The sequence below is a fragment of the Acutalibacter sp. JLR.KK004 genome, from assembly GCF_036941085.1.
In the GTDB taxonomy this organism is placed as follows: domain Bacteria; phylum Bacillota; class Clostridia; order Oscillospirales; family Acutalibacteraceae; genus Acutalibacter.
The window spans coordinates 224061-279545 of sequence record NZ_JAYMNQ010000001.1 but is presented as its reverse complement, the minus strand read 5'-3'; the positions used below and the strand labels follow the sequence as shown (position 1 = coordinate 279545).

Annotated in this window: 61 protein-coding genes, 2 tRNA genes and 8 pseudogenes (2 of these 71 running past the window's edge); 41 read left to right on the top strand and 30 right to left on the bottom strand. The window is 49.6% G+C overall.

All coding sequences use genetic code 11. The features are described from left to right. The 5 genes and pseudogenes from VSQ30_RS01680 to VSQ30_RS01655 form a co-directional block, all read left to right on the top strand. On the top strand, positions 1–468 hold the 3' portion of the coding sequence (locus tag VSQ30_RS01680) for an HAD-IC family P-type ATPase (protein WP_502876164.1). 324 nt of this gene lie to the left of the window's left edge; 468 of the gene's 792 nt are visible here — the last part of the coding sequence; its start codon lies beyond the left edge, outside the window; it ends in the stop codon at positions 466–468. A gap of 939 nt (positions 469–1407) precedes the next feature. Continuing rightward, a complete protein-coding gene (locus tag VSQ30_RS01670; protein ID WP_016220868.1) occupies positions 1408–1611 on the top strand; it encodes an excisionase in 204 nt (67 codons plus the stop codon). Positions 1612–1700: 89 nt separating this feature from the next. Then, positions 1701–1808 (top strand): annotated as a pseudogene (locus tag VSQ30_RS01665) (integrase DNA-binding domain-containing protein); the annotation flags it as partial. Positions 1809–2237: 429 nt separating this feature from the next. After that, positions 2238–3626, top strand: a complete 1389-nt coding sequence (locus VSQ30_RS01660; protein WP_334461544.1) for an MATE family efflux transporter — start codon at positions 2238–2240, stop codon at positions 3624–3626. 148 nt (positions 3627–3774) lie between these two features. Then, positions 3775–4647, top strand: a complete 873-nt coding sequence (locus VSQ30_RS01655; protein ID WP_160642441.1) for a glycoside hydrolase family 25 protein — start codon at positions 3775–3777, stop codon at positions 4645–4647. 59 nt (positions 4648–4706) lie between these two features. Here VSQ30_RS01655 and VSQ30_RS01650 read toward each other — a convergent pair whose 3' ends face one another. Both VSQ30_RS01650 and VSQ30_RS01645 read right to left on the bottom strand, forming a co-directional pair. Beyond that, positions 4707–5828 (bottom strand): aldo/keto reductase, encoded by a 1122-nt coding sequence (locus VSQ30_RS01650; protein ID WP_334461542.1) that lies wholly within the window; start codon positions 5826–5828, stop codon positions 4707–4709. Between the two features lie 324 nt (positions 5829–6152). Beyond that, positions 6153–6305, bottom strand: a pseudogene (locus tag VSQ30_RS01645) (tyrosine-type recombinase/integrase); the annotation flags it as partial. A gap of 432 nt (positions 6306–6737) precedes the next feature. Here VSQ30_RS01645 and VSQ30_RS01640 point away from each other — a divergent pair. The 13 genes from VSQ30_RS01640 to VSQ30_RS01585 all read left to right on the top strand — a co-directional run bounded on the left by VSQ30_RS01640 (position 6738) and on the right by VSQ30_RS01585 (position 15247). Next, positions 6738–7112, top strand: a complete 375-nt coding sequence (locus VSQ30_RS01640; protein WP_161475216.1) for a TnpV protein — start codon at positions 6738–6740, stop codon at positions 7110–7112. Positions 7113–7263: 151 nt separating this feature from the next. Beyond that, complete coding sequence (locus tag VSQ30_RS01635; protein WP_202612523.1) at positions 7264–7959, top strand: lantibiotic protection ABC transporter ATP-binding protein; 696 nt, start codon at positions 7264–7266, stop codon at positions 7957–7959. 4 nt (positions 7960–7963) lie between these two features. Beyond that, positions 7964–8713, top strand: a complete 750-nt coding sequence (locus VSQ30_RS01630; RefSeq protein ID WP_161475176.1) for a lantibiotic immunity ABC transporter MutE/EpiE family permease subunit — start codon at positions 7964–7966, stop codon at positions 8711–8713. Next, complete coding sequence (locus VSQ30_RS01625) at positions 8713–9456, top strand: lantibiotic immunity ABC transporter MutG family permease subunit (protein WP_161475177.1); 744 nt, start codon at positions 8713–8715, stop codon at positions 9454–9456. Before VSQ30_RS01630 ends, VSQ30_RS01625 begins: the two co-directional genes overlap by 1 nt. Then, the gene (locus VSQ30_RS01620; RefSeq protein WP_160255004.1) at positions 9449–9817 is read left to right on the top strand and encodes a NisI/SpaI family lantibiotic immunity lipoprotein; all 369 of its coding nucleotides are present in this window, start codon (positions 9449–9451) and stop codon (positions 9815–9817) included. The genes VSQ30_RS01625 and VSQ30_RS01620 overlap by 8 nt, the downstream gene beginning before the upstream one ends. Positions 9818–9830: 13 nt before the next feature. Continuing rightward, positions 9831–10502: a response regulator transcription factor gene (locus VSQ30_RS01615; protein ID WP_161475178.1), complete on the top strand. Its 672-nt coding sequence runs from the start codon at positions 9831–9833 to the stop codon at positions 10500–10502. Further along, the gene (locus VSQ30_RS01610; protein WP_161475179.1) at positions 10484–11851 is read left to right on the top strand and encodes a sensor histidine kinase; all 1368 of its coding nucleotides are present in this window, start codon (positions 10484–10486) and stop codon (positions 11849–11851) included. Before VSQ30_RS01615 ends, VSQ30_RS01610 begins: the two co-directional genes overlap by 19 nt. Positions 11852–12374: 523 nt before the next feature. Beyond that, positions 12375–12890, top strand: a complete 516-nt coding sequence (locus VSQ30_RS01605) for a sigma-70 family RNA polymerase sigma factor (RefSeq protein ID WP_334461537.1) — start codon at positions 12375–12377, stop codon at positions 12888–12890. Positions 12891–12977: 87 nt separating this feature from the next. Further along, positions 12978–13403, top strand: a complete 426-nt coding sequence (locus VSQ30_RS01600) for an RNA polymerase sigma factor (RefSeq protein WP_334461535.1) — start codon at positions 12978–12980, stop codon at positions 13401–13403. Positions 13404–13485: 82 nt separating this feature from the next. After that, positions 13486–13665, top strand: a complete 180-nt coding sequence (locus VSQ30_RS20725; protein WP_502876162.1) for a hypothetical protein — start codon at positions 13486–13488, stop codon at positions 13663–13665. Positions 13666–13746: 81 nt separating this feature from the next. After that, complete coding sequence (locus VSQ30_RS20720) at positions 13747–13959, top strand: RNA polymerase sigma factor (RefSeq protein WP_502876161.1); 213 nt, start codon at positions 13747–13749, stop codon at positions 13957–13959. A gap of 150 nt (positions 13960–14109) precedes the next feature. Next, complete coding sequence (locus tag VSQ30_RS01590; protein WP_334461533.1) at positions 14110–15084, top strand: AAA family ATPase; 975 nt, start codon at positions 14110–14112, stop codon at positions 15082–15084. A 28-nt stretch (positions 15085–15112) separates the two neighbouring features. Next, entirely contained in the window at positions 15113–15247 is a 135-nt protein-coding gene (locus VSQ30_RS01585; protein ID WP_334461531.1) for a hypothetical protein, read from the top strand. 203 nt (positions 15248–15450) lie between these two features. Here the strand turns inward: VSQ30_RS01585 and VSQ30_RS01580 are convergent, their stop codons facing one another. From VSQ30_RS01580 to VSQ30_RS01565, 4 genes and pseudogenes are all read right to left on the bottom strand, one after another. Continuing rightward, positions 15451–16644 carry a hypothetical protein gene (locus VSQ30_RS01580; RefSeq protein WP_334461528.1) on the bottom strand — a complete coding sequence of 398 codons (1194 nt, stop codon included), beginning with the start codon at positions 16642–16644 and terminating at the stop codon, positions 15451–15453. A 144-nt stretch (positions 16645–16788) separates the two neighbouring features. Further along, entirely contained in the window at positions 16789–17178 is a 390-nt protein-coding gene (locus VSQ30_RS01575; protein ID WP_334461526.1) for a sensor histidine kinase, read from the bottom strand. 145 nt (positions 17179–17323) lie between these two features. Continuing rightward, entirely contained in the window at positions 17324–17596 is a 273-nt protein-coding gene (locus VSQ30_RS01570) for a PcfB family protein (protein WP_502876263.1), read from the bottom strand. An 11-nt stretch (positions 17597–17607) separates the two neighbouring features. Beyond that, a pseudogene (locus VSQ30_RS01565) lies at positions 17608–17688 on the bottom strand (helix-turn-helix domain-containing protein); the annotation flags it as partial. Positions 17689–18003: 315 nt separating this feature from the next. Between VSQ30_RS01565 and VSQ30_RS01560 the strand changes: the two are divergent. Next, entirely contained in the window at positions 18004–19353 is a 1350-nt protein-coding gene (locus VSQ30_RS01560; protein ID WP_334461524.1) for a recombinase family protein, read from the top strand. Here VSQ30_RS01560 and VSQ30_RS01555 read toward each other — a convergent pair. The 5 genes and pseudogenes from VSQ30_RS01555 to VSQ30_RS01535 form a co-directional block, all read right to left on the bottom strand. Then, positions 19246–20469, bottom strand: coding sequence for a site-specific integrase (locus tag VSQ30_RS01555; RefSeq protein ID WP_334461523.1), 1224 nt, complete (start codon positions 20467–20469; stop codon positions 19246–19248). The two genes, VSQ30_RS01560 and VSQ30_RS01555, sit on opposite strands and share 108 nt — an antisense overlap. Positions 20470–20549: 80 nt before the next feature. Then, positions 20550–20753 (bottom strand): excisionase, encoded by a 204-nt coding sequence (locus VSQ30_RS01550; RefSeq protein ID WP_334461521.1) that lies wholly within the window; start codon positions 20751–20753, stop codon positions 20550–20552. Between the two features lie 398 nt (positions 20754–21151). After that, positions 21152–21788: pseudogene (locus VSQ30_RS01545) on the bottom strand (transposase); the annotation flags it as partial. Between the two features lie 23 nt (positions 21789–21811). Then, a pseudogene (locus VSQ30_RS01540) lies at positions 21812–22300 on the bottom strand (AAA family ATPase); the annotation flags it as partial. Between the two features lie 45 nt (positions 22301–22345). Further along, complete coding sequence (locus tag VSQ30_RS01535) at positions 22346–22579, bottom strand: hypothetical protein (RefSeq protein WP_334461519.1); 234 nt, start codon at positions 22577–22579, stop codon at positions 22346–22348. Between the two features lie 121 nt (positions 22580–22700). Here VSQ30_RS01535 and VSQ30_RS01530 point away from each other — a divergent pair, with 121 nt between their 5' ends. Next, positions 22701–23093: a helix-turn-helix domain-containing protein gene (locus VSQ30_RS01530; RefSeq protein ID WP_334461518.1), complete on the top strand. Its 393-nt coding sequence runs from the start codon at positions 22701–22703 to the stop codon at positions 23091–23093. A 1-nt stretch (position 23094) separates the two neighbouring features. Further along, positions 23095–23628, top strand: a complete 534-nt coding sequence (locus VSQ30_RS01525) for an IS630 family transposase (RefSeq protein ID WP_334461516.1) — start codon at positions 23095–23097, stop codon at positions 23626–23628. Between the two features lie 263 nt (positions 23629–23891). Here VSQ30_RS01525 and ligA read toward each other — a convergent pair whose 3' ends face one another. Beyond that, positions 23892–25877 carry an NAD-dependent DNA ligase LigA gene (ligA, locus tag VSQ30_RS01520; protein WP_334461515.1) on the bottom strand — a complete coding sequence of 662 codons (1986 nt, stop codon included), beginning with the start codon at positions 25875–25877 and terminating at the stop codon, positions 23892–23894. Between the two features lie 361 nt (positions 25878–26238). On the opposite strand from ligA, the gene VSQ30_RS01515 reads away from it, so the two are divergent. After that, a complete protein-coding gene (locus VSQ30_RS01515) occupies positions 26239–26877 on the top strand; it encodes a sporulation protein YunB (protein ID WP_334461513.1) in 639 nt (212 codons plus the stop codon). 12 nt (positions 26878–26889) lie between these two features. On the opposite strand, the gene VSQ30_RS01510 is transcribed toward VSQ30_RS01515, so the two are convergent. The 3 genes from VSQ30_RS01510 to VSQ30_RS01500 form a co-directional block, all read right to left on the bottom strand. Beyond that, positions 26890–27675: a hypothetical protein gene (locus tag VSQ30_RS01510; RefSeq protein WP_160642903.1), complete on the bottom strand. Its 786-nt coding sequence runs from the start codon at positions 27673–27675 to the stop codon at positions 26890–26892. A gap of 192 nt (positions 27676–27867) precedes the next feature. After that, positions 27868–29151: an O-acetylhomoserine aminocarboxypropyltransferase/cysteine synthase family protein gene (locus VSQ30_RS01505; RefSeq protein WP_334461510.1), complete on the bottom strand. Its 1284-nt coding sequence runs from the start codon at positions 29149–29151 to the stop codon at positions 27868–27870. A 71-nt stretch (positions 29152–29222) separates the two neighbouring features. Then, positions 29223–29696, bottom strand: coding sequence for a hypothetical protein (locus VSQ30_RS01500; RefSeq protein ID WP_334461508.1), 474 nt, complete (start codon positions 29694–29696; stop codon positions 29223–29225). Positions 29697–29894: 198 nt separating this feature from the next. On the opposite strand from VSQ30_RS01500, the gene VSQ30_RS01495 reads away from it, so the two are divergent. Together VSQ30_RS01495 and VSQ30_RS01490 are read left to right on the top strand one after the other, a co-directional pair. Then, positions 29895–30866 carry an RluA family pseudouridine synthase gene (locus VSQ30_RS01495; RefSeq protein WP_334461506.1) on the top strand — a complete coding sequence of 324 codons (972 nt, stop codon included), beginning with the start codon at positions 29895–29897 and terminating at the stop codon, positions 30864–30866. Between the two features lie 206 nt (positions 30867–31072). Further along, positions 31073–31723 (top strand): helix-turn-helix domain-containing protein, encoded by a 651-nt coding sequence (locus tag VSQ30_RS01490; protein ID WP_334461504.1) that lies wholly within the window; start codon positions 31073–31075, stop codon positions 31721–31723. Positions 31724–32169: 446 nt separating this feature from the next. Here the strand turns inward: VSQ30_RS01490 and VSQ30_RS01485 are convergent, their stop codons facing one another. Both VSQ30_RS01485 and VSQ30_RS01480 read right to left on the bottom strand, forming a co-directional pair. After that, positions 32170–32760, bottom strand: a complete 591-nt coding sequence (locus VSQ30_RS01485) for a uridine kinase family protein (protein ID WP_334461503.1) — start codon at positions 32758–32760, stop codon at positions 32170–32172. Beyond that, complete coding sequence (locus tag VSQ30_RS01480; RefSeq protein WP_334461502.1) at positions 32741–33310, bottom strand: ECF transporter S component; 570 nt, start codon at positions 33308–33310, stop codon at positions 32741–32743. The genes VSQ30_RS01485 and VSQ30_RS01480 overlap by 20 nt, the downstream gene beginning before the upstream one ends. 334 nt (positions 33311–33644) lie before the next feature. Between VSQ30_RS01480 and VSQ30_RS01475 the strand changes: the two genes are divergently transcribed. Beyond that, positions 33645–33884 carry a hypothetical protein gene (locus VSQ30_RS01475; RefSeq protein ID WP_334461501.1) on the top strand — a complete coding sequence of 80 codons (240 nt, stop codon included), beginning with the start codon at positions 33645–33647 and terminating at the stop codon, positions 33882–33884. On the opposite strand, the gene VSQ30_RS01470 is transcribed toward VSQ30_RS01475, so the two are convergent. Together VSQ30_RS01470 and VSQ30_RS01465 are read right to left on the bottom strand one after the other, a co-directional pair. Beyond that, positions 33851–35620, bottom strand: coding sequence for an ABC transporter ATP-binding protein (locus tag VSQ30_RS01470; protein WP_334461498.1), 1770 nt, complete (start codon positions 35618–35620; stop codon positions 33851–33853). The two genes, VSQ30_RS01475 and VSQ30_RS01470, sit on opposite strands and share 34 nt — an antisense overlap. A gap of 1 nt (position 35621) precedes the next feature. Next, positions 35622–37385 (bottom strand): ABC transporter ATP-binding protein, encoded by a 1764-nt coding sequence (locus VSQ30_RS01465; protein WP_334461496.1) that lies wholly within the window; start codon positions 37383–37385, stop codon positions 35622–35624. 451 nt (positions 37386–37836) lie between these two features. Here VSQ30_RS01465 and VSQ30_RS01460 point away from each other — a divergent pair. Then, positions 37837–37923 (top strand) — tRNA-Leu (locus tag VSQ30_RS01460). Positions 37924–38429: 506 nt separating this feature from the next. Next, a complete protein-coding gene (locus VSQ30_RS01455; protein WP_334461495.1) occupies positions 38430–39731 on the top strand; it encodes a glycoside hydrolase family 27 protein in 1302 nt (433 codons plus the stop codon). 63 nt (positions 39732–39794) lie between these two features. Here VSQ30_RS01455 and VSQ30_RS01450 read toward each other — a convergent pair whose 3' ends face one another. The 5 genes from VSQ30_RS01450 to VSQ30_RS20585 all read right to left on the bottom strand — a co-directional run bounded on the left by VSQ30_RS01450 (position 39795) and on the right by VSQ30_RS20585 (position 43686). After that, positions 39795–40934: a M20/M25/M40 family metallo-hydrolase gene (locus tag VSQ30_RS01450; protein ID WP_334461494.1), complete on the bottom strand. Its 1140-nt coding sequence runs from the start codon at positions 40932–40934 to the stop codon at positions 39795–39797. A gap of 477 nt (positions 40935–41411) precedes the next feature. Continuing rightward, positions 41412–42713: an IS110 family RNA-guided transposase gene (locus VSQ30_RS01445; RefSeq protein WP_334461493.1), complete on the bottom strand. Its 1302-nt coding sequence runs from the start codon at positions 42711–42713 to the stop codon at positions 41412–41414. A gap of 10 nt (positions 42714–42723) precedes the next feature. After that, a complete protein-coding gene (locus VSQ30_RS01440; protein ID WP_334461491.1) occupies positions 42724–43083 on the bottom strand; it encodes a BlaI/MecI/CopY family transcriptional regulator in 360 nt (119 codons plus the stop codon). A gap of 224 nt (positions 43084–43307) precedes the next feature. Beyond that, positions 43308–43490 (bottom strand): hypothetical protein, encoded by a 183-nt coding sequence (locus VSQ30_RS01435; RefSeq protein WP_334461490.1) that lies wholly within the window; start codon positions 43488–43490, stop codon positions 43308–43310. Next, entirely contained in the window at positions 43459–43686 is a 228-nt protein-coding gene (locus VSQ30_RS20585) for a phenylalanine--tRNA ligase beta subunit-related protein (protein ID WP_350339940.1), read from the bottom strand. Before VSQ30_RS20585 ends, VSQ30_RS01435 begins: the two co-directional genes overlap by 32 nt. Between VSQ30_RS20585 and VSQ30_RS01430 the strand changes: the two genes are divergently transcribed. The 5 genes from VSQ30_RS01430 to VSQ30_RS20580 all read left to right on the top strand — a co-directional run bounded on the left by VSQ30_RS01430 (position 43672) and on the right by VSQ30_RS20580 (position 47130). Then, complete coding sequence (locus VSQ30_RS01430; RefSeq protein WP_334461489.1) at positions 43672–44148, top strand: hypothetical protein; 477 nt, start codon at positions 43672–43674, stop codon at positions 44146–44148. The two genes, VSQ30_RS20585 and VSQ30_RS01430, sit on opposite strands and share 15 nt — an antisense overlap. A gap of 435 nt (positions 44149–44583) precedes the next feature. Next, on the top strand, positions 44584–45801 hold the full coding sequence (locus tag VSQ30_RS01425) for a peptide ABC transporter permease (protein WP_334461487.1): 1218 nt from the start codon (positions 44584–44586) through the stop codon (positions 45799–45801). Next, positions 45798–46469, top strand: a complete 672-nt coding sequence (locus tag VSQ30_RS01420) for an ABC transporter ATP-binding protein (RefSeq protein WP_334461486.1) — start codon at positions 45798–45800, stop codon at positions 46467–46469. Before VSQ30_RS01425 ends, VSQ30_RS01420 begins: the two co-directional genes overlap by 4 nt. A gap of 1 nt (position 46470) precedes the next feature. Next, positions 46471–46626, top strand: a complete 156-nt coding sequence (locus VSQ30_RS01415) for a hypothetical protein (protein WP_334461484.1) — start codon at positions 46471–46473, stop codon at positions 46624–46626. A gap of 372 nt (positions 46627–46998) precedes the next feature. Continuing rightward, a complete protein-coding gene (locus VSQ30_RS20580; protein ID WP_350339951.1) occupies positions 46999–47130 on the top strand; it encodes a helix-turn-helix domain-containing protein in 132 nt (43 codons plus the stop codon). A gap of 296 nt (positions 47131–47426) precedes the next feature. Here the strand turns inward: VSQ30_RS20580 and VSQ30_RS01405 are convergent, their stop codons facing one another. After that, positions 47427–47567, bottom strand: coding sequence for a hypothetical protein (locus VSQ30_RS01405; protein ID WP_334461480.1), 141 nt, complete (start codon positions 47565–47567; stop codon positions 47427–47429). Then, positions 47536–47724, bottom strand: coding sequence for an Arc family DNA-binding protein (locus VSQ30_RS01400; RefSeq protein ID WP_334461479.1), 189 nt, complete (start codon positions 47722–47724; stop codon positions 47536–47538). Before VSQ30_RS01400 ends, VSQ30_RS01405 begins: the two co-directional genes overlap by 32 nt. A 319-nt stretch (positions 47725–48043) precedes the next feature. Here VSQ30_RS01400 and VSQ30_RS01395 point away from each other — a divergent pair, with 319 nt between their 5' ends. From VSQ30_RS01395 to VSQ30_RS01365, 7 genes are all read left to right on the top strand, one after another. Then, complete coding sequence (locus tag VSQ30_RS01395) at positions 48044–48304, top strand: hypothetical protein (protein ID WP_334461478.1); 261 nt, start codon at positions 48044–48046, stop codon at positions 48302–48304. Between the two features lie 121 nt (positions 48305–48425). Continuing rightward, on the top strand, positions 48426–48656 hold the full coding sequence (locus VSQ30_RS01390) for a hypothetical protein (RefSeq protein ID WP_334461477.1): 231 nt from the start codon (positions 48426–48428) through the stop codon (positions 48654–48656). Between the two features lie 6 nt (positions 48657–48662). Next, entirely contained in the window at positions 48663–49004 is a 342-nt protein-coding gene (locus VSQ30_RS01385; protein WP_334461475.1) for a hypothetical protein, read from the top strand. Between the two features lie 275 nt (positions 49005–49279). Further along, the gene (locus tag VSQ30_RS01380) at positions 49280–50299 is read left to right on the top strand and encodes an NAD-dependent epimerase/dehydratase family protein (protein WP_334461474.1); all 1020 of its coding nucleotides are present in this window, start codon (positions 49280–49282) and stop codon (positions 50297–50299) included. Beyond that, entirely contained in the window at positions 50286–50489 is a 204-nt protein-coding gene (locus VSQ30_RS01375; RefSeq protein ID WP_334461473.1) for a dTDP-4-dehydrorhamnose 3,5-epimerase family protein, read from the top strand. The genes VSQ30_RS01380 and VSQ30_RS01375 overlap by 14 nt, the downstream gene beginning before the upstream one ends. Before the next feature lie 104 nt (positions 50490–50593). Further along, positions 50594–51901 carry an IS4 family transposase gene (locus VSQ30_RS01370; RefSeq protein ID WP_334461212.1) on the top strand — a complete coding sequence of 436 codons (1308 nt, stop codon included), beginning with the start codon at positions 50594–50596 and terminating at the stop codon, positions 51899–51901. A 46-nt stretch (positions 51902–51947) separates the two neighbouring features. Then, a complete protein-coding gene (locus tag VSQ30_RS01365; protein ID WP_334464757.1) occupies positions 51948–52367 on the top strand; it encodes a dTDP-4-dehydrorhamnose 3,5-epimerase family protein in 420 nt (139 codons plus the stop codon). A gap of 12 nt (positions 52368–52379) precedes the next feature. Here VSQ30_RS01365 and VSQ30_RS01360 read toward each other — a convergent pair. After that, positions 52380–52569: pseudogene (locus VSQ30_RS01360) on the bottom strand (cysteine-rich KTR domain-containing protein). A gap of 10 nt (positions 52570–52579) precedes the next feature. Further along, entirely contained in the window at positions 52580–53104 is a 525-nt protein-coding gene (locus tag VSQ30_RS01355; RefSeq protein WP_334461471.1) for a PadR family transcriptional regulator, read from the bottom strand. A 116-nt stretch (positions 53105–53220) separates the two neighbouring features. Between VSQ30_RS01355 and VSQ30_RS01350 the strand changes: the two are divergent. Further along, positions 53221–53577, top strand: a pseudogene (locus tag VSQ30_RS01350) (MATE family efflux transporter); the annotation flags it as partial. Here the strand turns inward: VSQ30_RS01350 and VSQ30_RS01345 are convergent. Then, a pseudogene (locus VSQ30_RS01345) lies at positions 53541–53996 on the bottom strand (ParA family protein); the annotation flags it as partial. The pseudogenes VSQ30_RS01350 and VSQ30_RS01345 overlap by 37 nt on opposite strands. A gap of 700 nt (positions 53997–54696) precedes the next feature. Then, positions 54697–54773 (bottom strand) — tRNA-Arg (locus tag VSQ30_RS01335). 559 nt (positions 54774–55332) lie between these two features. Between VSQ30_RS01335 and VSQ30_RS01330 the strand changes: the two genes are divergently transcribed. Further along, positions 55333–55485, top strand: the beginning of a protein-coding gene (locus VSQ30_RS01330) for a hypothetical protein (RefSeq protein WP_334461469.1). It continues 168 nt past the right edge of the window; only the first 153 of its 321 coding nucleotides appear in the window; its start codon is at positions 55333–55335; the stop codon falls past the right edge of the window.

The following is a 55485-nucleotide window of genomic DNA, read 5'->3' as shown; positions in this document are numbered from 1 at the left end:
ATCCAGCGGCAGGTCGGCGTAGATCGGGTAGTGGCCGAAGTGTTCCCCCAGGACAAGGAAAAGGAAATACGCCGCTTGCAGGACAGCGGCAAAAAGGTGGCGATGGTTGGGGACGGCATCAACGATGCTCCCGCGCTGGCCAGGGCCGATGTGGGTATCGCCATCGGAGCGGGAACAGATGTAGCGATAGAATCCGCCGACATTGTGCTGATGAAAAGTGATCTGCTGGATGTGTCCACGGCCATTCAGTTGAGCAACATTGAACGGTTCATCAGCAAGGTGCATGAGTATCTCGACATGGACGAACTGACACCCGCCGTACTGAATGACATGGTGAAAGCAGTTTACGTCCATATGCCGGACACTTCAAACGGACATAGGGAACAGCAGATTGACATATCCTATGACCTTGTGGGAATACTCCCTGCGTCCCTGTTGAACGACTTACAAAACGGGGAAACGGCATAGCCAACGCTACGCCGTTTCCAAAAAACAAATCTAATACTGTCTTACGAGTATCTACCTTATAGCAGAGGTATTTTCACACGCCTATTCATACACGGCGGCTTTTGAGAGATCAAAGCCGCCGTTTCTTTTTTATCTTCTAAAGGAATGACGCGGTTTCACTGTTAAAAGCGGCGGCTAAAGGAGGTAGCCGCCATGAAGCACATACCGTATCGACAAAATCCGACGGTCATTGACATATCAAAAAAGCCCGTCCACCGCCAGGGGAAATTCTACCCATGAATATGAACTGTCTAATTAACTGAATACTGCTTACAATTCCTCTGCGCCCGTCTGCATTTTTCAGACGGGTGCATTTTGTATTTTCTCAAAACTTTTTTTGAGAAATTTCCCGAAACCAACGTCCAATTTTAATTTTTATGGTTTGAGGGTTTACGAAAGGGGACATCAGAAAAAATCACCCGCTTTCGCGGCTGCGAAAGGAGGTGAGAACATGAACGAACCTAATCGTACCCAATGGCAAATCCGTTGTGCTTTTAATGGCTTTTGCAAGCGGGCATTGAAGAATGAAGCTAGGGCAGATCGGATACGTCCCTTTTGCGCCGAGCCATACAGCGGGTGCGCCATGACGCTATCCCGGCAGGGGTTTCTTTTCCCCGCTGGGACAGCCGAGCGACCAACACCGCGCCGGGGAGCAAGTAAAACACATATATGTGTTTGCGGCTCTGCGGGCGACGACAGCGCAGAATTACAGGTTACTTACCGCCACAGTCCGATGCGTTTATACGAAACTGCGTTTCGTTTAGCGTCGCAGGCAATGGGTAGGGCTGCATGAGAACCATGCAGGGGTGAAACTCCCGTGAGGTTATGCTGCTAACCGTCCGATTTAAGCCTTTTTCACTATTAACCATTTACCCATTTTTTGAAAGGGGGATTTATAGAATGAACAATGCTGATGTGCCTATTTGGGAAAAGTACACACTTACCATTGAGGAAGCGTCAAAATATTTTCGCATTGGGGAAAACAAGCTGCGGAAACTTGCAGAGGAAAATCCCACGGCGGGCTGGGTGATCTTGAACGGGAACCGTATTCAGATCAAGAGGAAACAGTTTGAAAAAGTCATTGATACACTGGACGCAATTTAGCGAAAAAGATAGTGAAAAGGAGCCTTGAATATGCTATAATAGATATAGGCATATCAAGGCTCTTTCCGACACGGAAAGGAGCAAAAACAATGTGGTCGAAAAGACGTGATAATAGAAACCGCATTTTGCGTTCGGGAGAGAGCCAGAGAAAAGACGGGAGATATGCTTACAAATATACCGATACTTTTGGTAAAGTGTAATTTGTCTATGCGTGGAAGTTAGTACCTACGGACAAGACCCCAGCCGGGAAGCGTTACAGTATATCATGGGACATTCCAACATTACCATGACGCTGAATTATTACGCACACGCAACATTCGCTTCCGCAAGGGCTGAAATGGAAAGGCTGATTGCAGCATAGCCGCAGACGGATTTACTACTTCTTTTACTACCACCCAGAGGGAAAACCTAAAAGGTTTTGAGGGTATATAAGAACTTCTCCCCATATCTAAAATGCCGGGAAAGCCCGAAAATACGGGCTATACCGACATATAAGAACTTCTAAAGAGATAATCTAAATTCACCATAAATTTTTTAGGGCAAATTTTTATTAGTTGCGCTATAGGTATCCACGTTTCATCTTCTTTTGGTGCCTTGCAGCGTAGCGGAAAGGAATGGTCATAACAATGGAAAAAGCGGTTCGCGAAAACAGCATCACCGAAGGGGTCATCTGGAAACAGCTTCTCATCTTCTTTTTCCCCATCCTCATCGGCACCTTTTTCCAGCAGCTCTATAACACGGTGGACACCATCATCGTGGGCCAGTATGTGGGCACACAGGCCCTGGCGGCAGTGGGCACCACCGGCACCCTCATAAACCTGCTGGTAGGCTTCTTTGTGGGGCTTTCCTCCGGCGCCACCGTAATCATCTCCCAGTTTTTTGGCGGGGGCGACTGGAAGAACCTCTCCAAGGCCGTCCACACCTCTGTGGCCCTGGCCCTGGGGGGCGGGGCGGTCATCATGGTGCTGGGCCTGCTCACCGCAAGGCCCTCCCTGGGGCTTTTAGGCGTGCCGGAGGAAATCCTGGACGACGCCCTGCTGTACCTGAACATCTACTATGGAGGCATTGTTTTCTGCATGATCTATAACGTGGGCACCGGCGTGCTGCGGGCCATCGGGGACAGCCGCATGCCCCTGTATGTGCTCATTGCCTGCTGCCTTGTAAACATTGTGCTGGACTTGCTCTTTGTGGTGGTGTTCCACTGGGGGGTGCTGGGCGTGGCCCTGGCCACCGTCCTTTCCCAGGTGGTCAGCGCCGTCCTGATCATGCTGCGGCTCATGTGTACAAGGGAGGGCTACCGGGTGGAGCTTCGGCACATCCGGTTTGACAGGAGCATTTTAAAGAACGTCATCCGCATCGGCCTGCCCGCCGGCCTGCAGTCTGTCATGTATTCCTTCTCCAACCTGGTTATCCAAGCCAGCATCAACTCCTTTGGCACAGACGCCATCGCCTCCTGGGCAGCCATCGGCAAGATAGACGGCTTTATCTGGATGGTGATGGGCGCTTTCGGCATCTCCATCACCACCTTTGTGGGGCAGAATTTCGGGGCCAGGAAGTACAGCCGGGTAAAGCGCAGTGTAAAGGTGTGCCTGGGGCTGACCTTAGGCACCACCCTGGCCCTCAGCGCCCTGATGCTGGCGTTTATGGAGCCGCTGCTGCGGTTTTTCACCGGGGACGAAACGGTTATCGCCATCGGGCAGCGCTTTTTGTGGATATTAGGCCCCTCCTATTTCCTGTTCGTGTTCATCGAAATCTTCTCCGGCGCCATCCGGGGGGCCGGGGAGGCCCTGCAGCCCATGCTTATCACCACCTTCGGGGTGTGCGGCCTGCGGGTTTTATGGATTTTTGCTGCGGTGCCCTTCCTGCCCACCATGGAGATGGTGGCTATGAACTATCCCGTCACCTGGGCGGTGACAGCCCTGGTGTTCACCGTCTATTATCTGCGGATGAACTGGCTCAGGCGCTGCATCAAGTCCAGCGGGGCGCAGCCGGAAGAAACGCCGGAGCCAGCCTGAGCCTTCCCTCTCCCTTTCCCAAACCATCCCCCTGCCCTCCTGCCTGCCAGCAGGAAGGCAGGGCTTTTTGCTTTCCGCCCCAGCCATGCACAGCCTGTCAGGGGAACGCATAGCATATACAGGGCGCAAGTGGAAAGGAGGACTTTTTTTGGCAGAGTATGTAGCGACAGGCGTAGACATCTCCCAGTTTAACGGAGATGTGGATATAGGGGCGCTAAAGGGCAAAGTGGATTTCGTCATAATCCGCTGCGGCTATGGCAGCGACTACGCTTCCCAGGACGACGTACAATATCAGGCAAATGTAAGGAAATGCGAAGCGGCAGCCATGCCCTACGGGGTGTACCTGTACTCCTATGCCCGCAACACGGACATGGCCCGCAGCGAAGCCCGCCACACCCTGCGGCTGCTCCAGGGGCGCAGGCCCCTGTACGGGGTGTGGTATGACGTAGAGGACGTGGCCCTGCCCGCAGGGGAAACCCTGATTGACAACTGCGTAACCTACTGCCGGGAGATGGAAAAGGCCGGGCTGTACTGCGGCATCTACTCCTCTTTAAACTGGTGGCGCACCCGGCTGAACAGCCCCCGGTTAAACCCCTTTGACAAATGGGTGGCCCAGTGGAACGACACCCTGGACTACCAGGGGGCAGGGCTGTGGCAGTATACAGACAGGGGCGTGATAAACGGCAGGCGTTTCGACATGAACAGGGCCTTCCGGGACTATCCCGCCATCATAAAGGGAATGGAGGGTACGGATATGACCCGAGACGAGGTGGCAAAGCTTGCCCGGGAGGAAGCCCAGGCAGTGTATGACAAAAACGAAGCCCGGTATCCCCGCATTTCCTCCCTGCCAGATTGGGCCAGAGGCCCGGTGGAGGAGGTCTACCGGCGGCTGGATCTGCTGGGCACAGAGGACAGCGGGAAAGACACCCGGATAGACGCCAGCGAAACCTATGCCCGGGCGCTGGTTGTCATCGAGAAGGTGCTGCGCCTGCTGGATGAGCTGGAGGAAAAAGAGCCATAAGCAGCAAAAGGCCCCCAATCCCTACGGATTGGGGGCCAAAGCTTTCTCGCGCCCTGTTTTTATTCAAACTGGGCGGCAGCCTTCTTCAAAGTCTCGATAATCTCAATGTGCTGGGGGCAGTGGGACTCGCAGTTCCCGCACTGGATGCAGTCGGAGGCCTTGCCGCCGTCCTTTGTCACCCTGCCATACTCGCCCTTGGAGCTTTCCGGGTTATTATACAGGGTAAGCTTGTTCATGGCTGTGAACACAGAGGGGATGTTAATCTTCTGGGGGCAGCCGTCCACACAGTATTTGCAGCCGGTGCAGGGGATGGTGGGGATGCTGTTCAGGATCTCCACCGCCTTGCCCACAACCTCCCGTTCGCTGTCGGAAAGGGGCTTAAAGTCTGCCATGTAGGAAACATTGTCGTTTAACTGGGCCTCGTCAGACATGCCGGAAAGCACCGTCACAATCCCGTCCAGAGAGGCGCAGTACCGCACAGCCCAGGAGGGGATGGACATCTCCGGATTAGCGTCCTTAAAGAGTTTCTGCACCTCCGGGGTCATGGCGGCAAGGGAGCCGCCCTTTACAGGCTCCATGATGATAACAGGCACATTGTGCCTGCGGGCCGCTTCATAGCACAGCCTGGACTGGACGCTGTCGCTTTCCCAGTCGGCATAGTTAATCTGAAGCTGCACAAACTCCGCCTCCGGGTGCTTTGTAAGGATATCCTCCAGCACGTCCGCGGTGTCGTGGAAAGAGAAGCCGATGTGCTTTATCTTTCCCTCCTCCTTCATCTTCTGGACAAAGCCCCAGGCGTCCAGCTCCTCAGACTTTTTGGCGGTGTCCCGGTTCAATGCGTGGAGCAGATAAAAATCATAGTAGGAAAGGCCCGCCCTGTCCAAGGACTCCTGGAAAATGGGAGCCATGTCCTCGGGCTTCTTGATGTCGAACATAGGCAGCTTGCTGGCGCACTGGAAGCTTTCCCGGGGATAGCGATCCACCACAGCTTCCTTTAAAGCCACTTCCGATTTGCCGCCGATATACACATAAGCCGTGTCAAAATAGGTAAAGCCCTTTTCCATAAAGGCGTCCACCATTTTTTTCGTCTGCTCCATGTCAATTTCCTGATCCTTCATGGGCAGGCGCATCAGGCCAAAGCCCAGCTTTTTAATGCTTTCTCCTAAGTACTTGTCAGCCATTGCCAGCACTCCTTCTCGTTTTCTTCCTGAAAAACTGTTTTTTACGGGCCGCGTTGGAATGCCCCATCCGCGCACATTTTCAAAACAGGCATTCCCTTTCTTTATTATAAAGCTTAAAGCACACTTAAAGTCAAGACAGTTTTTTGTAAAAATCAAAATATAGTTTTTGACTATCTCCTTATAAGTTCTCATAAGCCGGTATAGCCTGTATTTACAGGCTTTCCGGCATTTTTCAAATCGGAAGAAGCTCGTATATATTCTCATTTCCCCTCATGTTTTCGCGTCCAAAAGTAGTAAATCAAGTAGTAAAACCTCTATCTACTACTAAGCAATCAGCCGTTCCATTTCTGCCATTGCGCTATCAGAGGTAGCATGGGCGTAATAGTTCAGCGTCATGTTGATGTTGGAATGTCCCATGATATACTGCAATGCTTTCGGGTTCATTCCTGCGTTTGCTAAATTGGTGCAGAACGTATGCCCTTACGGTATAATAAGGACAAATCGGAAAACCCATTATTACCAAGGTTGCTCAGGTGTTGTAAAGCGCGTATATGACACTAAATACAGAAACAAATAATGTATACAATACTATATGTTGTTGTTTTCTGAAAGCAAAGAAATCCATGAGCAATCTTAATCAGAGAGGATTTTCGGATTTGCCACCATTCTTTTTCCATTACAATACGCCCTTTGGTGGGGGCAGACTGGGAGGTGATAAGGAACCATTTCACATAAAGGACAAACGGGCAGCAACCCGGTAATACCGATTTTAATTCATATCAGCCGCACAGTAACTGACGGATGTTCAGCTACTGTGCGGCTTTTTTGTTTATAGATAACTCTGCCCTGGTGATGTAGGACGGATTTTGCGGACATTCAAAATAAAAATGAATGTGGAGGTAACAAGCAATGGCAAAATCATTATTTGAGGAACTGGGCGGCAGATACAAAAGGCAAGGAGATTATCTAATACCGTGCATAGCTTTACCTGCCGAAGAAGAACAGTCAATAGGCATATGGGGACAGCGGCACTTAGACTATCTGAAGCAATACCGCAGGGTTACATACACCAATCTTCTCACAAGCGGCAGGCTCAATGCCTATCTTGTCGATGTAGACAGGCAGGCACAGGAACGCTTTGAAAGGCTCATAGAGGGCATGAAACAGGCACAGGGCATAACAGAACAGCTAAAGGAAGAAAATGCCTTAGAATGGACAGGACGGCACAATGATGTGAGGGCTTGTGCAAGGGAAGTTGTGGAAAGGGAAATCATATATTCATAGATTTATATATTGCAAATAATAATCAGGGGGCGAGGATATTTCCTTGCTCCCTTTGTATGTAAAATGTTGAATAAAATGGTATATCTTTATGAAATCTTCAAAACTGTACAGTACCCTTTTCCTATCAAAATCAAGAAAGGAAATGAACACTATGGATTTCATATTGAAAACAACAAATCTTAGTAGGAATTTTGGGAAACATTCTGCTGTAACGGATGTATCAATCCATGTACGGGAAAAAAGCGTTTACGGACTATTAGGTCCGAACGGGGCAGGAAAATCTACAATCCTAAAGATGGTAACAGGTATGCTCCGTCCAACATCTGGCACGATTGAATTTGCCAGCCATGCATGGAACAGACAGGACTTAAAGCATATTGGGGCTTTGATAGAAAATCCCCCGTTATATGAAAATCTGACGGCATTTGAAAATTTAAAAGTAAGGACTATTTTGTTAGGCTTACCAGAGCAGCGAATAAATGATGTATTAAAAATTGTGGATTTGCAAAATACAGGAAAGAAAAAAGCAGGACAATTCTCAATGGGGATGAAACAGCGGTTGGGGATTGCAATAGCATTGCTGAATCATCCGTCTTTGTTAATTCTGGATGAGCCGACAAACGGATTAGACCCGATTGGTATCGGAGAATTGCGAAACTTAATCCGCTCATTTCCACAGCAAGGGATAACAGTTATATTGTCAAGTCATATTCTTTCAGAGGTACAGCTTATTGCAGATGACATAGGCATTATTGCAAACGGTACGCTTGGATATGAGGGCGAAATGCAGCATAGTGGAAATCTTGAGGAACTGTTTCTCAAAGTCGTTGAAGAAAGCAGGAGGTAACAGGATGAAAAAATATATACGCTCAGAATGGATGAAACACAGACGGACTTTTGTAATGAAAATTCTTATCCTTGCCCCTGTTATTACGCTGCTTATGAATGTGTTTGCACCAATGTGGTATCAGCAAAATTCATTTAACTGGTGGTATATTTTGCTTTTCCCAGGCTGCCTTACTTTGCTTTGTACAATATGCGAGCAGCGGGACGGGGGAAAGATGAAATACAGAAGCCTTATTCCTCTTTCCATAAAGCTTGAAAATGTCTGGATTGCAAAAGCGACTGTTATATTGCTTTTTGACATTGCAGCAAACTTAGTATTCTTAAGTTTGAATATGCTTGGCGGCGTGGCAGTTTTCCTTATTTACGAAATTCCAATCAGTATATCGCTGATTCAGGCTACAGCGGGCATCTTTTGTATTATTGTGGCATCTATGTGGGAAATACCAGTCTGCTTGTGGCTGTCGAAAAAGGTTGGTGCATTTGCAACAGTTGTGATAAATGCAGGAATAGGCTCATTCTTAGGGGTAGCACTGGCGAATACTAAGTTTTGGATTTTTTGCCCGTATAGTTGGATATCCCGTTTAATGGTTCCTGCAATTGGGATATTGCCAAACGGTGTACCTGTTTCTGAAGAAGCAGGTAATTTACCAGTGCCAGTTGCGATGATTGTTTTAGCATTACTGTTTTCCGTGATACTAAGTTTCACTTTGCTAAGGCTCAGTGCTAAAAGTTTTTCACAGCAGGAGGTAAAATAGTGAGAACAATATTAAGGTGTATAAGAGCGAATTGTCTTAAAACGAAGCGTTCTATACTGAGTGTTATTTATGTACTTGTCCCTTTTGTATTGGCTTTGGCATTTGCAGGCTATTTTCATATTTCAAATTGGGACAGGACACTTAAGATAAGTGCTTTTCTTGAAATGATGGGTATCATATATCCGTTTTTGATTGGAATCACCGTGGGAATCATTGCACAGCAGGAAAGTCGGGCAGGACAGTATCAATTTATATTGAGTGCTGTCCCGTCAAGGGTAAGCGTTTATATCGGGGAAATATGTTTCTTACTGATAAATTCCTTATTATTTTGTGTAGTTGCTGTTGCCTGTTTTTCACTCCTTTTTCCGTTTGCTTCCATAAATGGCTGCATTCAGATTATAGGGCTTCTGCTTTTAGGTACTGCCCCTATATATCTGATACATTTCCTGTGTGCTTTCATGTTTGGTAAAAGTGCTTCTATGGGGCTTGGAATAGCAGGAAGTTTATTGGCGGCAATTATGCTCACGGGTTTAGGGGATATATGTTGGCAATATATTCCGTGGGCGTGGAGCGTCCGCTTTATGGATTTCTGGTGTCTTTCTGTCACGGACAGGAATGCTTATTTGCAGAGTTGCAATTCATTTTACGGTGGGATTATAATAAATGTAATGGTGGTGCTTGTGTTGTTTGCTATCGGCATTATTTGGATTAAGTTATGGGACGGAGGAAAAGAAAATGATTAAGAAAATGCTGTTGGTATGTGTATGTCTGATAGCTTTAAGTGTCTGTTTCACGGGCTGCAATAACAATCAAATATTGGATACGGCTGATAAGAATAATACGCTGAATGACACTCTTCCAAAATATGAGCTGAATACTGCTGATTATACGGAGATAAGCTTTGACGGAAAGACATACGCCATTACAGAAAGAACAACAAAAGCCTCTGATTTAGGTGAAGAAATTGGGCAGGTTTCTCAAAACATCACAACGGTTGAAGGAGATAAATTGCGGTATGGATATGTTTATATGCTTGAGGGAACAACGGATATTGCAGTAAATATCAATGAAAAATATTTTATTGCAGAATTGACAGATAAATAAAGGAGGATTTAAATTGGCACGGTTGTTGGTAATTGACGATGAAAAAGCCATTCTTGACTTAGTTAAGAATGGCTTGGAAAAAGATGGTCATATTGTTGCTATATGTGGAAGTGCAACGGATGTTGCGGTAGACCGCTTGAAAGATTACGATTTGATTTTGTTAGATATTATGATGCCAGATGTTGATGGATTCATGTTTTGCAAAAAAATCCGAGGGCTTGTGGATTGTCCGATTCTGTTTCTTACTGCAAAGGTTTTGGAAACAGACATCATCTACGGGTTAGGATTAGGGGCTGATGATTATATTACAAAACCTTTCCGAATAGGAGAACTGAGAGCCCGTGTTTCTGCCCATCTGCGGCGGGAAAGGCGGGAGCATCATAACACTTTAGGATTTGAGCAGGAAATCAAGTTTGATTTGTCCTCAAAGGAACTATCTGTAAAAGGGGAAAAAATCAGCTTAACCAAAAGTGAATATGAGATTTGCGAGTATTTAGCCAGAAACAGCGGACAGGTATTCACAAGGGAACAGATTTATGAAGCGGTCTTTGGGTTTGACGGTGACAGTGATGATTTGACAATCGCAACACATATAAGAAATATCCGCAGTAAACTGGCGGGATACGGCATTGCTCCGATTAATACAGTCTGGGGGGTTGGATACAGATGGGAAAGGCAAAATTGATTTCATTGCAAAAAGTTTTCTGGAGATTTTTAATCATTTTGATATCAGGTCTGTTCCTGTCAGTGGCAATTCCCTTCCTGCTTCTTGCACTGGCTTCAAGTGCAGGGTATGTGACCTATGCCAATAATGCGGAACATTCCGTGCAAAAAATATCTCCAATCATTGCTGCAGCTCCAGATATTACAAAAGTTGCCATCCCATCCTATTGTGAATATTTAATACTTGATACAGATTACAACATCCTTTATACAAATATGGATGTAACAGAACAGAGCAATGCATTAAAATTTGCAAAAACTGGAGAAAACAGTGACCTCACAAGTAGGACGCAATATCAATTCATACCGAGGGAAGAAGAATATTGTGTATTAAAATATTATGTAGGCTCACAGTATAAAAGTGACTGGATGCAGAAATATTTACCCGCCCCCGAAACCCTGTTGTTGATGCTCATAGGAATCAACTGCATTGCCGTTTGCGTTTTTTTGACGCTGCGATATTCCAAAAAGCTGAAAGTACAGTTAGCACCGTTGACTATGGCTACAGAACAAATTCAGTATCAGAATCTTGACTTTGAAGTGGGAAGTTCCGAAATAAGCGAGTATAACGCAGTACTGTACTCCATTTCAAAAATGAAAGACAGTTTAAAATCATCTTTAGAGCAGCAATGGAAAATAGAACAATTACAAAGAGAACAGATTGCAGCACTTTCCCATGATTTGAAAACACCTTTGACAGTAATTCAAGGCAATATAGATTTAATAAGCGAAACAAAGCTTGATGATGAACAACAGTTGTATGCGAAGTATATTACAGAAAGTTCGGAACAGATGCAGTTGTATATTAGAACCTTAATTGATATATCCCAGACGGTTACGGGGTATCAGCTCCATTTAGAAGATATTGACCTAATTGAATATATGAAGCGGATTGAATCGCAGGCAAATTCATTGTGTATTACAAATGGGATATGTCTGCACATGGAAATAGAAACAAGTGAAAGATATTTCAAAGCAGATAAATTGTTGTTGGAACGGGCAATTATGAACGTCATTCACAATGCGTTAGACTATTCGCCACAAGGAGGAAACCTTTATGTAACGGCACAGAAAGCTGACGGATTTCTGAAAATATCTGTAACCGATGAGGGAGATGGCTTTACTCCCGAAACATTGTATCATGCAAAGGAACAGTTTTTTATGGGGAACAGAAGTCGAAATTCAAATCTGCATTTTGGTATGGGGCTTTATATTACAAGCACTATTGTCACTCAGCATAATGGACAGCTCATATTAGAAAATTCTTCTGAAACAAAAGGCGGACAAGTCACAATTAAAATTCCATATTAGAATTTCATGGGCGATGCAAATAGTATCGCTCATTATTTTTAATCTTTATGAAATCTTCAAAAATAGCCTGTACTATTTTGAAAGTGAAAGGATGAAATGAAATGTTGCCCACCAAACAAAAAAAACGATGTTTCGGTGAGCCGATTTGCCGTGCTTTGAACACTCTCCGACTTCGCTTTTTGGAGTTTGGAGAGATTTTTTATGTTCTTTTTTCGGGCGGTCATCCATCTGCTCATACAAAGTAAAGTTTATCAATACATAGCATATCGGGGAATGGCAGGAAGCCAGTTAAAAAAATCCCTGCTCTTGCAACGCTACTTCTCACCATGAAACCAGAAGTAGAATCTCCACTTAACAGAATATGTATCTCCTATAACCGTAGAGGTCACAGAACCTTTGCGGTTTTTCTTTTGTCGTTTTTTATCGGAATGTGCCGCAGGGCTGTATCTGGTATCCATTGCCGCTCCCCACCCTCTCCATCTGGATTTTAGCATTTTAAAAATTCAGATGGGAGGTACTTACGGTGAAATACGCACCAAGAAAAGTATATATCAAAGAAAGCGGCGGTTATGTGGAATTAACCTATAAGGATTTCTGCCGCCGCAGGCAAGCCGACCAGAGTTACATGGACAAGCTGTTTATCCCCGTGCAGGGCTGTCTGCTTGAAGTCGTTCGGGAACAGTACACGGATTTCTATCGGGATAAAGAACGGTGGCGTTATCTGCAAAAGCTGGATACGAACCACAGCCTGCTGTCATTGGAGGGATTTACAGACAGTGAGGGGAATGTGATTGACTTCATTATGGATGAAACAGTGGACATTGCGGAAACCGTTGTTCATGCGGTGACGGTGGACAGGCTGAAAGCCGCCTTGCCCTTATTGTCGGATGGTGAGCTGGCATTGATACAAGCCATCTTCTTTGAAGAACTTTCCGAGCGGGAAGTCGGATTGCGGTTAGGTATGACGCAGAGTGTTGTCAATAAACGCAAAGCCAAAATCCTTGCAAAGCTGAGGAAGATAATCGAAAACAAAATTTAAGGCGTTCAGCCCCCTTGTTTTTTCCTTTGGGAAAATGAGGGGGCTTTTGCCTGCCCTCTCAATCAATTCTGATTGGAGGAAATAAGGATGGCATACAACCACGGACGGGAGGACAGAAAATGGCGTATCTGGAAAGAAGCCGAGGAAAAAATTCTGCGTGAGTGCGGCGTTGATGAAGCAACCATTGAGCAAATCCGCACAGACGACAGGGCAGATTTTAATTCCAACAGGCGGTTTTACCGATGGGCGAGCGACTTCGGCGAATACCTTGAGGGCATGGCGGACAGGGAGAAGCAGGCGGAGGTAAGGTCTGTTTCTGATTTACTGGACGAGATTGAGAGCGAAACTCTGTACCTTGCCTTAATCACGGTGGACAGGCGCACATTACAAATCGTCCTGCTGAAAATGCAGGGCTATTCCACAAAGGAGATTGCCCCGCTTGTGCATTTAACGGCAGGGGCTATTTATGCGAGGTTAAACCATCTGCGGAAGAAGCTGCGGAAAATTTTATAAGTGTCTAATACATCCTGCTTTCCTATGGGCTATCGGGTGAGGGGCAATCCTCTCATTCAATTCTTTTCGGGAGGAAAGCAGGATGGCATATAGGGATAAGACATACACGCTTCGGGAGGAATCCAAGGAAAGCGGCAAAAGGTATTTTATCAGCTTTAAGGACGGGCAGAGGGTACACCACGAGATAGAAGTGTCCGAGAAACTCTTTCTTGAATTTCGGCAGATGGAAAGGAGGAACAGAAACCTTGAGCAATGGAATTAGCGGCACAGGGAATTTAATGAGGTATGGGACGAAACGCTTTACAGACGTGCATTGCGAGTGCCAAAGAGCCTTGATGAAAGAATGATTGAGAAAGAACGGAATGAACTGTTTTACAAAGCAGTTGCACGACTGCCAGAGATACAAAGGCGGCGTTTCTTGCTCTATTATGAGTATGATTTTAATTTTTACCAAATCAGTGAAATGGAGCATTGCACCGCTTCTGCAGTCCAGAAGTCCGTTTCGATTGCAAGGGAAAAGGTGAGGGCAGAAATGAAGAAATATCTCCAACCTTGATTATTACTGCCCGAAAAGAAATCCGCTTTTATAGGCGTGGGACTGGCGGCATTACATACTCTCACTTCTTTTCGTGGGAGTAAATCTATTTAAGGAGGTCAACGCCTATGTGCAACAAAACCAAAGACACCGCCCGAAAGGAGGAATCCCATGCAGAAGCTTCAGACAGTCAACGCCGACACTCTCCTTTATGAGCCGCTTGAGAAGCCGTCCTTTGTGGTGGATGGTCTGATACCCACGGGCTTAACCCTGTTCTGCGGCTCACAGAAAATCGGCAAGAGCTGGCTCATGTTAAAGCTATGCCTCTGCGTGTCGCAGGGAATCCCCTTGTGGGATATGCCCACACAGGAGGGCGATGTGCTTTACCTCTGCCTTGAGGACACGTTCTGCCGCATCCAAGACAGGCTGTTCCGCTTGACGGACGAAGCGAGCGGGCGGCTTCACTTTGCAGTGGCGAGCGATAAGCTGTCAGACGGTCTTATCGTGCAGTTGGAGGACTATTTAAAAGAATACCCCGACAGCAGGCTCATTGTGATTGACACCTTGCAGAAAGTCCGAACCGCATCCAAAGACAACGCCTATGCAAGCGATTACGGGGACATCTCCCTTATCAAAGACTTTGCCGACAGGCATTCATTGGCGGTTATTGTCGTACACCACATCCGAAAGCAGAACGACAGCGACGTGTTCAACAAAGTTTCTGGCACGACGGGATTGACGGGGAGTGCGGACGCAACCTTCGTCCTGGAACAGGAAAGCCGTGCGTCCAATGCTGCAAAGCTGTATGTGACGGGCAGGGACACGCCCTATCAGGAGTTCACGCTCCGCTTCCGTGATTGCAGTTGGGAACTGGTGGAGCGGAAAGAGCAGGAACAGCTTGCCAAAGAAGCGATACCAGACATTCTTTTTCGGATTGTAAATTTCATGCAGGACAAAGGGGAATGGACTGGCACAGCCACGGAGTTACTGGACGCTCTGGGGGAAACGGAAACAGCGGCGAATGTCTTGACAAAGTGGATGAACGAGTACCGCCTTGGCTTCCTGCTTGAAAACCATATCCGTTATGATTTCAGCCGCAGGAGCAGCGGGCGGATGATTTCCCTTGCCGTTGCCACCGACATTTAAACCTATGTGACATCGGCGGCTCTGCCCCATGCGTGACGGTCATGACGATGATGACGGTGATTTTGGGATACCCCCTGCCATCGTCACCGTGATAGCGGATGTATGTAAAATCGGCAGTTATGCCCTGCGGGTGACAGCGGTGACGGTGGTGACAGTGATTTAGGGATACCCCGCCGCAGTCATCCCTACGGGAGAACACCCCGTAAACGCAAAATGCAGGCGTGGGCTTACCCGCCCTTTTCGGCTCGTAAAGCCACCCCTGCGGTCAGAAAAATCCTCCGATTTTTCCGACTGCGTTTACAGGGTGTAACACACTACACTTTGCTTTGCAAAGAGCCGTGTGCCAGACGTTCCCTCTGGACTCCCTTATGGCAGGGCTTCGCCCTGCTTATCCTCGATTTGTCGGTCACGCTCATTGACAGTAATTGCTTCTACGTCTGAGATATTGTAAGAAAACTGATAATACAAGCTACACCACGCTACTTCGTTTTCGTTTGTAGTCTTTTGTGGAAGGTATTCTTCATAATAGGGGCTAAGAGATTGTCCAGCGTAATCACTTTGAATTGCCTTTCCGTTTTCCATGCAAGACAGAAATACCGTCAGCTTCACAAAAGAAAGTTCTTCATCAGTTAAAGCAACTTTAAAATCATTCCAGCCGCTATCTTCATGAATCCTTTCCATTCTTTCGGGATTTTCATTTGTCCATTCCAATAAGGCATTGTTAAAATCCATGAGCGACAGATTTTTATAGTCAGGCGTTTTCAAGGCAAACAAAGTAAGATAATCTTCTTCTGTTCCGTTTGGGTATCTGCGCTGTTCCACATTATCATCAAAATACACATTCGCAGGAGTATCATTTTCGGCGGATAAGGGAAAATATGTGTAATCAATAGAAACGCTGATTTTTTCAGTTTGTATTTGATTAGTAAGGTCGTCTATATCCTTTTGAAGAGCGTCCATCATGGAGTTTTTATTTACAAACTGCAATTCGTCTTTTGTTTTAGCTTTAAATATATTCTGCATACCGTTTATCACACTCAAACGCGCTGCGGTGTATTCTCCAACCGTGAGTGTGTCAGCGTCCAAAATATTCAAAGTGAAAGTATATTCTACTACAGCGTTATCTTTCGGATACGGAAATTCAGAAATTACGCTGCCGCTATAATTTCTTGATTGCCACTTTTCCGCAGTAAGCGGTTCCAACACATAGTATAGAAAACAGGCTGTTTCGTTGGTATCCCTCAACCCATACAGGACTTCACTCTTTGAAACACGTTCCAACAAATCGCTGTACTCCTCCGTGTCTGTTAGTTCCCAAACACGATTTTGATAATCTGAAACAGTCATATCCTCATAGCCATCTAATTGCAGAGTCAACAATTTTTCGTATTCTTCCTTACTAAAGGAATTGTCCGGCATTTCCCCCGGTTCGGAAGTAGCAATAGGGGAATTGGCGATTGATATGTTGCTTTGTTCTGGCGAATTACTTCGCTCGGCACACCCTGTAAACACACTCATGGTTAAAAGGGTGGCAAGAATAATTGGTAAATATTTCTTCATAGTAAAAGCTCCTTTCTGTTACCTTTTCCGGGTACAGTTAAAGAATACCTTTCTAACTTGAATTGATTTTGAATTGAATATGTTTTTTATGTGGAGATAGAAAAAGCGGCAAGCTAACTGCTCGCCGCCTTTGAAATATAAGTGCTAAAACTGTACGGAAACGATAACACCTTGAATCGTATTTGCAATTTCAATTTTCGCACCATGCAAATCAAGAATCGTTTTTACAATATACAATCCTAAACCTGTGCCGCCTGTTTGCCTGTTTCTTGACTGGTCTACCCTATAAAATGGTTCAAACAGTTTGGGAATAGCTTCGTCGGGGATATGTGCGCCTGTATTCTCAATCGTAAGGGTGGTTGTTTCTGTTTCGTTCCATAACTTTATCAATACTTGATTTCCGGCTCCCGAATACGCCGCCGCATTTCCTAAAAGATTATCCAGTGCTTTTTGAAGTAGCTGCATATCGCCTAAAATACAAACCTCCGGGTATATGGATTGTTCAACCGTCAAACCCTTTTTAGGGATTGGCAAATGTATATTGCTGCAAATTGGAATGTAATTGTAGCAGAATTGGAAAAGCACTCATTCTCCAATACAAAGTTACCCAGACAATTATACAAATATTGCCCTTATCAAATCTACTATGCTGTGATAAGCAGCTTCTTGATTTCCGGCTTCATAGCGATACCTCCCTGTCCTTGTTCTTGACCTTTGCCCGTTCCGCGTTCTTGCCCTGTGCGGCTTCTTTGAGGGTAGAGAGCAGCTTTCGGATTGAGGGCTTTTTCTCCTGTGTCAGCTTTTTTGCGGAAAATTCCTTAAAGGCTGCGGTCAGCACGTCCGCGTCCCGCCCCTTGAAGAAAACCAGATAGCGGGGCGGGCTTTCCGTCGCGTCCTTTTTCAGCGCAAAGTCGATACCGTACTTTTTCGCCGTACTCTCAAAGGCTTTGATATTGCCCTCGGTAGGGAAAGCTCCTTGTTGCGTAGGTGGTGGTTGCTCATTACGGTATAGCCCTTGTTTCGTTCCACTCTGAAAACTGCCATAGTTCATAGCTCCTTTGCTTTGGATTTGTTACGCAGTAGAAGCGCGGTTTCGGGGGATAAGGTATAAATCCCTTTCCGCGCCAGATACGCGCCCGGAAAACCGCTTGTAGCAAGGCTTTTTCTGCCCCTACTGCGTAACAAAGGGCATGAAAAAAGCGGCGTTCCTGTTCTCCCATGTAGAGAGTAAGAAACGCCGCTTCTGCGTCGTATTCAGTTTTTAGTACAATACCCTGCTTGTCCGTCGCTCGAAAAACCTTGATTTTCCAGTGTTTTCAAAAGTATCGTTATCTAACGTCAGCTTTTGAACGGCCCGCCGTGCAGGAACTTCTGGACAAGGTACGCGAGGGCGCGGTCAACTGCATCATCGTCAAGGACTTTACCCGTTTTGGGCGCAACAGCATTGAGGTCGGATATTTTATGGAGCGCGTCTTTCCGCTGTATGGGGTACGGTTTATTTCCCTGAATGACGGCTTTGACAGCGATATGCTACATGGCGACACGGGCGGTATCAATGTGGCGTTTCAGTACCTGATCAGCGAATTTTACAGCCGTGACCTCTCCATCAAGTACAAAACCGCCAAGTATGTGAAATTCCGGCGGGGAGAATACCAGAGCGTATTATGTCCCTACGGCTACCAGAAAGGCGCGGACGGGCGCATGGAGCCGGATGAGGAAACAGCCCCCAATGTCCGGCTTATCTTTGAACTGGCAGGGCGCGGCTGTACTTCCAGCGAAATCATTCAGGAACTGTACGAGCGCAAAATCCCCACACCAGGCGAATACAAAGCATCCAAGGGAAGAACGATTCACGATGTTTCCAGAACCCATCAGATTTGGCAGAGATCGACCATTCGGAACATCTTGCTGGATGAACGCTACATTGGCACTTATGTCATGGGCAGGAAACAGGTGGTCGAGGTGGGGAGCAGCCGGGTACGGAACCGTGATGAAAGCGAATGGTTCAGGATTCCCGACCACCATCCGGCTATTATCAGCAAAGAGCTGTTCCAGCGGGTGCAGGAATTAAAGCCGAAAAAACGCTGCATAAAGAAAAACGTCCATCTGTACCCCCTGCGCGGCAAGGTCTTTTGCGGCTGCTGCGGACACGCAATGCCGCGCAATCCAAGTAAAAGCCATTTCTTTGTCTGCAAGCATACAGAGGTGGATCAGTCTGCTGCCTGCCACGGCCTGCGGATTGCTGAAAAGGACTTGGAAGCAATCCTCTATGAGATTATTTCCAGGCAGGCGCAGGTGATTTTGAACGTGGAGAACCTTTCAAATGCCAGCCTGCTGGATACTAAGATTGCAACGCATACGGAATACAGCCAGCGCGTAGAAAGCTGTCTTGACCGGAAACGGGTGCTATATGAGCAGGTTTTACTAAAAGAGATTACCCTGGAGGACTACAAGGCACAGAAAGCCGATGTGGATGCGGAACTGGAACGGCTGCGGCAAGTCCAGGGCACACTCTCCGCTGAAATCGCCCAAGCGAAAATGGACGTAAAAACAAAAAACGCCAGACTGGAACTGGCGCAGGAAATTTCAGCCGCCAGCGGATTAAATACCGCCATGGCTGACGCACTGATTGAACGTGTGGATATTCACCCCGGAAATCAGGTTGATATTGTCTGGAAAATGAAAGACTTCTGTACAGAGGGAATGTGATGGGGCGCAAAAATCGGCCTTAAAAACTCTGGAATTTCTTAAAAAACTTTTTGTCTTGTGCTTGACATACGGGTGGCGTAGGGTATGGGGCGTTGTCACTTTCGGTAAGGCTTCCTCATGGCTTTTGTTGTACTTCTTCACAAGCCCCCGGAACATGGTTTCATAGTTGACTGCTACTTTCGGCAGCCCGTTCCGATTAAGGAATAAAAATCTGCTGTAACCGCCGACAATAAAATCGTCTGCCCGCCCTCTGTCATCCAGCACACGCTTGAACGCTTCATAGACTTTGGTACTCATTGGAATTTGTCTGATACCGCTTTTTGTCTTTGGCGTTTCAACATGGTACCCAACTCCCGATACTTTCAAAAGCTGGTGGTCTACGTTGATTAGCTTATGCTCAAAGTCAATATCGCTTTCAGTCAGTCCGCAGAGTTCAGAAATGCGAAGCCCTGTTCCTAACAGTATGATAATCTCGTCGTAATACTTCTGATAGACCTTATCACTCTGCACAAAGGACAGGAAAGACGCTTCCTGTGTTGGGGATAGAGGTACCTTTGGTTCGGTGTTATCTTCTAAAACGGTGTTCAACTGGAAGTCAAAGGGATTTTTCCTAATGCAATCGTCCTGTATGGCTGTGTAAAAGGCAGCTTTCAGAGAACGCTTGTGATTGTTGATTGTCTTGAATGAATAGCCCTTATCTTTCATGCGTAAAGCCCATTCTTTCGCGTCGGACAGCTTCACGCTCTTAATGCTGCAAGCTCCAAGATTATTTTCTTCCAAAATCCTCATAAGCTGCTTGCGACCCTGTTTTGTGCCATGCCGTACATTTGCCCGGTGCCTTATCTGCTTTGCGTAGAGTTGGCAGACAGTCATTTTCTTTCCTAACGTGTCAATCCCGTCGTCAAGGTCTTTCTGTATCTCTTTTTCCTTTTCCCGAAGCGAAATATCTTCACATTTTCCCGCCGGGGTCTTGTCGGTAGGTACTAACTTCCAAGCGTAAACAAATTGCGGGTTCCCAAAGGTATCTATATATTTGTAAGCATATCTTCCGTCTTTTCTCTGGCTCTCTCCTGTGCGTAAAATACGGTTCCTGTTATCTCGTCTTTTCGACCACATTGTTCGTCATGCTCCTTTCCATGACGGAAAGAGCCTTGATATGCCTGTATCTATTATACCACATTCAAGGCTCGATTTCACTATATAACTTCCAAAGTATCAATGAATTTTTCAAACTGTTTTCGTTTGATTTGAATACGGTTGCCGTTCATAATCACCCACCCGGCAGCCGGGTTTTCTTCCGCTAATTTACGCAACTTGTTTTCCCCGATACGGAAATATTTTGACGCTTCCTCAATGGTAAGCGTGTACTTTTCCCAAATAGGCACATCAGCATTGTTCATTCTATAAGTCCCCCTTTCAAACATGGGTAAAAGGTTAATAGTTATAAAAGGGCTGTAATCGGACGGTTAGCAGCGTAACCTCACGGGAATTTCACCCCTGCATGGTTCTCATGCAGCCCTACCCATTGCCTGCGACGCTAAACGAAACGCAGTTTCGTATAAACGCATCGGACTGTGGCTGTAAGGAAGTATCATTGTATATTCTGCGCGTCGTCGCCCGCAGAGCCGCAAACACATATATGTGTTTTACTTGCTCCCCGGCGCGGTGTTGGTCGCTCGGCTGTCCGGGCGGGGATAACCTCACCCGGATAGCGTCATGGCGTACCCGCCGTATGGCTCGGCGCAAAAGGAACGTATCCGATTTGCCCTATGCTGCGCCGCCGTTATCTTGCGCCGCTTTCTTTGGAACGCTTTTTCGACAGAAAAGAATTGGCGTGTATATGGGCAAGCCCCTGGTATCCGGTATCCGCCTCCAACACCGTTTCTGCCTTGACATGGGCATGAGAGTCCTTGAATAGTTGAAAATCATGCCTCTTTCCGTTAGAAAATGCCAGTGCAATGATTTCTCCGGTTTGAAGGCTGACAAGCATCTGTGTTTTCAGTGTGTGCCGCTTTTTCTTTCCGGAATAGTATCGCTTTTGCTTTTTTTGGTCGTTCAATGGGCGATTCCGTTGCGTCAACCAGAATCACCTCATACTCGGCATCACTTTTCAGCGGCGCTTTCCGTCCTGGCAGCGAAAACGTTCCATCCTTTATCAGCGTGTCTTCCACCCACTTGATTCCTCGGTAGATGTTGCTTTCCGCTATCCCATAACTGGCCGCTATATGGGCATAGATACGGTATTCCCGCAGATATTCCAGGGTGGCCAGCAGCAGATCCTCTATACTCAGCTTTGGCGTCCTCCCACGGCGCCGGTGCTTTTCCGCATATCCTTTTCGCAGAATTTCTACCATCTTGTCAAATGTTGCCCGCTTTACCCCGGTAATTCTCCGAAATTTTGTGTTTGAATATTCCGCTATCTTTTCGTATTTCATGCCTCTATTTTATCGCACTATTTTTATTTTCGCAAGAGGTGTAATGTATTTACAATCATTTTTTGTGCATCCGGATGCTGAGAAGTCTCAGGTTCTTCTACTGCATAAATTATATTTTTCTGCTCAAAAAGGCTTGACTCTGTTGTGGCACGGAAAAAACTGAACAGTACTAATCTACGAATTCCACTTCCGCGTTTATTAAGTGGGATGTCATTATCACCAGTTAATGAAAAGGAAAACGCCTTTTCCCACATAGGAGCTTTTTTGAATGTTGGAGTTAACATAGCCGCAAGATCGGCATCAAATTCACACATTTTTTCAATGGTATTAGATGCGACTTCAGAGACCTTCCGTTGTACTTCTTCTGCAATTCGTGCCAATTCTTCAGTCTGTTCTTCAATAGCAGTTTTTACTGCATGTTGCATCGGATCTTGCGCTTCTTGATCTTCATCAGTGCTGGGTCTATCTGCTTTGAAAAGACGATAGGTAGGTAAAAAAGGTTCGATCTTAGGCCAGAGCTTCTTTCATCTGCCTGGTCTGCATTAATAAGTTTTGTTTCAAATATAATTGAATTCCCCAATTGAATCCCCCAATGATGCCCACAATGCGCAACGCATCTCTGAATTAATTGTTAAATTAACTTGTTCTTCAAGTCCGGCAGAACGAATTTTTGTTTTTAACTCGTTATTTTTCTTTAGGAGCAAATCATTGAAACCTTTGTTTGATGGGTGCTTGGCACAAATCCAAATCGTCTGCTTTCCATTTGGTGGATACTTTTTCCAAATCTCCAAAGTTCCATTGTCGTTGAGAAGATATTCTCGTTCAAGAGATATTGTTACGTTTTCTATATCAATCCAATAAAATAACAGTGTATTGACATGAGGTGTAGAATGATATCAGAAGGTGATAGCAATGTTGCGTAACGAGGCGAGAAAACTACTGGTGCAGGCATACGAACAGACCCACGACGCGCAAGCAGTGGCAAAGTGTTTCCATGTGAGTACAAGCACAGTGTATCGTTTGAGCGGACAAATGAAGAAAACTGGCAGTGTAGATCTTCAAACCAGTCAGCGAGGAAGGAAGCCGGCACTGACAGAAAAAGATTTGCAGGATATTGACCAGCTGATCACAGCCCAGCCGGATATCACGATCGACGAGATCATCGAAAAACAGGGGCTGTCTGTCAGCAACGAAACGGTGCGAAAGGCCGTGATTGGGCTGGGTTATATTTACAAAAAGAAGTCCTTTTACACAGCAGAGCGGGAGCGTGTTCGATGTTGTGGCGGCGAGAGGGGCCTGGAGTGAAATGATAGCGCAGTGCGAAGCGGACAAACTGGTATTCCTGGATGAAAGCGGCGTAAACACGGACTTGAGCCGCCGCTATGGGCGGGCCATTGGAGGGGAGCGGTCAGTAGACAAGACTCCCTTGAATACGCCTGCCAATACCACGATTCTTTCCTTCGTAAGACGCAACGGTGAGACTGCTTATACGATTTACAGCGGTGGAACGACCCGTGAAAAATTTCTGGACTATCTCAAAAACACGCTCATTCCCACGCTGCACCAAGGGGATATTGTCATCATGGATAATATGCGCACGCATCATGTCAAAGAGGTCCGAACGCTTTTGCAGGGGGCTGGCATGAAATTACTGTACTTGCCAGCGTACAGCCCTGATTTGAATCCAATTGAAAATATGTGGTCTAAAATCAAGGCCATTCTTCGCAAGCTGAAAATCAGATTATTACCCCAGCTCCCGCATGGCATTGCTCAGGCTTTCTCGCTGATCCGCCCTTCCGACTGCGCTGGTTGGTTTTCTGCCGCTGGCATTCCTTGCTAATTTCTTGGATTGATATAAACGCATATATTTCGTTTGCGGTTCTCCGCCTTGAACCCCACAAAATTTCCTCCAAAATCTTCGCACTAATCCTATTGGTACAGCTTCTAAGAGTACATGCCCTTTCGGGCTTTCGATTTCACAAATTATCCATCTGCCGAAAGAAGGCGTTGCCCCAGGCACGCGACCATACACGCAAGCCGCAAATTTTGCGGCGGAAAAAACATCCCAGTCTCCCGCGTCTTGGGTGCAGCGTCACGCTGCCGTCACGTTGGGAGCATTTTTAGGAATTCCTCCTCAGAGAGCACAGGGATTCCCATAGCCAGTGCCTTTTCCAGCTTGGAGCCTGCTTCCTCCCCCGCCAGCACAAAGCTGGTTTTTTTCGACACAGAGCCTGTCACCCGGCCTCCTTCCCGTTCAATCAGGGCGGAGGCTTCTTTCCGGGAAAGGGTGGGCAAAGTGCCTGTGAGCACAAAGGCCTGCCCGGCAAGGGCGTTCCCAGCAGGAGCCTGGGCCTGGGATTTCAGGTTCAGCCCCAGGCTTTCCAGCCGGGCCAGGAGATCCCGGGTGCTTCCGTGGGAGAAAAACTCCGCCACAGCCCGGGCCTTCACCTCCCCGAAGCCGTCTATGGCGCTCAGTTCTTCCTCCTGGGCCGCCAGGATGGCCTCCATGGAAGGGTATCTGCCGCAGAGCACCTGTGCGTTTTTCACGCCGATATGGGGGACGCCCAGGGCAAACACCAGCCTGTACAGATCATTTTGCTTTGATTTCTCCAGCGCTGCCAGCAGGTTCTCCGCGCTCTTTTCCCCAAAGCGCTCCAGCTTCTCCAGCCGACCTGCCTCCAGGGTGTACAGATCCGCCGGGGAGGACACCAGCCCTTCCCCCACAAGCTGCTCTAAAAGGGCAGGACCCAGTCCGTCGATGTCCATGGCGTCCCGGCTGGCAAAGTGGATGAGGTTCCGCAGAAGCTGGGCCGGGCACTGGGGGTTTGTGCAGCGGACAGCCGCCTCCCCTTCTTCCCGGGACACCTGCTCCCCGCAGGAAGGGCACCTGTCCGGCAGCAGGAAGGGGACGCTTTCCGGGGGATTCTCCACCACAGACACCACCTCCGGGATAATCTCCCCGGCCTTGCGCATAATCACCCGGGAACCGATGCGGATATCTTTTTCCGCAATGAAATCCTGGTTGTGGAGGGTGGCCCGGCTGACAGTGGTGCCCGCCAGGGTTACAGGCTCAAAAACGCCTGTAGGGGTCAGCACCCCGGTGCGGCCCACATTCACCTCAATGTCTGTCAGGGTGGTTTCCTTTTCCTCGGGAGGGTATTTAAAAGCCTCCGCCCACCGGGGGAACCGGGCGGTGCTGCCCAGCTCCTCCCGCTGGGCAAAGCTGTCCACCTTGATAACCGCCCCGTCTATGGGGAAGGCAAGTTCCCCACGCCTGTCCCCCAAATCCCCGATAAACCGGAGGATGTCCTCCATGTCTGTGGCTTTATGGAAAATGGGGCACACAGGAAAGCCCAGGGCCTCCAGCCGCTTGAGGGACTGCTCATGGCCTGAAAGGGTTTCTCCCTGTATCCGCTGGACATTAAAGACGAAAATGGACAGCCCCCGACCGGCCGTCACTCGGGGATCCTTCTGCCGCAGGGATCCGGCGGCGGCGTTGCGAGGATTTTTAAAAAGCTTTTCCCCCAAAAGCTCCTGGCGCTGGCACAGCTTTTCAAAGTCCCCGTCCGAGAGGAACACCTCCCCCCGCACCTCCATAAAGGGCACAGGCTCTGTGAGGCGCTTGGGGATGCTTTGGATGGTGCGCAGGTTTTCCGTCACGTCCTCCCCTGTCACGCCGTCCCCCCGGGTGGACCCCCGGGTGAACACCCCGTCCACATATTCCAAGGCAACGGAAAGCCCGTCAAATTTCGGCTCCACCACATATTCCACCGGCCCTGCCGTTTCCCGCACCCGGCGGTCAAAATCCAGCAGCTCCTCCTGGGAGAAGGCGTCGTGGAGGCTTTCCAGCGGCACCTGGTGTACCACCGGGGCAAAGGTGTTATACACCGCCCCGCCTATGCGGTTTGTAGGGGAATCCTCTGTCACAAGCTCGGGAAACGCTGCCTCCAAGTCCTCCAGCCGCCTAAACAGCCCGTCGTATGCAAAGTCGCTTATTTCCGGGTCGTCCTCTGTGTAATACTTCCGGCTGTGATAGCGTATTTCCTCCCTCAGCTTTTCGATCTCCCGCTGCGCGGCTTCCCTGTCCATGGGCTGTTCCCTCCTGTGCTTTTTGATTGATAAATTGACAATATAAAAGTGCTGGCTTATCCATCGGTTCCGGCAGGCTTCTTACCCTAAGAAGCCGTACCAATAGGCTCCTGCACAAACTTTTTCGGGAAATTTAGCGGGCTTCTGTGTTGGAAATCCTCGAAATACACAAGTATTTCTTGCGGTTCTCCGCCTTGAACCCCACAAAATTTCCTCGAAAATCTTCGTACCAATCCTATCGGTACAGCTTCTAAAAGTTTTCCCGCACAAAATATTTTCATCCGCATACAATAGCGGGAATCAACATGCACAGCCTGGAAACGGATCTTTTCAAGCTGTGCGGCTATTATGGAGGTGGCCTATGAGATGGAAAAGACGCCGCAGGCCCCCGGCCCGGCACAAAAGGGCCTTTGGGGCCGTAGGGCTGGCGCTGCTGCTGTGCGCCCTCTGGACACTGTGCTGGGAACGGGGCCTTGCCGCCCTGTCGCCAGAGCTTATTGAGGAAGCGGCCCGGGGCTATGTGCTGGAATGCCTAACGCAGGCGGTGGAGGAGGAAATGGCCGGGGAAGAAAGCCCTTACATACAGGTGGAACGGGACAGCAAAGGCCAGATTACCGCCGCCAGCGCCAATCCACATGCCCTGAACCAGCTAAAAGCCAGGGTGCTGGAACGGCTTTCCCAAAGCCTGAACGGGCGCAGGGAAATAAAGGTTCCCCTGGGCAGCCTGACAGGCATTAGGATCTTAAATGGCAGGGGCTTCTGCGTGCCGGTGCGCATGGCTTTTGAAGGCTCTGCCAACCTCCGCTTTGACACAGAGTTCACCACCGCCGGGGTAAACCAGAGCCTGCACAGGATCACCATGACCGTAACCGCCTATGCCTATTCCCAGTCCCGCCGCTTTGAAGCCAAGGTGGAGGAATCCACCTCCACTGTGCTGGCAGAAACCCTGGTGGTAGGCCCTGTGCCCTCCCTGGCCCTGGCAGGCGGCAGGGAAAGCTAAGCCGCTATCAGGTTAGGGCTTCTCCCCGCTTTTCAGCCGCTCCACAAAGGCGGCGCTGGCGGCGTGATAGGCAGACACATCCGGGTCTGCCAGGATGGTGCCCGCCGCCCCCCGGAGCGTCACATTCAAAGACTGGCACAGCTCCAGGTAAATCTGTGGATCCCACAGGTTCAGCCTGCTTTCATCCGGCTGGAAGGCGGAAAGGGCCTTGCAGTCCCCCCAGGGGATGAGGGCCTTCTCGAAATCCTTTGCCCCCTGGGGCATGGCTGTGCCGTCTGTATACTGAAGCTTCCCGTCCATCTCCCCGGCAACCTCATGCAGGGCGCCCTTGTCCTGGAGGAAAATCATGCACTCATCGCTTATCAGGCTCACCTGTAAATCCAGCAGCGATTCCTCCCGCTGGGCCTGGTCTGTGGTGCCGGGCACAAAGGTGTATGTCTGCAGCTTCACCATCACCCTGCCGTCCCCGTTGCGGTCGTCGGCATAGGAGGCGAGCAGCTCCTCCAACTGTTTGCGCCCTGGCTCCGGCATGGTGTAGGAAGTGACCAGCCCTACAATGTAGTCAGGCCCGGACTGCAAAAACAGGGTATACAGCAGCACCCCCAGCACCAGCATCAGCGCCAGCGCGCCCATCATAAAAGACATATTCCGGTTCATCCAGTTCTGCCGGCGCTTTTTAGGGGTGTCCGGGGTGTCGTCCCCCTCCCGTATCAGCCTTTCCGGATCGTCCAGGTATAAAAGCTCCTCCGGCAGGCTGGGGTCGTCGTAATAGCTTTCTTCTTTCTGCTTTTTCTTCATGGGGATCTTTGCGCGGCAGAGGGATTCTGCCGCCCCTTTCTTTATTTATCGGGAGAAAAACAGGGCAAAAAGCAAATTGTGAACAAACTGTTAAACGTGGTAAAATCCAGGCAAAAACAGTTGTTTTGAAAGAATTTGTTCCTGAATTGTCACCCATTTGTCATCACTGCAAGCCTTGGGAAAAACGCCGCCTCAGGCCTTGCCGGCTTTTTCAATGGCCTGCTTCAAATCTGCCAAAATGTCCTCCAGGCTTTCGATGCCCACGGAGAGGCGGATAAGGTCGGCAGGCACGCCGGCCTCCTGAAGCTGCTGGTCAGAAAGCTGGCGGTGGGTGGTGCTGGCGGGATGGAGCACGCAGGTGCGCAGGTCTGCCACATGGGTGACAACAGAGGCCAGCTCCAGGCTGTCCATAAATTTCTGGGCCGCTTCCCTGCCGCCCTTGATGCCAAAGGCCACCACGCCGCAGGATCCATGGGGCATATATTTCTGGGCAAGGGCATAATACGGATTGCCCGGCAGGCCGGGATGGTTCACCCAGGAAACGCGGGGGTCAGACTGGAGGTATTCCGCCACCTTCTGGGCGTTCTGGCAGTGGCGCTCCATGCGCAGGGCCAGGGTTTCCAGGCCCAGGTTCAAAAGGAAGGCATTCATGGGCGCGGCCTGGGCACCCAGATCCCGCATCAGATGGCAGCGGGCCTTGGCGATATAGGCGGCGGGGCCAAACTGCTTGGTGTACACCACCCCGTGGTAGGATTCATCCGGCTCTGTCAGGGCGGGGAATTTGCCGTTATCCCAGTTAAACTTCCCGGAGTCCACAATCACGCCCCCCACCTGTACGGCGTGGCCGTCCATATACTTGGTGGTGGAGTGTACCACAATGTCGGCCCCAAACTCTATAGGCCGGCAGTTGATGGGGGTGGGGAAGGTGTTGTCCACAATCAGGGGCACGCCATGCTCGTGGGCGGCCTGGGCGAACAGCTCCAGATCTGTGACCACCAAAGAGGGGTTGGAGAGGGTTTCCGCAAAGACGCAGCGGGTGTTCTCCCGCATGGCGGCCCGCAGCTCTTCCAGGGAAGCGGCGGGGGGCACAAAGGTAACCTCCACCCCCATTTCCTTAATGGTTTTGAAAAACAGGTTGAAGGTGCCGCCATAGATGGCGCTGGAACAGACCATGTGCTGGCCCGCTGTGCAGATGTTCAGCACAGACAGCAGGGAGGCCGCCTGGCCGGAGGAGGTGATCATGGCCCCCACGCCGCCCTCCAGAGCCGCGATTTTCCGCTCCACGCAGTCGTTGGTGGGGTTGCCCAGGCGTGTGTAAAAAAAGCCTTCTGCCTTTAAATCGAAAAGATCCCCCATTTCCTGGGAGCTTTCATAGGTGTAGGTGGTGCTCTGGACAATGGGCACCACCCGGGGCTGCCCGTTTCCGGGCTTATAGCCCGCGTGGATGCAAAGGGTGTCTCTCTGTAAATCTTTCATCTTTCTTCTTCCTTTCCTGATACAAAATGTATAACAAGGGGCGGGGCCGCCCCCTTGAAAACTGTTTGGGGTTATCCGAACCAAAGGGATTTCAGCCAGTTGGCAAGGCCGTCTGCCGCGAACACCACGCAGATGATAACCAGGATAAAGGCCAGGGCAGAAAGGGACTGCACCACCAGCCGCTTTTTGCTGGACATTTCCTCCCATTGGGGCGCAGGATCGTCCTCCTCCAGCTCCCGGCACAGGGCGGCGGAAAGCTCCCGGGCGGCAGGGAGATCCCGAAAGGGCACAAAAACGCTTTTGTCTGTGGGCATAATCTCGCTGTCATACAGGGGCACTGGCCTGCCCTTGGAAAAAGACTCCAGGCGGCAGTCTATATCCTGTTCTGCAAACAGGCTTTCCAGGCGGCCCGCCGTATACAAATCTGCCCGCTGGAGAAAAACGAAGTCCTCCTCCAGAGCCTCCCGGAGTTTGTTGCTTTTGCAGTTGGGGCAGCGGTGTTCATAGTTCTCGCAGACAGACTGGCAGCGCTTGCAGTACAGCACCGGAATCCCTCCTTTTCAGGTTTTGCGTCCTTGACTATAATAAACCAAAAGGGCCGGTTTGTAAAGGCAATCTCACAATAAGGCAGGAGGAACCGCCTGAAAACTTTTCCGCCTAAGCCGCGTCCCGCCGAAGGGCGGCCTTGATTTATGGGGAAAAATATGAAATAATGGGAAGGAGAAAAAAAGGCGGAAAGGGGCATGGACATGCCAAGAAGAACGGTTGCCATTGAAAAAAACGACGGAGGGCAGCGGCTGGATAAGTTCCTGCTGAAAGCTTATCCAAACCTGCCTCCAGCGGTGCTGTATAAATGCGTGCGGACAAAGGATGTGAAGCTGAACGGCAAACGGTGCCAGGCCGACCAGCGGCTGCGGGAGGGGGATGTGCTTACCCTGTACTGGCAGGAGGATTTTTTCCAGAAGGCGCCGGAAAGCCATGATTTCCTCAAGGCCCCCAAAGCCCTGTCCATTGTCTATGAGGACGAAAACCTTCTGCTGCTGGACAAAAAGCCGGGGCTTATCGTCCATCCGGACGAGCACTACCACTTCGATTCCCTCATTGCCCGGGTGCAGCACCTGCTTTACGACCGGGGGGAATATGACCCCCAGGCAGAGAACTCTTTTGCCCCGGCCCTTATCAACCGCATTGACCGGAACACTGGGGGCATCGTCATGGCGGCAAAAAACGCGGAAGCCCTGCGGGTGATGAACCAGAAGGTGAAGGACAGGGAGCTGGAAAAGAAATACCTGTGTGTGGTGTGCGGGCGCATGGAGGAAAAAGAGGGGCTGCTGACAGGATACCTCCAGAAGAACGAATCCCAGAACCGGGTGTATATCAGCAAAAAGCCTGTGCCCGGGGGAAAGTCTATCCGCACGAAATACCGGGTGCTGGAGGAAAGGCGGGACTTTTCCCTCCTGGAGGCAGAGCTGCTGACAGGGCGCACCCACCAGATACGCGCCCACTTTGCCGCCATCGGGCACCCCCTGGCCGGGGACGGGAAGTATGGCAAAAACGCGGTGAACAAAAAGACGGGCTTTCCCTATCAGGCCCTGTATTCCTATAAGCTGGGGTTCCGCTTTACCACTCCCGCCGGGGCGCTGGATTACCTGAACGGCCGGGTGTTCACTGCCGGGGAGCCTTGGTTCCTCCGGGAATTCCGGCAGTTCCCTTAAAGAGGGCAGGCGGGTACAGCAGCCCGGCCCCAGCCGCATGCGCTTGGGCCGCCCGGAAGCCAGCAGGGCCTTTGAAAAAGACGGCGCCGGCGTTTTTTGCCGCGCAACTGCCAGTTGCGGCATTTCCAAGCCCGCATGGTGGCCCGCAACCGGAAAAAATGCTATGCTGAAGGAGCTATCTAAGCAGAAAGGCAGGCGAACAGGCAATGGAAAGAAACGTAATGGAAAACAACATGGCACTGGGGGAAAGGCTCCAGGCCCTGCGGAAGTCCCGGGGGCTTTCCCAGGAGCAGCTTGCGGAACAGGCAGGGGTGTCCCGGCAGGCGGTGAGCAAGTGGGAGCTGGGGGAATCGGTTCCGGAACTGGGCAAGGTGGTGGCCCTCAGCGAGTTTTTCGGCGTGACTACGGACTACCTTTTAAAAGGCAGCGAAACAAAGGCCGTCCCTAAAGGCGGCTGGGACCGGAAAAGCATCGGACAGGTGCAGTATGTGGTATCGGCAGGGCTTATGGCTATTGGGCTGCTGCTGGCCTTTAGGGGCTGGTATGACAGCCAGGAGGATTCCGTCATATGGGGCAGCATGATTATACAGGTGGCCGGGGTGGCTTGGTACTTCGCGGGTAAAATCGTCTCCCACCAGGAGGCCCCCTTTTTCATTAAAATGCTGGACTGGGCTTTGGGGCTGTTTATGCCCTGTTCCATGGCGACGGGGTACATCTTCTTCAGGCTGCTTACGCCGTACCCCCTGGATGTGGGCGTGCCCGCCACAGCGGTGTTCCTCTTCCTGTACGGGGCGGCGCTGCTGGCGGTGTACCGGATTTTAAAGAAAGCAGAGGCGCAGAAGCCTCCCGCAGATTAAGGGTTCCACCACCTATGAGGGAGAACTAAGAACCTGTATTCATAATCGAAACTGCTGGATGAGCGGGAATTTTGGGGGCAAGGAAATTTAACAAAGAGCGTCTCCCAAAAGACCGCTTAGATGATGGCTGCAGGTTGTGAATACATTCTAAGGACTCAGCCCCTAAAGGGGCACCAGCGCATTACCTTCAAGGGCCGCTTTTGCAGCGGCTCTTTCATTTGCGGCCTATAAGGCTGTAAGAAAAGCCAGCGCCTTTAGGCGCTGGCCGGTAACCGGGGCTTTTTGCCCTTATGCCCCCCCTTTTTGACGGGCGGTTTTGTTTTCTTAACTCTCCAAAAGCGCGTGCCCTATAGTAAACGCACTTGAAAATCGGGATGTACCGATTTTCAAACCAGGCGGCTTTACCGCCTGGTTCAAAAGAGGCATTCTGCCTCTTTTGAACTGCGTTAACGATATCCTTCCAGCTCAAAGCACAGCGCGCACCGCTCCCCTATCCCAAAGGCTTCAAAATACCGCTCCTCCAGGGGGATCCATTTGTCCCGGAACTGGGAGAGCGCCTGGGAGCCATTGCGGGCTTCAATGCGGGCAAGCTGCTTTTGGGGGCTGACATGCAGGAACACCCGCAGGTGGTATGCGTCCCACAGGGCAGGATGGCAGCTATAGGAACCTTCTATAATGACGGCAGGGCCTGCCTCTATCCGGACAGGCGGGGAAAAGCTTTGGCTGTGGCAGTCATAGGGGCGGTAAACCGCATCCCGGCCTGCCTGGAGGGGGAGGAGCACTTCCTCTAAAAAGCGCTCCCTATCCACATTGCCTCCCGGTTCTGCCAGTCGGGCCTCCGTCCGCTGGGCTGGGCGCAGAAAGAAGTGATCCATATGCACAACGCCCCAGCCTGTCTCCTGGCGGAGCGCCTGGGCCAAGGTGGTTTTTCCGGCGGCGCAGCGGCCGTCTATGGCCACCAGGAAGGGAGACCCTGTCCGGGGCATCCCTGCGATTTTCGCAGAAGCGGCAGCCGCGTTAAGCTTCTGTATGTTCATGGGACTTGTCCTTGTGCGCTTTAAAAGGCACCAGCCCGGTGCGACCCAAAGCCAGCATGATGGTGGGGATTAAGATGAGCTGGGCCAGAATGCCGGGAATGGCGTTGATGAAGGCCCCTGCCAGGAACATCTGCAAGGTAAAGCCGTTTCCAAACACGCCCATTTGGATGGTCTGGACAATCCCCCAGACTACCCGGCCTGCCAGCATAGCCAGCACCAGGCTGCGGTAAAGCGCCAGCAGGCAGTGCCACTTGGAAAGGCTGTAAAGCAGGCCCGCGACCAAGCCGTAGGTCATCAGCTCAAAGGCCATGCCGGTTGCCATGGGGTAAAACGCCGGCGCGCCGAACAGTGCCGAGCGCAGCAGGGGCAGGACAAGCCCCACCACAGCGCCCTGCTGCCAGCCGCAAATCAGGCCGCAGAGCAGCACCGGGATATGCATGGGCAGGAGCATCTGGCCGATTTGGGGAATTTGCCCGGTGAAAAAGGGAAGCACCAGGCCAATCGCCAGAAACAGGGCGGGCAAGACAAGATTTTTTGAGATGGATTTCATAAAGGTCCCTCCTTCTTGATAATGGGGGGAGCGGTCAAACGCGCATGTTGCCATGTGCCCGGTCGGGCAGGGAATATGTACAAGGGTTTGCTGGGCGGGCTTCAGAAACCGCGCGGGCCGGACGCACTCCGTAATGGCACGGGATGATTATAATACTTGGAGTGAGGTTTATGTCAAGCTTTATTTTCCAGCACAGCCCCCGTCTGCCGGGACAGCGGCAAGCTGGGCAGGGTTATATGATGAAACTTTTTTGAAAGGACATCCCCCAAACGCAGAGTTGTTTCACGAAGAATATACCTCTTGCGAAAATGAAATAGTGCGATAAAACAGAGGCATGAAATACGAGAAGATAGCGGAATATTCAAACACAGGATTTTGGAGAATTACCGGGGTAAAGCGGGCAGCATTTGACAAGATGGTAGAAATTCTGCAAAAAGGATATGCGGAAAAGCACCGGCGCCGTGGGAGGACGCCAAAGCTGAGCACAGAGGATCGGCTGCTGGCAACCCTGGAATATCTGCGGGAATACCGTATATGGACTCAATCCTCCAACTGGGCGGTATACAGGTGGTAGTATTGGCCCTGTTTCTCCATTAGCTGCTCATGGCTGCCCATTTCAGCAATGCCCTTATTGGCAATATAGAGGATGCGGTCGCTGCTTTTGATGGTGGAGAGCCGGTGGGCGATGATAAAGGACGTGCGGCCCTTTAAGAGGGCCTGGAGGCCCTGCTGCACCAGCTTTTCCGTTTTGGCGTCTATGGAGGAGGTGGCCTCGTCCAGCACCAGGATTTTAGGGTCGGAAAGCAGGGTGCGGGCAAAGGCTACCAATTGCCGCTGGCCCTGGCTCAGGCGGGAGCCGCGCTCGTTGACCTGGGTGTAATACCCGTCCTCCATCTGGCTGATGAACTCGTGGGCGCACACAGTTTTGGCGGCGGCAATCACCTCTTCGTCAGTGGCGTCCAAGCGGCCGTAACGGATGTTGTCCATAATGGTGCCGGAGAAAATGAAGCTCTCCTGGAGCATAATGCCCATCTGGCTGCGCAGGGACTGAAGCGTTACCCCGGCAATGTCATGGCTGTCCAGGAGCACCTGGCCGCCGTTCAGGTTGTAGAAGCGGGAGAGCAGGTTTACCACCGTGGTTTTGCCTGCCCCTGTAGGGCCTACCAGGGCGATGGATTCGCCGGGGGCAACCTCCAGGTTGAAATTTTCCAGAATATTCACGCTGCCGTCATAGGAGAAGGTCACGTCCTGAAAGGACACCGCGCCCTGAATGGGCGGCAGTTGGGCGGCTCCCGGCACGTCGTCCACCGTAACGGGTTCGTCCATCATCTCGAAAATGCGCTCCAGATAGGCCACCGCGTTGATAAAGGTGTTATAGAGGTTGGACAGGCTGAGCATGGGCTGCCAGAAGCGCCAGGCATAGGAGGACAGGGCGATAATGGTGCCTATCTGCATCCCAGGCCCCAGGGCGCACAGGCCCGCCAGGTACATGGCCCCCACCACCCAGGTGGAGATGTTGTCTACAGACACCCAAATCAGGTTGGAGGTGTACTGGGCGCGCATCCAGCTCCGGCGGTAGTTCTGGTTCAATTTATCATAAATCCCGGCGTTTTCCTCCTCCCGCACAAAGGCCTGGGTGATTTTCATGCCGTCCAGGCTTTCATGAAGGTAAGCGTTCAGGTTGGAAGATTTGTTGGATACATCCTGCCAGGCCCGGCGCTGGGCAGGCTTCACCAAGAAGATGACAATGAGCAGCAAAGGCACCCCCGCCATCACCACCAGGGAAAGCCGCAGGTCGCAGATGAGCATGAAGGCGGCAATGAGCAGGAGGTTGAAAATTTCCAGGATAAAGTTGATAATGCCGTTAGACAGCGCGTCAGACACGCTGTTTATGTAGTTGATAACCCGCACCAGGATTTTGCCGTGGGGGCGGTCGTCATAGAACTGGAAGGGCAGCTTTTGCAGGTGGGCGAAAAGATCCTTGCGGATATCATAGATAATCTCCTGGCCGACGGAAATCATGTACCTGCTGCGCGCCCGGCCGAAGAGCACTGACACGACAATGGCGGCCAGCATGGCAGCGGACAGGAGCACCAGCTCCCCATAATCTTTATTGGGTACGGAGACATTGATGCCCCGCTGCACCAGCAGCGGCCCTACAAGGGCGGCTGCTGCGGAAATGGCGGAATACAGCAGGGAGAGCACCATTTTTTTCTTGTGCTGCCCGATGTATGTACCTGCCCGCAGCAGGTGTTTCAAGTTAAACGGGGTTTCCAGGTTTTCGTCTACGTCAAAGCGGTTGCGCGCCATTTCAGCCCACCTCCTTTTCTGTGCCGCCATTTTGCAGCAGGTAAACTTCCCGGTAATAGCCGGGCTGCTGAATCAGCTCCCTGTGGGTGCCTGCCTGGGTAATCCTGCCGTCCTCAATTACCACCACTTTATCGGCCCGCTTGGTGGTGGAAATGCGCTGGGCCACAATGATCTTGGTGCAGGGGAAGCTGAGGCCGGAAAGCTGCTCCTGGATGTACTTTTCTGTTTCCAGATCCACAGCGGAGGTGGTATCGTCCAGGATGAGGACGCTGGGCTTCACTGCCAAAGCCCTTGCCAGGGCAATGCGCTGCTTTTGCCCGCCGGACAGGCCTGTGCCCCGCTCGCCGATAACTGTGTCAAAGCCCTGGGGCAGCTTTTCAGCGAAATCCACTGCCGCCATCCTGGCAAAGGCTTTCACCTCATCCTCTGGCATACTGCTGTCGCCATAACAGATGTTGCCATCTACGGAATCGGAAAAAAGGAACACGTCCTGGGTGGCAATGCCAATGGAGGAGCGCAGCTTTTTAAGGTCATACATGCGCACCGGCACGCCGTCTATGTCCACTTCCCCCTGGGTGGCGTCGGCAAAGCGGGGGATAAGGCTGATAAGGGAGGTTTTGCCGGCGCCTGTGGGTCCCATAATGGCAACTGTTTCCCCCGGCTCCACAGTGAGGTCGATATCCCGCAGCACCTGGGCGCCATGAAGCTTCAGCCCCGCGCCCTTGAACTCCACCCTGCCCTGCAGGCGGCCTTTGGGATTTACAGCGTCGGGGCGGGTGGTGATGGTGGATTTGGCATAGTAAAGCTCAATGATTTTGCTGGAGCTGGCAAAGAACCGCTGCAAATCGTTCAGGTGCATGCCCAGCATACGCATAGGCTCTACCAGCGTCCAGGTTAAGCCGTTAAAGAGGGTGAAAGCGCCAATGGTGATACGGCCATTGATTAGGAATATGCCGCCCACCAGCAGCACAGCCACAGAAAGGGACTGGGACAGGGTGTCCACATAGGGGCTGAATTTCAGCCATAGCAAAGACGCCGTCTCGTTGGCCTGCTTATAGTCCCGGTTCTTCTCGTCGAAGCGTTCTTTCTCATACTCCTCCCGGGCAAAAGCCTTTACCACCCGGTTGCCGGCGATGTTCTCCTGGGCGGCGGTGTTCAGGCGGGAGAGCTTTTCCCGAAGCTCCACATAGAGGGGGTGTACCTGGCGGGAAAACACCAGGGTGATGACAAAGATGAAAGGCGTTACAGCCAGCATGGTGAGGGCAAAGAGCCAGTCTGTGGCGAAGAAGGTGATAGTGGTGGTGGTGAACAGCACCACGCAGTGGATAAGCTGCCGGACAACCCAGCACACAGTGTGGCGGATCATGTCCATGTCGCCGGTAAGGCGGGTCATCAGGTCGCCGGTGCGGTAGGCGCTGTAGAAAGCCTGATCCTGCTCCTGCATGTTTTTATAGAGATCCCGGCGCAGGTCGTATATCAGCTTTTGGGACACGTTCTCATAGGTCATGATGGAAAGGTATCCGAAGCCTGTGCGGAACAAAGTGAACCCTATGAGGACTGCCACCATGATGATGAGGTGGCGGATGGCATCCTCCGCCACCGTCCCGGACTCCTGGAGGGGGCGGAAGATGGCGTCCATAATGCGGGCGGTTATGGCGGAGTTGCCCAGTGCCAGCACTGCCAGCACGACGGTGGAGCATAAAGCGAACACATACTTCTTGCGCAGGCCCTGCAAACGGGCCCACACCCATCTTAATTGAAACATAGCACATTTCCTCCCTGCTGAACGGGCAGCGGCGTGATAGGCGGGGCTGGCGCCCTTTTGCTTTTGGGTAGTCAGCGCGGCCTGAAAATCAGCCTTTGCCGGTTTTCAAGCGCGCTTACGGTAAAACCCCTACCGGAAAGCTTTGCCGGCATCTCCATGGGCGCGGGTTCTAAACCCTGCTTATTATAGACCTGCCAGGAGAAAAAGCAAGATGGGTTTGTGTGAATTTTAAATTTCAGCAGTATAACAAATCCCCCCCGGTGATTTCTGGCAAAGTTTGTATACTATTCTTCTCCGGGTTTTGCCCTGCGCATCCCAGGTAAAACGCCTCCCGAACCAGAAGCTTCTGCTGCTTCCAAAGCGAAAAATTTGCAGGTTTGGCGGCTGCGGGGCAAAATTTTTGCTTTCCCCTCTTGATTTTGCAGGATCTGTATGATAATATTAGTTATATGCCGCTGTGGCGGAACTGGCAGACGCCCGGGACTTAAAATCCCGTGATGGCAACATCGTACCGGTTCGATCCCGGTCAGCGGCACCATCTGAACTAGGGTAGGAGTTTGAACAGGCAATTTGGACTGTCCAAAATTCCTACCCTAATTTTGTGGGAAAAAGCCTTCGATGTATACTGTGCTCTCTAGCCGCTATAAAAGGTTAGGGCTTGTTTGAAAATAGAGGAAGTACCGGAATTTTTGTTCCAAAGGGGAGCGGTTTCAAGGCGGAAACCACAAGAAATACTGTCGTATTTCGAGGATTTCCAACACAGAGAACCGCAGGCGCATACATGCGTCCCGTTTGGAGCAAAAAGACGGTGTTTACGATTTTTCAAACAAGCCCTAGCCCAAAAGGACTATTCCTGCTCAGTTTTTGGGTATTTAGGGGCATCGCCCGTTTTTTCTCAATTGAAACCCGGCGAAAAATATGCTAATATGAAAGTAATAAAACGGCGGAAAGGCTATACCGTCGTCTGCTCACTGATGTCAAGCCCATAAAAAGCATGCCGGACTGGGGCGGTATTTTAGACCCCAATCAGAAAGGAAATCCCCCATGAACAAAAACACCTTTGCCCCCACCCCGCCCATGGGGTGGAACAGCTACGACTACTACGACACCACCGTCAACGAAGAACAGGTGAAGGCCAACGCCCGGGTGATGGCGGAAAATCTCAAGCCCTTCGGCTGGGAGTATGTGGTGGTGGACAGCCAGTGGTACGCCCACGGGGCCGGGTCCCAGCGGGACAAATTCCAGTACATCCCCTTCGCCCCGGTGGAGATGGACGAATATTCCCGCCTGCTGCCTGACCCGGCCCGGTTCCCTTCCTCCGCAGGCGGACAGGGGTTTGGGCCGCTGGCAGACTACGTGCACAACTTGGGGCTCAAGTTCGGCATCCACATGATGCGGGGCATCCCCCGGCAGGCGGCCCATAATCATACGAAAATCCTGCACACAGACACTGCCGCCGATATGGTGGCCGAACCGGACTCCGTCTGCCGCTGGAACCCGGACATGTACGGCGTGCGGGACTGCCCCGAGGGCCAGGCTTACTATGATTCCCTCCTGGAACTTTACGCCTCTTGGGGCGTGGACTTCATCAAGTGCGACGACATGTGCAACACCTATAACCTGGTGGACCATGACGAGCGGGGCTATGCGCGCAAACATGAGATCGAGATGCTGGCCCGGGCCATCCAGCGTGCGGGCAGGCCCATGGTGCTGTCCCTGTCGCCGGGGCCTGCGATAATTCAGAAATCCTGGCATTACAAAAAGTACGCCAACATGTGGCGCATCACTGACGATTTCTGGGACGACTGGAGGCTCTTGAAGGCCATGTTCCCCCGGTGCGAGATTTGGCAGGACCACGTGGCCCCAGGCTGCTACCCGGACTGCGACATGCTGCCCCTGGGGAAAATCGGCGGGGGCTTCGGCCAAGGGGAGCGGGATACCCGCCTGACCCGGGATGAGCAGCGCACTATGATGACCTTGTGGTGCCTGTTCGGCTCGCCGCTGATGTTGGGGGCCGAGCTGACCAAGCTGGACGACTGGACGCTGTCCCTGCTGACAAACCGGGAGGTGCTCTCCATGCTCACCCCAGAGTGCAGGCCCCAGCAACTGGAGCGGGACGACCGCCATGCCCTGTGGATGGCGGAGAACCAGCGGGAAAAGAAGCGGTACGCGGCTTTATTCAATCTGGCGGACCAGCCTGCCGCGCTCTCCATAGACCTGACAGAACTTTGGCCCGGCTGTGCCCGCGGACGGGAGTTGTGGACAGGGGAGCGGATTGCTGTGAAGGATGGTATACTTACTGTCCAGGTGCCGGTGCATGGGTGCAGGGTGTTTCAGGCCGAGTAAGGGAAGATAGCGGGAGAGTCTTTTTCCCAGCGCCCCGCGCGGCAGGCTGTCCCATTCAAAATTTCAGGATCCGATCTGCCCCAGCACCAGGCACAAAGCCAGCTCCAACCCAACCGGCAGGCTGTCCAGCTCCACCCATTCCTCCCGTGTGTGGGCCAGGCCGCCCCGTACAGTGCCAATGGTATTGGCAGGCAGGCCCAGGCTCAGGGGTATGTTGCTGTCGGTAGACTGGGGGGACACCTGGGCCTTCTCCCCCGTAACCGCTTCGATCACCTCCACAGAATTCCGGGTAAAACTTTCCAGCGCCCCCCGGTCCAGATCCCCGTCGCCAGGGCGCACGCCTAAGAGCTCCACCTGGATCTCCCAGCCCTGGCCCCGGCTGGCTTCCACAGCAGCGGTAAATTCTTCCTCCATCTTGTGCAGGCACGCCTGGGAGGTAGAACGGAACTCATAGAGCATGGAAGCCTCCTGGGCGATGGTGTTCACTGTGGTGCCGCCTTCGATGCTCCCTACGTTGTAGGTAGTCTTGGCTTCTGCGGGAGGTACGATGGCGTAAAGCCGCCCAATGAGTCCGCTGAGGATGTGGATGGCGTTGGGCCGGCCCCAGTCGCCAAAGGAGTGGCCGCCCATGGTCTTGCAGGTGACCCGGTAGCGGTAAGAACCCACGGCGCTGTTGGTGCAGCCGGGCATGTAGCCGTCAAAGGAGGTAAAGGCCCGGATGCGCCCGCCGTAGTCTTGGAAAAGCTGCTTGGTGCCGTCCAGGTTCCCCAGGCCCTCCTCGCAGCTGTTGGCTGCCAGAAGCAGGCCACGCTTGGGCTGGATATTGCCTTGCAGCAGATACTTGGCGCACAACAGCAGGTTCACCAGGTTAGCTGTGTCGTCGCCGATGCCCGGGGCAAAGAGCTTCCCGTCCCACTCGGCCATGGGCAGGGGATCCGTGTCTGGGAAAACGATGTCCGTGTGGGCCGCAAAGACGATCAGTTCCCCGTCCATGGGGCCGATTTTGCACACCACGTTCTGGGCATCGTCTATGACCACATCCGCGGCCCCCTGGGCCAGCAGCCAGTCCCGCACAAAAACTGCCCGCCGCCCCTCCTGGTGGGACGGGGCCGGTATTTTCCCCAAGGTGCGCAGAAGCTCCGCCTGCTCCTCTTTGTGATTCTGCGCAAATTGATGGGCTGTCTGCTGTATTTTTTCGTTCATAGGATAGCCTCCCTGTTTACATATTCTGTAAGGAAATCATACCACAAGTAGAGGGAAGTGTCTACTTGTTGGGGGCTTAAAGATGGGAATTGTTTGCAAAATGGGCATGGAGGAACCGGAGGACGGACCCTGGGTACAGATGTAAGCGTTATAAAGGGCCGAAAAGCATATCTAGGATTGAAAATGTCTGTGGAGTCCTGCAAACAAAAGTCAAGCCCCAAAATAAAAAATTTAGAAAGTGAAAAAGACGCAAGAAACTAGGGCTTGTTTGAAAATAGAGGAAATGACGAATTTTTGATTCAGAAGTGGTCAGATTCCAGGAAAAAACCGCAAGCCAACCTGCCGGTTGGCGAGGATTTTTGACACAGAATATGGCCGCTTATGGGCAAAAAGACAGCGTTTTCGATTTTTCAAACAAGCCCTAAGCCTGCAAAACCGGATTTTTGCAGAGCGAAATAAGTAGCTTCACAGATTCAGTTACAGTTTGGCAATTTCCTGATTGTCAGTAGCGTTGACGCATTCCTTGACCCTAGCGTAGTAGATGCGCAGGAACTTGTTCTGAGCAGCGGTCATGTAGACAAAATAAGGCTTGCCCTCGGGACGTTTTTTGTCCAGGAACTGGTACACCGGCTCGTCAGAGGGAGCCTTGCGGAGATAGGTATAAACAATCTGGTATAATGTCTTGCGTAGGTGAGGAGAGCCCCGCTTCGTTGTGGGATTGCTCTTGGAGATGTGCTTGCCTGAGTCATCCGCCGCCGGATCGATGCCGGCAGAACTCACGATGGAACTACGGCGAGGGAACCGGCGCACATCGCCAATCTCTGCCATCAACTGGACGGCAGTGGTTTTGCCCACACCGTACATGGCCCGGACCGTTTCATACTCCGGGAGCTGCTGGGCCAGTCGGGCCATTTCGGCGCGTAGGACGGCCAGCGCAGCCTTAACGAAGGCAAGCTCTTTTGCCGCGGTATTAATGAGCAGTTTGGTACTGCTGCTCTTGGGCAGTGTTGCGATAAGACCCAGGCTGTCTATGTACAAACTTGCTGCTTTCTGTGGGCTGAAATGATAGCCTTTTCGTTTACACCACTTGCGATAACGCTCTATGAAAGCCGTCTCGCCGACAAGGCGTATACACTCGCAATGCCAGAATGTAATAACAAAATCGATCCACTTCTGGCTTCCGTCCGCACGTTCCGGGCTGGAAAATAATTCGTTTACCCCTGGGAAAGTCTTGTCCGTAAGAGAAATGAGATTGTTTTGCAGCGCCACCGCATTCTTCATGTAGAGATCGTACTGGCGGGAGTACAGCTTCAGTTGTTCTCTGATCGCTCCCATAGGGGGGTATTCCCGCAGATCCACCCAGTTGTCAAGAGCGTACTTGGCGATTTTCATAGCGTCTGCTTTATCGGTCTTGACCTTGCGGATGGAACCTCCGCCGCTCTGCTTGATGAGTAGCGGATTCAACACGGTCACACGGATGGGGCTTGCCATATTTGAAATGCCGCTGGGCATAGTAAACATCTGCCCGTTTGTTTCGACCGGGAGCATCTCAATGGCTTGCGGGATTTTTGCCGGGACTGTTGTGGGGATGTGATCGCCTATCAGCGAATACACGCTGAACGCAGAGGGAATTGAGAACGGGAGCAACAGCCGCATGACCGCTATTCCCCAAAAGGCCAGGAATGTCTTTTTAGGCAGTAAATTGATTGCCAAAGCCCGTATAACGATAACAGCCAGGATCATCACAGCCCCCGCGCAACTCATTTGCAGCAGGCTCATTCGCTCCACCTCACTCCAAGTCGCCGACGATCTGTTTCAGCTTTTCGATCTGTTCGGCGCTTAATTTCTTCCTTCCCAGCAGAGCCGCAAACAGCTTGTCGGCAGAACCGTCATACACCTTGTTTATCAGCTCATTCGTTTCTGCCTCCTGCACATCCTCCTGCGGCACAAGCGCATGGCACATAAAGCCGGGATCGGAGCGTTCAATCGCACCCTTTTTGATACAACGCTTGATTAGGGTATAGGTCGTATTGACATTCCAGCCCAACTCCTCAGTCAGCAGTTTAGCGATATATTTTGCGGGGACATCGCCATCGCGCCAAAGGACAGACATCACTTTCAGCTCAGAGTCGAAAAGTTTAATGTCCATTCAGTCACACCTCCTTTTTAAGACTGTGGTAGTAGCCGCTACACCTAAATACTACCACAGTCTTAAAAACTTGTCAATACTACTTTGGTCTTAAAACAAAAATCATAATGTGATACCTGAAATCGCCATGGGATAAATCCCCTTTGTTTTCTGCACCATATAAAATAGCGGACAAGGGATTTTGAAAATCCTTTGTCCGCTATGTACGCTGGGTCTGTTATGTTTTATCCGGCTTTCTTCTGCTGGCCCGCCGCCCACTGGTCCAACAGACGATAGATGATCTTCTCGATCTGCAAGGGAGTATAGCTCTGGGGGAAGTATTTGCGGAGAGACTGTCCCTTGAGGGTGATGTTGTCCCAGTAGGGCTTTTTCTGCTCACACATGACGGCCAGCATAGCAATATTCATGTGGTTTCATAGGAACTGGCTGCTCGGCCCCGAGAGCGAGATACGTTTCTGTTCCATCCGAAAATCGAACTGTCAAATTTCCGTCAACTTTGTCCAGATTGTGCGCTGCTACGCAAAGACGGCTTTCCATTGAAATGACGTTGTAAATATCCACCACCTGATTGATGAACGGAATGCTCTGATGTTTCAGCAACATTGGACAACAACTTGGGACTTATATTTGTCTAATCGCGGAAAACAAAATATGGTGATACCTTTTGAGCAAGAAACTAAAATCCAGATTTTCTATACTCAAAACGACGGCTCCGAGGATGTACTCATTTATGGGCCAAAAGAAAATACGGAAGAAAACGGCGTAACCCTGCCAAGATTGATTTTAATGCCGTATTTCCTATTAGCTTTCCTTGCCCTTGTTGTACTTGCAATTCTACGATTTCTATTAAGAAATAAGCAAGCAATCATTGTTTGGATTGAGAGGGCTATACCGTTCCCCATTTCCTATATGGCAGCGCAGCTTTGCACAAAAGGACTTAACTTTACGACATATTCATCACAACGAGATTTTTGCATTATCATCCTGGTTGCTATGCTTCTTTATTTTGCGATGTTGATGGGAAAATCTCTTTATAAAGCAAAGCTGAACACTTCGAGGGGATAGACATGAAAAAATCTCTGTTTAGACTAACGGATATGTTAGAGCTAAGTGTTGCATATATTTTCTGCTTTTCTCTAAATTTGCTTTTGGACTATGCAAAGACTTTGGATTTGGATGCTTATATTCTAAAGGCTTTTTTGAAGAATTTTATTGACTACCAGCCCTTGATCGTTTCGGCGTTTACGTTCATTGTGATAGTTTTCCATTATCAAATGCTGGAAAGAAAAAAGACAGAAATATTTTGCAGAATACTTGTGGGTGGTACTGTGCCTACCATCACAATTCGATATATGCTGGACTGTATCGCGATACTCATTTTCGTTTATCTTCTGTCCGCTTTGGAAAATCTCCGTTTGGGTTTCAATTTAGCCAACAATTTTTATTTAGTCCTTATTCTTGTCACATATATACTAATCAGTGCAAGGCAGGTACGGAAATATGAAAATATTTAAGTTTATTGTTTCAAAAATATTTTTAAGAAAAGCGATTCTTGGGATAGGCATAATGCTACTGCTGTGCATGGCGAATTACATAACCTTTACTGCTGCTCGTTCCGTTTTGTCAACATTTCAAGGGTATCAAGAAACAAAATATGTAAATCAAGAGGGGGTCTACATCGCTAACTTAGACCCGGATAGTCCTATTGATATGGGCATCATTGACGAAAACAGAACGCAAGCAGTATATGACTATTTGAACAGTAACTTTAAGTATGCGTTCTACACAGACGGGTTTATGGTAGCCGTTCCCAACAGTGATGATATGAAAGTATCATTGGGCTATATGAACGAGCAGTATTATAGATTAAATGAATTTGAGCTGTCGCAAGGGACAGATTTGTATTTTGATTATCAATTAGATGGGGAAATCCCTGTTTTAATAGGAAAAGGGTTAAGCAATACATATCCCGTTGGATCAACAATAGAAATGGAAGAATCTGTTCTTGGACGGCCTCTGACTCTAAAGGTTCAGGGCGTGCTAAAGCAAAATGCGTACCATTCCAATTTCTATGCCCTCAATTCCAAGTCATACTACAATTTCTCGATTCTCTTTCCTGTGAATGAGGAATTTATCAATCATGCGAGCATGGACATCCAATTTAACGGCCTCATGGATATTATACTTTTGGACGCCTCAAAAGAAGAAATAGCAAGTTTGAGCAAGGTTATCAAAGACAATTTGGTTTTGAACTTTAATTTCTTTAGCCAAAAGGAAAATTATGACTACTTCAACGAATACTATCTTCATTCATTAAAAATCATACTCATAACAACCGTTATTCTTCTGATCGTCATAACTTGTCTTTCTGTTTGGAACGCATTAGTGAGCGTTCGCTTAATGCTGAAGGATTTTACAATCAATCTGTTGGTTGGATTGAGCTACTCGAAGTTGAAAAGAATTTTTTATGTTTATTTCGGGATGCTCTCCCTCGTTAATGTAGCACTGATTTCTATATTTACCGCCTTTAACAGATACGGGTGCTGGTTAAGAAAAGACGCCACCTTTGCCACTTACGGATTGTTTTGCTTGATAGGAATGGACTGGCTGGCGTTGTTGCTGGTGGTCGTTTCTGATATTGCTATCGGAATAATTGTTGTCGAAAGTATGTTGTGGAAAATCAAAAAGGTTCCAATCTCCTTGGGGGTATTGCAATGACGAAGATTATTGATCTAAGCGTTAAAGAAAAAATCTATAAGAGCAAAAAGGCGCAGATTTCAATACTAAATAATTTCAGGCTTGAAGTCGCCGCCGGTGAAAAAATCGCTATTGTAGGCGAGTCGGGAGCAGGCAAGAGTTCTTTGCTCAATATCGTTGGATTGCTTGATCGAAATTATTCCGGTGAATATACGCTTTTCGGTTCTCCGACAAATCAGTTACATACAAGCCAGTTAGCGCAATGGCGAAATCAACGGATTGGTTTTGTTCTTCAAGAGTCGGCACTCATTAACTCTTTGACGGTTGAAGATAACATCAAACTGCCGTTTCTCTATGCCAGTCCTGACAAAAAGGGTGTTGGGGAGATTGAGGATTTCGATACTGTCGTTAGTGCGATTGAGATCAGACACATACTAAAAAAGAAACCTCTTGAATGTTCCGGCGGAGAAAAGGCCAGAGCTGTATTTGCCAGAGGGATTATCATGAAACCTCAAATTATTTTGGCTGATGAACCTACGGCATCCCTGGATGTGGAGAACAGAGAAAGAATTGTAACCTTGCTTTTTAGCATGAACAAAGAGTTTAACACCACTATTATTACTGTAACTCATGATTTGGACATAGCCAATCGCCATGATAGAGTAATACATCTTGAAAGGAGTAAATAAAATGGGATTTTTTGCGATGATTGCCTCAATGCTGCTGGGGATATTGTTTGTTGCAATCGGGATTTCCCGCAGAAAGCAAAAGGGGTGGCCTATAATCCTTATCGCACTCGGAATATTATTTGTTCTCATTGCGATTTATTTGGGATGGCCTAAATAGAAGTCAATAAAGCCAAGTCTGCCCAGCCGCAGAAAAGAAAAAAACCGCTGCTGGGCAGACTGATTTCCCATGCCTATTTGTCACATGCGGCGGTTTTAAGAGATTAAAGCCGCCGTTCTTTTATCCCCCAAAAGAATGACGCGGTAATGCTGGCAGGTGCGGCGGCTGACAGGAGGCAGCCGCCATGAAGTACATAGCCGTTCGACACAATCCGACAGTATTTGCACTATCAAAAAAAGCCTGGTTCCTACTTGGGGATATTGCAACCATGAGTGTGTACTATACGGTGCGAATACTAACCCTATTAATTCATTTTTCGCCTGGCAGGTTTGTAACCTGTCGGGCGATTTTTGTCATATCCTGTTGCGCTTGATGAATGGCCTTAGCTCCCATCACCAATATGAGCGGGGAGAAAGCCAGCCGACTTTGGAATCCCTGGCAGCGCTTGCGGATTATTTCCATGTTTCTGTTGATTACCTGATAGGCAGAGCAGCAGGGGGCTGAATGAACGTAAAAAAAGGGCGTGTAACTCCTGGAGAAACCGAACGGTTTTTCTGAAAAGCAAATGGTTTTTTCAGAAAGCAAGGCTAAGCAAAACCAGGCAAAGCTAAGCAAAAGAAGCATGTGCTTGATTTGCTTACGCCTGGAAGCGGCGGGGAACGGCTCTGTGAGGCTCTGCAAGGCGATATTGTGCTTTCCTTGCTGTTTCCTTGTTTGTCGTGTTAATCAGCCTTGCTGGGCCTTGTAGATGGATTTATGGCGATGTAGAAGGGCCGGGGATTGCTCCCTGGCCCTTTTGCTTATTCCTGGGGGTTGTTTTCATCTGCAACCAGAATTTTCTCTCTACCTTCTACAGATTCCAAGCACTCAACGATTTTGTCATTTTTAAAGCCTTGTTTCCGTAGCCAGTCAATCAGGTTCAGAAGTTCTTTCGCCGTCACAGTTGCCACCTCCTTCCTTGTCCCGCTCCATCGTTTCATCAATAGCCCGGCCTATAAAGCTGTTCATGCTTTCGCCCCTGTTGTCTGCGTGGGCCTTGATTTCAGCTTTGCGGCCTTTTGGCATTCGAATTTGATAAACATCATAGTTTTCTTTCATGTACTTGCTTACGGCTTTCTGTTGTGCTTTAGATGCTGGAATAGGAGCCACCTCCCTTCATGTCTCTATTATACCACCTTTATATATCGAATCCAATATACAATTCATACATATATCGCATTCGATATTTGTGCAATCTACCACTTGATATATTGAATTCGATATAGTATACTATAGACACAGCAAGAGGGAAAGCCAAAGTCGAAAGCAAACGCGGCAAGGTAAGAGCGGGACAGGAGATGCAAGCAAAGGCACAGGCCGAGAGCTGCACAGCGCCCCCCGCCGCTTCCTGAAGGCTGAAATCAAAGGAGGCTATACCATGAATGAGAAGGTAAAAGAACTGCGGGAACTAAAGCGGCTGGCAGAGGAACTGCAAACAGAGATAGAGGGCTTGCAGGATGCCATAAAGGCCGAAATGACGGCCCAGGGGGTGGACACCCTCGCCGGGGCCGACTGGAAAGTGACCTGGAAGCCGGTTGCCAGCACACGCCTGGACACAGCGGCCCTTAAGAAAGCCCTACCCGATGTGGCCCAGCGGTTCACAAAGACCACCACAGCCCGCCGCTTCTGCGTGGCGTAAAGGAAAAGCCCTTATATAGCCGCCCCGTCAAAAGCGCTATATAAGAGCCGCACACAACCCTCTAAAGGGCTGGTACAGTTATTATACCAGCCCCGGGGGAAATTATCAAGGAGGAAAAGCAATGAACCATGATAAAATCATATCTGAGGGCAATCTGGATAACATTGCAGGCCGCTTAACCGCCTGCGGCGCTATACTCCACGTTATTCATGCTGGGATGGGCAGTAGCGGGGACTTAAGCGATGCCCTTTATGGCGCTTGTGACTTGCTGGAGAGTATCTGTAGGGATTTCCTGGCGGACATTGAGGCCGCCGGGGATTACCAGAGGGCAGGGCTGAAAAGGGAGGTATAAGATACTGTGAATCTGTTTCAAATGTTCAGGCGCAGGCACAAACAGGCGGCAGGCACTGTAGCGGTTCCGGTATGGGATGCCTGTAGCGGATTTACAGATACCCTGGAAGGGTGCGCGCTGCAAGGCGACGCTTTTAGGGCTGTGAAGAAAGTGTTTAAGGCTCTGCCCCCGGAAATCAGGCAAGGCTTGCTTTTTACGCCGAAAGCGGCAGGGGCTTGGGTAAGCCGGGCGCAATTCTGGCAGAAAGCCCTGTGGCCTGTGCTTCCCAAGAAGCTGTATCATGCAGCCATGCAGCAGATACTTAGGGGATTAGCCCATGCAAAGAACGCAAGGGCACGATTCCATTAGCCTGCTTTCGTGGAGTTAGGAGCTTGGGAGCATTCCCAAGCTTTTTCTAAATTTTTAGCGCACATTTAGCGCACAATTTCCCAATATTTCATGGCTTGATATAGGCCTGGATTTTATGTGCCATTTCGCAAAGCGTTGATATTACTGGGTTTTATAGACGCACGTGAAATGCCGTTCTCTCTTGTGAAACTTTGTGGTATATATGCAAAAAAGATAAGCCCAAACCCGAAAAAACTTCACTTCGTAAACCTGTAAATTTACGGTTTGCGAGGGGAGTGACAGCCCGTGTCTGTACTCAATTTCGATGCCATCGGCGGCATAGGAAGCCGCCCGCTTTCGCAGCAGGAGATGGAGGAAAAGCTCCGGCTATTGTGACAGGCGCGGCCGGTTTCATTGGGCGCTGGTTGGTGAGGGAATTAGCCCAAAACTGTGATAATGTAATAGCCGTTGTCCGGCCAGGCGGCCACCCGGAATGGTTGGACAACCGTGCGGGAGTCAAAGTTATAGAATGCGGTCTGCATGAATATGGCAGACTGCCTGCCTTGGCCGGTCCCCAAAAACAGTCCGTGTTTTACCATCTTGCATGGGCCGGCATTGCAGGGCCTTCCCGTTCTGACCCAGTGGTACATCTGGGAAATGTGGAGGCCGCTGGGCAGGCTGTGCAAGCAGCTATAGGAATAGGCTGTTCCCGTTTTGTTGGCGTAGGGTCTTTGCGGGAATATGAAGCGTTGGCCGAGCTGGATGCGGACAGGCTGGAAGTCAGCCCCAGTTGCATTTATGGCGAAGGCAAGCATTTTGCCCGGTTTTACACAAAGGCCCTTGCCGTCCAAGGGGGCCTGGAACATGTATGGACCGTCCTCTCCAATGTGTATGGGGAGGGGGACACCTCCCTACGGTTTATCATAAATACAACGCTGCATAAAATTCTGCATCATGAACCCCTGGAATTTACGTCCGGCACACAGTTGTATGATTTTATTCATGTGGAGGACACAGCGAGGGCTTTAGCGGCTATAGGGAAGTTTGGCGTGTCCGGATACAGTTATATTGTAGGAACTGGGAAGCCAAGGCCTTTACGGGAGTATATCGAGAAAATGGGAACGCTTTTTGCACCAGAAAGAGAATTGCGGTTTGGGGATATGCCATATTCAGGGATATCCTTGCCTGCTGACCGTTTCTCGGTAAAAAAGCTGACAGAAGATACAGGGTTTGTGCCGAAAGTCCTCTTTGGAGAAGGGATAAAGCGCACCATGGAATGGATAAAAAATAGGGAGGCTGGGAATGAGAAAATTTGAATTTATTGGGTCGGCGATTCCTGGCTGCTTTGAAATAAAATCGTTTTTTGCAGATGATGCCCGGGGCCGATTTGTTAAGGAATATAACCAGGCGGAGTTTGTAAAACACGGTATACAGGATAATTTGAAAGAAGTTTTCTATTCCACTAACAAAAAAGGCGTACTCCGTGGGCCAATGCCATTAAGTTAAGCATTTTGTAAAAAGATAAAGAAACCGGCAAAAAGCCCTTGACAAAATGAGAAAAATATGCGGCGAAGCCCCTTGAAAAATAAAAACTTCAAGGGGCTTATAAAATGAAACAAACCGCAAAAAACTTACGAAAAAAGCTGCTGTCTCAGGTAAGGAAAATGGGAAAGAATCCCCAAATTTACGCCAGCCGGCCGGGACGGGATTTCACCCGCCGCAGGGCGCTGGATTTTGAAAATATCATTTTCTTCTTGCTCACCATGAGCTGTGAAAGCGTGGGCAAAAATCTCATGAAAGCTTTCCGTTTTCAAGAAAAAACACCTTCTGCCTCCGCCTTTGTGCAGCAGCGGAAAAAGCTTTTGCCTAAAGCCTTGGAGGACTTATTTCACAGCTTTTCAAATTCACTTACCCCCGAAAAGAAGTACCGGGGATATCGGCTGCTGGCAGTGGATGGAACGTCCTTGAAATCATCAGCATACCCTGCAGATTTGCTTTCTTATCTGCCCGGAACAGACCGCCAGCACGGTTGGAACAAGCACCTGATAAACGCTCTTTTTGACTTGGAAAACGGCATTTATACAGACTTAATTGTCCAAAAGGAACACGAGAAAAATGAAGGCAAAGCTCTGTGTGAAATGACAGACCGTTCGCGGATTTCAGAGCCGGTTATCCTTTTAGCTGACCGGAACTATGCGTCCCTGAACAACTTGGCGCATCTGGAAAACCGGGGATGGAAATATGTCATCCGCCTGAAGGAAAGGGATTCGGTTTTTGGTGTAAAACTTCCTTGTTTTCCCGAATTTGATATACCCGCAAGCCTCACTTTGGGGCGCCTCACAAAACGAAAACTGGAAACAAGAAATATCCCTGTTCCGGCAGATTATTATAAGCTTACAAGTCAGCGTGTTTTCGATTTCCTGCCTGTAGAAAGCGTTGGCTTTTACCGGCTTTCTTTCCGTATCGTACGCGTAAATTTCTGCAATGGAAAAACGGAAACCTTCCTGACAAATCTGAATAAAAATCAATTTCCGCCCGAAACTTTGAAAGCTCTTTACGCCAAACGCTGGGGCATCGAAACATCTTTCCGCAGCCTGAAATATTCAGTGGCGCTCATTCATCTCCACTCCAAAATTCCAGAACTTATTTTACAGGAGGTTTTTGCTGCTTTCCTGATTTTTAACTTTGCACAGGCAGCAGCCTGGAACGTGAAGCTTTCCTGCCACAACACAAAACAAAAACAGCGCCTCAATTTTTCCGACGCTGTCTTTGCCTGCTGTGCTTTCTTACGGAAACCTTTTCGAGAACTGGAAGGGTTGCTTTACAGAAAACGCTTTCCGGTAAGGCGGGGACGGGCTTTCCAGAGACCTGTTTCCTCGGGTAATCGGATTTCTTGGTTTTATCTTCCGGCACGATAGCGGGGCTCTTTGGGGGCGCTTAACTTAATGGCATTGACTCCGTGGGCTGTATTTTCAGCGTGGAAAAATGCAGCCCAAACTGGTAAGTTGCATCTCTGGGCATATATGGGATGTAGTAGTAGACTTGCGCAAGGACAGTCCGATGTTTAAGCGTTGGCAGGCTTTTAATCTGACAGGGGATGAATGCAACCAAGTGTATGTTCCAGTGGGCTGTGCCCATGGCTTCCTGACGCTGGAAGATGCGGTTGTCCTCTATAAATGCGGGGAGGTTTTCTATCCGTCCATCCTCGACATGGTATATGTAAATAGAAGCCGTTGCTTGCAGGCAATAAAAAATCCCTCCAAACTTCAAAAACGAAGTCGGAGAGTGTTCAAAGCATGGCAAAATAGCTCACCGATACATCGTTTTTTTTATTCGGTGGGCTTGTCCTGCCTATGTAAAAAGAAAAGAACCGACAAACGGTGATTTCTCACTCGTTCATCGGCTCTGCGTCTTATGCGTCTGGCTCTTTGATGATTGTTACTTGCAAATTCTTTACTTCAATTAGAACTTCTTGCTTGCACTTTGGGCAATAAAGCGGATAGTTTTTCAATATAGTATCCTCTCTAATTCTATTACGGGTTTTGTTTCCACAAAGAGGGCATAATGCCCATTTCGTTTTATCCATATTAAAATTACTATAATCCTTTTTTAAGCTCTGTAATCCATTCTTCGATTGCCTGTACCAAGAGGAACTGTTGTCGTAAAACCGCCATGCCCGTGGCAGGAACATCGGGAGCATTTTCTTTCAAAGCAATGTTTTCCTCCAGATAGGTTTTCAGCACATTCATATTGCTTTCGATATTATCCAGACATTCTTTCTGGTTTTTCTTTGACATACTTTCCAGATTAACAATAACAGCATTAAAATCCAAAAATATGTTGATGGGCTTGCAAGATATTTCAAACATCAGCTTCTCAAATTCTTCTTTTCCTGCGTCCGTTAGGCTATAGACCGCTTTTTCGGGCATTTTCCCATCTTTCTCGGTACGGCTTGTAATAAGCCCTTTTTCCTCCAACTGAATAACCTTTTTATAAATGGATGGAGTGCTGATTTTTACCCACTTTGAAATATTGCGATATTCCACCAGTTTTTGAATGTCGTAGGCACTCAGAGACTCCCTTTTTAACATCCCCAACACAATTAAATCAATGGTTGCCATATAAACTTTTGCTCTTGACAAGTACTATAAATTATAGTAGAATAAATCCTGCGACGCAATTACTATATTTTATAGTACTATAAATAATACTATTTGTCAAGTGAAAGGAGCAAATAATGAACAGTCAAAGTAAAAAAATGGAGCTGCTCGGCAGTGCATCCATACCTAAAGCACTTTTGGCAATGGGCATTCCGACAATGATTGGTATGTTAGTCAATGCTTTCTATAATCTCGTGGATGCTTATTTCGTGGGCGGTTTAGGAGAGAGCCAGATGGGGGCAATCTCCGTGGTTTATCCTCTCGGACAGGTCGTCGTTGGTCTTGGTTTGTTGTTCGGCAACGGTGCAGCTTCCTATATTTCCCGATTGTTAGGTCTTGGTGATAAGGAAAATGCGGATAAAGTGGCAAGTACCGCTTTATACAGTAGCATATCAGTAACCACGCTGTCAGCCGCCGCCAGTGCGTTGATGGTGAGCATACCAAGGCTCGGCATACAGTCTATTAAACAATAGTCGTAGTTTTTCTTGACCTCGTTCACGCAGGTTTTTAGCACACTTTCACGGCTTATGGCGTTAATCAGCCTTACTTCCAAGCCCGACAGCTCAATATTGGACGGTAACAGGTCAACGCCCTCACCGTGGTGCAGGATACTTTTCTGAACATCTATGGGATTGTCCTCAATGATGTCCTGCATGATGGTGGAGAGTGTGACTGGTAAATCGTCTGGTCTGTGGTAGCCGAGGGACATGGTTAGATTTGCCTGTGCATCAGCATCAATGAGCAGGACTTTCTTGCCCTGCTGTGCCAGACTTACGCCCAGATTGACTGCCGTGGTGGTCTTGCCGACACCGCCTTTCTGATTGGTTAAAGCGATTACTTTGCAATTTGACATGGGTGCGTCCTCCTTTCGCATAGATTTAGCCGCTTTGTCAAAGGCGGCTATGTAACTGTATCAGAGGACGCAGAACGCAAAAAAGCCGCTTACTCTTAAAAGGGTTAAGAATAAGCGGCTTCATAAAGATGTGCCTTAGACATATTCAATTTTTACTCTCTTGACGGGGGCATTGGCTACCTTGAAGATAAGCTCGTCAACGCAGTCCCCGTATCTGCCTTGCCGTATGAGCTGATTTTTCAGCTCCACAAGGCTATGTAAAAGCAATGTTCTTTCTTGGCTATCCACATATATGTGAGTTTTCCTTTCTCTCATGCAACTCACCGTCCTTTCCTGCTTCCATTATATATAGAAGCGATGGAATACTCAAATGTGCCGTATCTGGTAGCAGGTAAACCTATAAAACAGGCTATTGAACTTGGAACTATCGCCTTTCAAATTAGCACGATTTTTAGCAGCTTTTTTCGGGAAATTAGCAGGAAAGGCATTTTGATTAGCAAACTCGGCAAAAATCCTGCTAATCATTAGCAATCCGAAGCAGGCTAACCGATGAACGAAAAAATCAAAGTTCGACTTTTCTCTGGAGCGTCTGATTAGCAAGATGGGCTTTTGCTAATCGCACTTTGCTATCTGTCCGATTTCTCTCGGAAAATAAGAAACGCCGAAAACCTTGATTTTACAGGGTTTTCGGCGGGGTTTTTGGCGTTCCCGAGGTGACTCGAACACCCGACCTACCGCTTAGGAGGCGGTCGCTCTATCCAACTGAGCTACGGAAACATTTATAAAAACTATGAAATTGTGGGACTTGCAACATTTCCCTTGCCCTCCCAAGGCGAGCGTTGGAACACTTTCTTAGGAGGCGGACACTCTATTCTGCTGAGCTATAGCGGCATTTATGAAAAATTTTTTACTGCCTTCCCAGGAGAACATATATCTTCCTGCCCTGTAATAAGCAAGTGCTTTTTAAGATGCAGTAAATACGCATAATATTTTACAGCATGTTGGATGGTTTGTCAATACAAATTCCGAAAGAAATCACGCCCTGGGATATCAGAAATAGAATACAAGCGGCATCCAAGTGATGTAAAATATCCGCTGGACATATTTATTATCGTAATATGCGCGGTGCTGTGCAGGTTGGATACATGGGGAGATTTGGTGATATACACCAAAAGCAGGAAGGATTTCTGGGAGAAAAAATTCGGAATACAGGCAATTTCCTCAAAAGCAGCCTTTGCCAAAATGTTAAGCGCTGTCAATGGCAAGGAAATAGGCGGTGCTGTTTTGGATATTCTCCGTATGCGGTTCGGCACTGCGGGGAAAGTGATCGCCGTGGATGGAAAGTCCATTCGCGGTACAGCAAAATCAGGGGAACCCCCACAGCCTGCTGCAGATTCTCAGCGCATATGTGACAGAAAACGGCGTGGTGCTGGCGCAAGAGGCCATTTATGAGAAAACCAGCGAGATCCCCGTTTTCCAAGAGATGCCC

Excerpts from the sequence above, each read along its gene's own strand:
- VSQ30_RS20585 (WP_350339940.1), bottom strand. The coding sequence starts at position 43,686 with ATGTTGCTGAAACATCAGAGCATTCCGTTCATCAATCAGGTGGTGGAT.
- VSQ30_RS01435 (WP_334461490.1), bottom strand. The coding sequence starts at position 43,490 with ATGAATATTGCTATGCTGGCCGTCATGTGTGAGCAGAAAAAGCCCTAC.
- VSQ30_RS01525 (WP_334461516.1), top strand. The coding sequence starts at position 23,095 with ATGATAGCGCAGTGCGAAGCGGACAAACTGGTATTCCTGGATGAAAGC.
- VSQ30_RS20720 (WP_502876161.1), top strand. The coding sequence starts at position 13,747 with ATGATTGAGAAAGAACGGAATGAACTGTTTTACAAAGCAGTTGCACGA.
- VSQ30_RS01550 (WP_334461521.1), bottom strand. The coding sequence starts at position 20,753 with ATGAACAATGCTGATGTGCCTATTTGGGAAAAGTACACGCTTACCATT.
- VSQ30_RS01425 (WP_334461487.1), top strand. The coding sequence starts at position 44,584 with ATGAAAATATTTAAGTTTATTGTTTCAAAAATATTTTTAAGAAAAGCG.
- ligA (WP_334461515.1), bottom strand. The coding sequence starts at position 25,877 with ATGGACAGGGAAGCCGCGCAGCGGGAGATCGAAAAGCTGAGGGAGGAA.
- VSQ30_RS01430 (WP_334461489.1), top strand. The coding sequence starts at position 43,672 with ATGTTTCAGCAACATTGGACAACAACTTGGGACTTATATTTGTCTAAT.
- VSQ30_RS01590 (WP_334461533.1), top strand. The coding sequence starts at position 14,110 with ATGCAGAAGCTTCAGACAGTCAACGCCGACACTCTCCTTTATGAGCCG.
- VSQ30_RS01650 (WP_334461542.1), bottom strand. The coding sequence starts at position 5,828 with ATGGCTGACAAGTACTTAGGAGAAAGCATTAAAAAGCTGGGCTTTGGC.
- VSQ30_RS01465 (WP_334461496.1), bottom strand. The coding sequence starts at position 37,385 with ATGTTTCAATTAAGATGGGTGTGGGCCCGTTTGCAGGGCCTGCGCAAG.
- VSQ30_RS01390 (WP_334461477.1), top strand. The coding sequence starts at position 48,426 with ATGAACCATGATAAAATCATATCTGAGGGCAATCTGGATAACATTGCA.
- VSQ30_RS01495 (WP_334461506.1), top strand. The coding sequence starts at position 29,895 with ATGGACATGCCAAGAAGAACGGTTGCCATTGAAAAAAACGACGGAGGG.
- VSQ30_RS01375 (WP_334461473.1), top strand. The coding sequence starts at position 50,286 with ATGAGAAAATTTGAATTTATTGGGTCGGCGATTCCTGGCTGCTTTGAA.
- VSQ30_RS01670 (WP_016220868.1), top strand. The coding sequence starts at position 1,408 with ATGAACAATGCTGATGTGCCTATTTGGGAAAAGTACACACTTACCATT.
- VSQ30_RS01620 (WP_160255004.1), top strand. The coding sequence starts at position 9,449 with ATGATTAAGAAAATGCTGTTGGTATGTGTATGTCTGATAGCTTTAAGT.
- VSQ30_RS01510 (WP_160642903.1), bottom strand. The coding sequence starts at position 27,675 with ATGAAGAAAAAGCAGAAAGAAGAAAGCTATTACGACGACCCCAGCCTG.
- VSQ30_RS01485 (WP_334461503.1), bottom strand. The coding sequence starts at position 32,760 with ATGAACATACAGAAGCTTAACGCGGCTGCCGCTTCTGCGAAAATCGCA.
- VSQ30_RS01445 (WP_334461493.1), bottom strand. The coding sequence starts at position 42,713 with ATGAGCCTGCTGCAAATGAGTTGCGCGGGGGCTGTGATGATCCTGGCT.
- VSQ30_RS01660 (WP_334461544.1), top strand. The coding sequence starts at position 2,238 with ATGGAAAAAGCGGTTCGCGAAAACAGCATCACCGAAGGGGTCATCTGG.
- VSQ30_RS20580 (WP_350339951.1), top strand. The coding sequence starts at position 46,999 with ATGAATGGCCTTAGCTCCCATCACCAATATGAGCGGGGAGAAAGCCAG.
- VSQ30_RS01455 (WP_334461495.1), top strand. The coding sequence starts at position 38,430 with ATGAACAAAAACACCTTTGCCCCCACCCCGCCCATGGGGTGGAACAGC.
- VSQ30_RS01440 (WP_334461491.1), bottom strand. The coding sequence starts at position 43,083 with ATGGACATTAAACTTTTCGACTCTGAGCTGAAAGTGATGTCTGTCCTT.
- VSQ30_RS01505 (WP_334461510.1), bottom strand. The coding sequence starts at position 29,151 with ATGAAAGATTTACAGAGAGACACCCTTTGCATCCACGCGGGCTATAAG.
- VSQ30_RS01470 (WP_334461498.1), bottom strand. The coding sequence starts at position 35,620 with ATGGCGCGCAACCGCTTTGACGTAGACGAAAACCTGGAAACCCCGTTT.
- VSQ30_RS01580 (WP_334461528.1), bottom strand. The coding sequence starts at position 16,644 with ATGAAGAAATATTTACCAATTATTCTTGCCACCCTTTTAACCATGAGT.
- VSQ30_RS01610 (WP_161475179.1), top strand. The coding sequence starts at position 10,484 with ATGGGAAAGGCAAAATTGATTTCATTGCAAAAAGTTTTCTGGAGATTT.
- VSQ30_RS01530 (WP_334461518.1), top strand. The coding sequence starts at position 22,701 with ATGTTGCGTAACGAGGCGAGAAAACTACTGGTGCAGGCATACGAACAG.
- VSQ30_RS01370 (WP_334461212.1), top strand. The coding sequence starts at position 50,594 with ATGAAACAAACCGCAAAAAACTTACGAAAAAAGCTGCTGTCTCAGGTA.
- VSQ30_RS01415 (WP_334461484.1), top strand. The coding sequence starts at position 46,471 with ATGGGATTTTTTGCGATGATTGCCTCAATGCTGCTGGGGATATTGTTT.
- VSQ30_RS01450 (WP_334461494.1), bottom strand. The coding sequence starts at position 40,934 with ATGAACGAAAAAATACAGCAGACAGCCCATCAATTTGCGCAGAATCAC.
- VSQ30_RS20725 (WP_502876162.1), top strand. The coding sequence starts at position 13,486 with ATGGCATATAGGGATAAGACATACACGCTTCGGGAGGAATCCAAGGAA.
- VSQ30_RS01600 (WP_334461535.1), top strand. The coding sequence starts at position 12,978 with ATGGCATACAACCACGGACGGGAGGACAGAAAATGGCGTATCTGGAAA.
- VSQ30_RS01420 (WP_334461486.1), top strand. The coding sequence starts at position 45,798 with ATGACGAAGATTATTGATCTAAGCGTTAAAGAAAAAATCTATAAGAGC.
- VSQ30_RS01635 (WP_202612523.1), top strand. The coding sequence starts at position 7,264 with ATGGATTTCATATTGAAAACAACAAATCTTAGTAGGAATTTTGGGAAA.
- VSQ30_RS01480 (WP_334461502.1), bottom strand. The coding sequence starts at position 33,310 with ATGAAATCCATCTCAAAAAATCTTGTCTTGCCCGCCCTGTTTCTGGCG.
- VSQ30_RS01395 (WP_334461478.1), top strand. The coding sequence starts at position 48,044 with ATGAATGAGAAGGTAAAAGAACTGCGGGAACTAAAGCGGCTGGCAGAG.
- VSQ30_RS01640 (WP_161475216.1), top strand. The coding sequence starts at position 6,738 with ATGGCAAAATCATTATTTGAGGAACTGGGCGGCAGATACAAAAGGCAA.
- VSQ30_RS01630 (WP_161475176.1), top strand. The coding sequence starts at position 7,964 with ATGAAAAAATATATACGCTCAGAATGGATGAAACACAGACGGACTTTT.
- VSQ30_RS01490 (WP_334461504.1), top strand. The coding sequence starts at position 31,073 with ATGGAAAGAAACGTAATGGAAAACAACATGGCACTGGGGGAAAGGCTC.
- VSQ30_RS01555 (WP_334461523.1), bottom strand. The coding sequence starts at position 20,469 with ATGTGGTCGAAAAGACGAGATAACAGGAACCGTATTTTACGCACAGGA.
- VSQ30_RS01585 (WP_334461531.1), top strand. The coding sequence starts at position 15,113 with ATGCGTGACGGTCATGACGATGATGACGGTGATTTTGGGATACCCCCT.
- VSQ30_RS01355 (WP_334461471.1), bottom strand. The coding sequence starts at position 53,104 with ATGGCAACCATTGATTTAATTGTGTTGGGGATGTTAAAAAGGGAGTCT.
- VSQ30_RS01475 (WP_334461501.1), top strand. The coding sequence starts at position 33,645 with ATGAAATACGAGAAGATAGCGGAATATTCAAACACAGGATTTTGGAGA.
- VSQ30_RS01400 (WP_334461479.1), bottom strand. The coding sequence starts at position 47,724 with ATGAAAGAAAACTATGATGTTTATCAAATTCGAATGCCAAAAGGCCGC.
- VSQ30_RS01515 (WP_334461513.1), top strand. The coding sequence starts at position 26,239 with ATGAGATGGAAAAGACGCCGCAGGCCCCCGGCCCGGCACAAAAGGGCC.